Source organism: Noviherbaspirillum aridicola (assembly GCF_019656455.1).
GTDB classification, from domain to species: Bacteria; Pseudomonadota; Gammaproteobacteria; order Burkholderiales; family Burkholderiaceae_D; genus Noviherbaspirillum; species Noviherbaspirillum aridicola.
Window position 1 is genome coordinate 214,172 of the sequence record NZ_BPMK01000005.1, and the last position, 44,571, is coordinate 258,742.

At 66.4% G+C, this 44,571-nt stretch carries 38 protein-coding genes; 23 read left to right on the top strand and 15 right to left on the bottom strand.

From position 1 onward, the window contains the following. Positions 1-110 precede the first annotated feature (110 nt). Together NCCP691_RS07330 and NCCP691_RS07335 are read right to left on the bottom strand one after the other, a co-directional pair. On the bottom strand, positions 111-1,397 hold the full coding sequence (locus tag NCCP691_RS07330) for an NAD(P)/FAD-dependent oxidoreductase (RefSeq protein WP_220807606.1): 1,287 nt from the start codon (positions 1,395-1,397) through the stop codon (positions 111-113). Between the two features lie 49 nt (positions 1,398-1,446). Continuing rightward, positions 1,447-2,223, bottom strand: coding sequence for an HAD family hydrolase (locus tag NCCP691_RS07335; RefSeq protein WP_220807607.1), 777 nt, complete (start codon positions 2,221-2,223; stop codon positions 1,447-1,449). A 128-nt stretch (positions 2,224-2,351) separates the two neighbouring features. Here NCCP691_RS07335 and NCCP691_RS07340 point away from each other — a divergent pair, with 128 nt between their 5' ends. The 8 genes from NCCP691_RS07340 (at position 2,352) to NCCP691_RS07375 (ending at position 10,894) form a co-directional block, all read left to right on the top strand. Beyond that, positions 2,352-3,314, top strand: coding sequence for a LysR family transcriptional regulator (locus NCCP691_RS07340; protein ID WP_220807608.1), 963 nt, complete (start codon positions 2,352-2,354; stop codon positions 3,312-3,314). Between the two features lie 301 nt (positions 3,315-3,615). Further along, a complete protein-coding gene (locus NCCP691_RS07345; RefSeq protein WP_220807609.1) occupies positions 3,616-4,479 on the top strand; it encodes a branched-chain amino acid ABC transporter permease in 864 nt (287 codons plus the stop codon). 2 nt (positions 4,480-4,481) lie between these two features. Continuing rightward, complete coding sequence (locus NCCP691_RS07350) at positions 4,482-5,507, top strand: branched-chain amino acid ABC transporter permease (RefSeq protein ID WP_220807610.1); 1,026 nt, start codon at positions 4,482-4,484, stop codon at positions 5,505-5,507. Then, positions 5,500-6,264 carry an ABC transporter ATP-binding protein gene (locus NCCP691_RS07355; RefSeq protein WP_220807611.1) on the top strand — a complete coding sequence of 255 codons (765 nt, stop codon included), beginning with the start codon at positions 5,500-5,502 and terminating at the stop codon, positions 6,262-6,264. The genes NCCP691_RS07350 and NCCP691_RS07355 overlap by 8 nt, the downstream gene beginning before the upstream one ends. Beyond that, entirely contained in the window at positions 6,251-6,958 is a 708-nt protein-coding gene (locus NCCP691_RS07360) for an ABC transporter ATP-binding protein (protein ID WP_220807612.1), read from the top strand. The genes NCCP691_RS07355 and NCCP691_RS07360 overlap by 14 nt, the downstream gene beginning before the upstream one ends. Positions 6,959-7,049: 91 nt before the next feature. Next, positions 7,050-8,222 carry an ABC transporter substrate-binding protein gene (locus NCCP691_RS07365; protein WP_220807613.1) on the top strand — a complete coding sequence of 391 codons (1,173 nt, stop codon included), beginning with the start codon at positions 7,050-7,052 and terminating at the stop codon, positions 8,220-8,222. A gap of 91 nt (positions 8,223-8,313) precedes the next feature. Beyond that, on the top strand, positions 8,314-9,423 hold the full coding sequence (locus NCCP691_RS07370) for a zinc-binding dehydrogenase (RefSeq protein WP_220807614.1): 1,110 nt from the start codon (positions 8,314-8,316) through the stop codon (positions 9,421-9,423). Between the two features lie 13 nt (positions 9,424-9,436). Continuing rightward, positions 9,437-10,894 (top strand): aldehyde dehydrogenase family protein, encoded by a 1,458-nt coding sequence (locus NCCP691_RS07375; RefSeq protein WP_220807615.1) that lies wholly within the window; start codon positions 9,437-9,439, stop codon positions 10,892-10,894. Between the two features lie 191 nt (positions 10,895-11,085). Here the strand turns inward: NCCP691_RS07375 and NCCP691_RS07380 are convergent, their stop codons facing one another. The 12 genes from NCCP691_RS07380 to xseA form a co-directional block, all read right to left on the bottom strand. Then, the gene (locus NCCP691_RS07380) at positions 11,086-13,740 is read right to left on the bottom strand and encodes a LuxR C-terminal-related transcriptional regulator (protein ID WP_220807616.1); all 2,655 of its coding nucleotides are present in this window, start codon (positions 13,738-13,740) and stop codon (positions 11,086-11,088) included. A gap of 177 nt (positions 13,741-13,917) precedes the next feature. Continuing rightward, complete coding sequence (locus NCCP691_RS07385) at positions 13,918-15,528, bottom strand: carboxylesterase/lipase family protein (RefSeq protein ID WP_220807617.1); 1,611 nt, start codon at positions 15,526-15,528, stop codon at positions 13,918-13,920. A gap of 171 nt (positions 15,529-15,699) precedes the next feature. Next, positions 15,700-16,485, bottom strand: a complete 786-nt coding sequence (locus NCCP691_RS07390; RefSeq protein WP_220807618.1) for an SDR family NAD(P)-dependent oxidoreductase — start codon at positions 16,483-16,485, stop codon at positions 15,700-15,702. A gap of 24 nt (positions 16,486-16,509) precedes the next feature. Further along, positions 16,510-18,168 (bottom strand): long-chain fatty acid--CoA ligase, encoded by a 1,659-nt coding sequence (locus NCCP691_RS07395; protein ID WP_220807619.1) that lies wholly within the window; start codon positions 18,166-18,168, stop codon positions 16,510-16,512. A 56-nt stretch (positions 18,169-18,224) separates the two neighbouring features. Then, complete coding sequence (locus NCCP691_RS07400; protein ID WP_220807620.1) at positions 18,225-19,451, bottom strand: acyl-CoA dehydrogenase family protein; 1,227 nt, start codon at positions 19,449-19,451, stop codon at positions 18,225-18,227. A 30-nt stretch (positions 19,452-19,481) separates the two neighbouring features. Continuing rightward, complete coding sequence (locus NCCP691_RS07405) at positions 19,482-20,558, bottom strand: phosphotransferase (RefSeq protein ID WP_220807621.1); 1,077 nt, start codon at positions 20,556-20,558, stop codon at positions 19,482-19,484. A gap of 40 nt (positions 20,559-20,598) precedes the next feature. Further along, positions 20,599-21,372, bottom strand: a complete 774-nt coding sequence (locus NCCP691_RS07410; protein ID WP_220807622.1) for an SDR family oxidoreductase — start codon at positions 21,370-21,372, stop codon at positions 20,599-20,601. 24 nt (positions 21,373-21,396) lie between these two features. Next, positions 21,397-22,575: an acetyl-CoA C-acyltransferase gene (locus NCCP691_RS07415; RefSeq protein ID WP_220807623.1), complete on the bottom strand. Its 1,179-nt coding sequence runs from the start codon at positions 22,573-22,575 to the stop codon at positions 21,397-21,399. Positions 22,576-22,587: 12 nt separating this feature from the next. Beyond that, positions 22,588-24,678, bottom strand: coding sequence for a 3-hydroxyacyl-CoA dehydrogenase NAD-binding domain-containing protein (locus tag NCCP691_RS07420; RefSeq protein WP_220807624.1), 2,091 nt, complete (start codon positions 24,676-24,678; stop codon positions 22,588-22,590). 225 nt (positions 24,679-24,903) lie between these two features. After that, positions 24,904-25,683, bottom strand: coding sequence for an IclR family transcriptional regulator (locus tag NCCP691_RS07425; protein ID WP_220807625.1), 780 nt, complete (start codon positions 25,681-25,683; stop codon positions 24,904-24,906). Positions 25,684-25,823: 140 nt separating this feature from the next. Continuing rightward, positions 25,824-26,402: a superoxide dismutase gene (locus NCCP691_RS07430; protein WP_220807626.1), complete on the bottom strand. Its 579-nt coding sequence runs from the start codon at positions 26,400-26,402 to the stop codon at positions 25,824-25,826. Positions 26,403-26,524: 122 nt separating this feature from the next. Next, entirely contained in the window at positions 26,525-27,877 is a 1,353-nt protein-coding gene (gene xseA, locus NCCP691_RS07435; protein ID WP_238482347.1) for an exodeoxyribonuclease VII large subunit, read from the bottom strand. A gap of 316 nt (positions 27,878-28,193) precedes the next feature. On the opposite strand from xseA, the gene NCCP691_RS07440 reads away from it, so the two are divergent. From NCCP691_RS07440 to NCCP691_RS07485, 10 genes are all read left to right on the top strand, one after another. Further along, positions 28,194-28,799, top strand: a complete 606-nt coding sequence (locus NCCP691_RS07440) for a MotA/TolQ/ExbB proton channel family protein (protein ID WP_220807628.1) — start codon at positions 28,194-28,196, stop codon at positions 28,797-28,799. A 10-nt stretch (positions 28,800-28,809) separates the two neighbouring features. Continuing rightward, positions 28,810-29,235: an ExbD/TolR family protein gene (locus NCCP691_RS07445; protein ID WP_220807629.1), complete on the top strand. Its 426-nt coding sequence runs from the start codon at positions 28,810-28,812 to the stop codon at positions 29,233-29,235. Then, the gene (gene lpxK / locus NCCP691_RS07450; protein WP_220807630.1) at positions 29,232-30,263 is read left to right on the top strand and encodes a tetraacyldisaccharide 4'-kinase; all 1,032 of its coding nucleotides are present in this window, start codon (positions 29,232-29,234) and stop codon (positions 30,261-30,263) included. Before NCCP691_RS07445 ends, lpxK begins: the two co-directional genes overlap by 4 nt. Beyond that, positions 30,244-30,438, top strand: a complete 195-nt coding sequence (locus tag NCCP691_RS07455; RefSeq protein ID WP_220807631.1) for a Trm112 family protein — start codon at positions 30,244-30,246, stop codon at positions 30,436-30,438. The genes lpxK and NCCP691_RS07455 overlap by 20 nt, the downstream gene beginning before the upstream one ends. A 53-nt stretch (positions 30,439-30,491) precedes the next feature. After that, the gene (kdsB, locus tag NCCP691_RS07460) at positions 30,492-31,265 is read left to right on the top strand and encodes a 3-deoxy-manno-octulosonate cytidylyltransferase (RefSeq protein WP_220807649.1); all 774 of its coding nucleotides are present in this window, start codon (positions 30,492-30,494) and stop codon (positions 31,263-31,265) included. Positions 31,266-31,385: 120 nt separating this feature from the next. Continuing rightward, on the top strand, positions 31,386-32,042 hold the full coding sequence (adk, locus tag NCCP691_RS07465) for an adenylate kinase (RefSeq protein WP_220807632.1): 657 nt from the start codon (positions 31,386-31,388) through the stop codon (positions 32,040-32,042). Positions 32,043-32,274: 232 nt separating this feature from the next. After that, on the top strand, positions 32,275-34,410 hold the full coding sequence (locus NCCP691_RS07470; RefSeq protein WP_220807633.1) for a sodium-translocating pyrophosphatase: 2,136 nt from the start codon (positions 32,275-32,277) through the stop codon (positions 34,408-34,410). Between the two features lie 112 nt (positions 34,411-34,522). Next, positions 34,523-35,281 carry a 3-hydroxyacyl-CoA dehydrogenase gene (locus NCCP691_RS07475; protein WP_220807634.1) on the top strand — a complete coding sequence of 253 codons (759 nt, stop codon included), beginning with the start codon at positions 34,523-34,525 and terminating at the stop codon, positions 35,279-35,281. 219 nt (positions 35,282-35,500) lie between these two features. Further along, entirely contained in the window at positions 35,501-37,129 is a 1,629-nt protein-coding gene (gene ggt / locus NCCP691_RS07480) for a gamma-glutamyltransferase (protein ID WP_220807650.1), read from the top strand. A 46-nt stretch (positions 37,130-37,175) separates the two neighbouring features. Next, complete coding sequence (locus NCCP691_RS07485; RefSeq protein ID WP_220807635.1) at positions 37,176-38,378, top strand: patatin-like phospholipase family protein; 1,203 nt, start codon at positions 37,176-37,178, stop codon at positions 38,376-38,378. A gap of 89 nt (positions 38,379-38,467) precedes the next feature. Here NCCP691_RS07485 and NCCP691_RS07490 read toward each other — a convergent pair whose 3' ends face one another. Next, a complete protein-coding gene (locus NCCP691_RS07490) occupies positions 38,468-38,818 on the bottom strand; it encodes a hypothetical protein (protein WP_220807636.1) in 351 nt (116 codons plus the stop codon). Positions 38,819-39,288: 470 nt separating this feature from the next. Here NCCP691_RS07490 and NCCP691_RS07495 point away from each other — a divergent pair, with 470 nt between their 5' ends. From NCCP691_RS07495 to NCCP691_RS07515, 5 genes are all read left to right on the top strand, one after another. Further along, positions 39,289-39,747 carry a barstar family protein gene (locus tag NCCP691_RS07495; RefSeq protein WP_309295109.1) on the top strand — a complete coding sequence of 153 codons (459 nt, stop codon included), beginning with the start codon at positions 39,289-39,291 and terminating at the stop codon, positions 39,745-39,747. Positions 39,748-39,827: 80 nt separating this feature from the next. Continuing rightward, positions 39,828-40,457 carry a phosphoribosylglycinamide formyltransferase gene (gene purN / locus NCCP691_RS07500; RefSeq protein ID WP_220807637.1) on the top strand — a complete coding sequence of 210 codons (630 nt, stop codon included), beginning with the start codon at positions 39,828-39,830 and terminating at the stop codon, positions 40,455-40,457. Next, entirely contained in the window at positions 40,457-41,713 is a 1,257-nt protein-coding gene (locus tag NCCP691_RS07505) for an RsmB/NOP family class I SAM-dependent RNA methyltransferase (protein WP_220807638.1), read from the top strand. The genes purN and NCCP691_RS07505 overlap by 1 nt, the downstream gene beginning before the upstream one ends. 45 nt (positions 41,714-41,758) lie before the next feature. Further along, complete coding sequence (locus NCCP691_RS07510; RefSeq protein ID WP_220807639.1) at positions 41,759-43,096, top strand: mechanosensitive ion channel family protein; 1,338 nt, start codon at positions 41,759-41,761, stop codon at positions 43,094-43,096. A gap of 70 nt (positions 43,097-43,166) precedes the next feature. Then, positions 43,167-44,354, top strand: a complete 1,188-nt coding sequence (locus tag NCCP691_RS07515; protein ID WP_220807652.1) for a DesA family fatty acid desaturase — start codon at positions 43,167-43,169, stop codon at positions 44,352-44,354. The last annotated feature ends 217 nt before the right edge of the window (positions 44,355-44,571 follow it).

Consider the following 44,571-nt stretch of genomic DNA (forward strand, 5'->3'; position numbering starts at 1 on the left):
CCGTGCGGGCCGGCGTGCCCGCGCGGCCGCACCCGGGCGCCCCCCGAATCCGTTTTCCCGTCATCGCGATGCAGGCACGCATGCCTGCATCATCCGCCTCGCACCCGCGCTCAGTGCAGCCGTACCGGCGGCGTCACCTTGTCCCCGATCCAGTGCGCCAGCGTCTGCACCGCCATGCGGGCGAAGCCATGCAGCGCCAGCACGTGCTTGCGGTACATCAGCCGATACAGCACACGCGCCATCCACCCGCCCACCAGCACCTCGCGTCCGGTCGCCGCGGCGAGCGAGCCGACCGCGGCAAACGGGCCGAGCGACACCAGCGAGCCGTAGTCGCGGTAGCGGAAATGCGGCAGTTCGCCCGGCCGCTCGCGCGCGAGCAGATCGGCCAGGAACATCGCCTGCTGGTGCGCGACCTGCGCGCGCGGCGGCAGGGCCGCGCCCTTGACCGGGCAGACATGGCTGGAGCAGTCGCCGAGCGCGAATATGCGCGGATCGTCTATCGTCTGCAGGCTCGGCGTCACCACCACCTGTCTGATCCGGTTCAGGCTCAGTCCGAGCCGGACGCAGATCCGCGGCGCTTCCACGCCCGCCGCCCATAGCGTGATGTCGGAGGGATAGCAGTTGCCGTCGCTGTCGTGCACCGCGTCGGCCTCGACCCGCGCCACGCTCGAACCGGTGCAGACTTCCACGCCGAGCGAGCGCAGATGGCGCGCGGCGCGGCGCGACAGGCGCGGATTCAGTTGCGGCAGCAGGCGGTCGCCGCGTTCCACCAGCCGCACCCGCACGTCGCTGTCGGGATCGAGGCTGTGCACCCGGTAGCGCGCGAGTTCGCGCACCGCGTGGCTGAGCTCGGCCGCCAGTTCGACCCCGGTGGCGCCGCCGCCGATGATGACGATGTTGACCGCGGTATAGGCCGGCCGGCTGCTCGCCTGCATGCAGGCGGCGATGAAGCGCTGGCGGAAACGCTCCGCATCCTGCACGTGATCGAGCGTGAGCGCATGGTCGGCCGCGCCGGCGGTGCCGTAGAAATTGGTCACCGCGCCGAAGGCGAGCACCAGCCGGTCGTAGGGGATGGCGCGCGCCGGCTGCATCTCGCTGCCGTCGGCGGCGCGACGCGGCCCGACCTGAAGCACAGCCCGCGCGCGGTCCACGCCTTCCACCTCGCCGCAGACGAAATGAAAGCCGTGCTCGGCCGCCTGCGCCGAGTAGTCGATCTGGTGCGCCTGCGGGTCGAGCTTGCCCGATGCGACCGTGTGCAGCAGCGGCTTCCAGAAATGCGCCGGCGAGCGGTCGACCAGGATGATGCGCGCGCGGCCGCTCTTGCCGAGCGTGTCGCCGAGCCGCGTGGCCAGTTCCAGTCCGCCCGCGCCGCCCCCTGCAATCACGATAGTCTGCATGATGGGTCTCCTTCGGTTGGCGCGCATGCACCGCATGCGCCGGACGGTGTCAGGCGCTCGCCTGCCAGCGCAGCGGTCTGCGCAGCACCGGCCGCTGGGCGAGCTGCCCGTGCTTGAGCGAGCGCAGCGTCGAAAAGCTGACGAAGCGGCCGGATTCCTTGCCCGCGCGCTTGCCGATCAGGTCCCGCAATTCCTGCAGGCGGGGGCACCAGAGGTCGGCGCCGGAAATGCGCGCCACGTCGCGCTCATACGGTGTCGCGGCCATGGTCCAGATCCCGGCCCGCTGCGCCGCGCTCAGTCCCGGGACCGCGGCGTCGATCGCGGCGCAGTGTTCCGCTTCCGCGCCGAGCGTGCGCATGGCGAGATGATGCGGCCCGTTGTCGCCGGCGTCGGCGAAGCGCGCGCCGCTGATCACCACGGCGAAGGTATTGTTCACATCGTTGCCGAAGGCGTGCTGCAGCATTGCGCTGGCGGCATGGGCCGGCATGTCGGTGACGATCGCCAGTTTGCAGCCGTGCGCGAGCGCCTCATCCATCAGCGCGGCGCAGCCCGGGTGGCGTGCGGCCGGCCGTGCCTGCAGCTGCAGCCGGACATGCCGTTCCGCGGCTTCCTGCAGTGCCCGTGCGCGCGCCGCGGGCAGGGCCGGGAACAGCGCGGACAGCGCGCGGCTGGCGCCGTGCATGCGGGCCGCATCCCGGTACTGGGCGAGGGTCCAGCGCTGGGTAAGTCCGCATTCGCCCAGGGCCGCGTTGCAGGCCGCGAGGTGGATCTCCTCGGTTTCGAATATCACGCCGTCCAGCGCGAGGATGAGTGCTTCGATTGCCATGATGTGCCGTCTCCGATCTTGAATTTCTGCCGCGGCCGGCTCGCCCGGGCCGCTAGTTGACGTTAATATAAGCGCCGTGAATTCAAAAGAAAAATTAATTTTTATAGTCAATTGATAAGGAGTTGCTTATGCATCCGGCGAGCTTCAGGCAGCTCGAAGCCTTGCTGCTGGTGGCCCGGCACGAAAGCGTGTCGCGCGCGGCGGAGGCCATGCACGTGACGCAGCCGGCGGTATCGCTGCAGCTGAAGATGCTGGAGGAGGCCGCCGGCACGCCGCTCACGCGCAAGGTCGGACGCGGCGTGCAGCTGACCGCCGCCGGCGAGGTGATGGCGGAATTCGCCGAACGCATCCTGCGCCTGTGGGACGAGGCCAACGATGAACTCGCCGCGCTCAAGGGGGTGATCTCCGGCACGCTGCGCATCGGCGCCATCACCACCGCCGAGTACCTGCTGCCGCCGATGCTGGTGCGCTTCACCAGCGAGCGGCCGGACGTGCGGATCAAGCTGCAGGTCGGCAACCGCAACGACATCATCAACATGCTCACCAAGCACGAGATCGATCTGGCCATCATGGGCACGCCGCCGCGCGAGCTGCGCACCAACGCGGCGGTGTTCGCCAGGCATCCGATGGCCTTCGTCGCCAGCCCCGGCCATCCGCTGATGGCGCGCCGCCAGGTCACGCTCGACGACGTGCTCGACGCCAATCTGCTGGTGCGGGAGCGCGGGTCGGGCACGCGCACCGCGGTCGAAAAGATCTGCAAGGAGGCGGGGAAAAGCCTGCGCATCGGCTCCGAGCTGTCGAGCAACGAAGCCATCAAGCGCATGGCGGTCGCCGGCCTCGGCGTCGCCTTCCTGTCGGGCTACGCCTGCACGCTCGAGATCGAGGCGGGCCTGGTCGGCCTGCTGCCGATGCCGGGCAATCCGGTCGAGGCCGACTGGTACGTGATGCACCTCACGGACAAACCCATCCCCACGGTCGCCGCCGCTTTCCAGGATTTCGTGATCGAGAACGGGCAGGAGGCGGCGCTGCAGCTGCTCGAACCCTTCTATCGTTCCGGCGGCAGGAGCAGGCGGACGCGCAAGACCGGCTAGAAGGTTTCCTGGGCTCAGTTCTGCACTGCAGTCCTGCCGACGTGGCGTCGGCCGGCGCGCATTTCCCGTGCTGCCTGCAGGGCTTTTTCATTGGGAGAGAAGGCGTTGCACATCGTGCGCGCCGGCCTCGCAAAACGCAAAACTTCGCCTTACTGGTTTTGCTATGCAAAACAAAGTTCCAAATTCGTTGACACCCGCATTCGCTATCGGTTAGCTTTCTCGCAAGCCGTATGCGGATTACGGAACAAGAACAACGCCGGGCGCTTTCAGCACCGCGCGGGTGACAACCTGGAGACAAACCTTGGAGCTCATACTTCAGCAATTCCTCAATGGACTGACGCTGGGGGGCGTGTACAGCCTCGTCGCGCTCGGTCTGACGCTGGTCTACGGCATTCTGCACGTACCCAATTTCGCCCACGGCGCCTTCTACATGGCGGGCGCCTTCGTCGCTTTCTCCCTGATGGGCAAGCTCGGCCTGAACTACTGGCTGGCGATGGCCGGTGCGGCCGCCGCGGTGGCTTTGCTCGCGGTGCTGGCCGACCGGCTGGTATTCCATCCGCTGCGCAATTCACCCGGCCTGCATCACATGATCGCCGCCATCGGCGTCCTGCTGTTCCTGGAGTCGGGCGCGCAGGCGATCTGGGGCGCCGACTTCCACCGCATGCAGACGCCGTACTCGGGCATCCTTGAATTCGGCGGACTGATCATGCCGCAGCAGCGGCTGCTGATCGTGATCGCGGCCTTCGCGCTGATGATCCTGCTGCACCTGTTCCTGAAGAAGACGACGACCGGCGCCACCATCATCGCGATGGCGCAGAACCGCGACGGCGCCGCGCTCGTCGGCATCGACCCGAACCGGGTGGCGATGATGACCTTCGCGATCTCGGGCGTGCTGGCCGCGGTCGCCGCCACCCTGTATGCGCCGATCAACCTGGTGTACCCGGCGATGGGCCACCTGGTCATCACCAAGGCCTTCGTGATCATCGTGCTCGGCGGCATGGGCAGCGTGCCCGGCGCCATCGTCGGCGGCCTCATCATCGGCTTCGCCGAGGCCTTCGGCGGCTTCTACCTGTCGACCGACTACAAGGACATCATCGCCTTCGCGCTGCTGGTGGTCATCCTCTCCATCCGTCCGCAAGGTCTGTTCAGCAAAGGAGTGCGGTAAGCATGAAGACCATTGAAGGCAAACTCGGCTGGGCCATCCTGTTCGCGCTGGCGCTGGCATTCCCGTTCCTCGCCTCGAACGATTACCTGCTGACGGTGATGTCGCTGGCCTACATCTATGCGATCGCCACCATCGGCCTGAACCTGATCACCGGCTATACCGGTCAGTTCAACCTCGCGCATTCCGGCTTCATGGCGGTCGGCGCCTATACCGTCGGCATCCTGACCGTCGATCACCAGTGGCCGTTCTGGCTGGCGTTCGCGCTGTCCGGTTTCGTCGCCGCCGCCATCGGCATCGCGGTGGGCATCGTGTCGCTGCGCCTGAAGGGCCATTTCTTCTCGATCTTCACGCTGTGCGTGGGCTACATCATGTTCCTGCTGATCGAGAAATGGGAAAGCCTGACGCACGGCACGGTCGGCATCATCGGCATCCCGGCGCCGGAAAACTTCCTCGGCATCGATTTCGACACGCCGCGCGGCCAGTACTACATGGTGCTGTTCTTCCTGGTGATCAGCGTCTGGATCATGCACCGCATCGTCACCTCGCTGCTCGGCCGAACCTTCATGGCGGTGCGCAACAGCGAAGAGCTGGCCGAGGCGCTGGGCATCAATCTGATGCGCAACAAGGTGCTGGCCTTCACGCTGTCGGTGTTCTATGCCGGCGTCGCTGGCGGCCTGTATGCGGGCGCGGTGCGCTTCATCGGCCCGGGCCTGGCGGGCGTCGAGCATACCTTCGACATGACGATGTTCATGCTGGTGGGCGGCATCGGCACGCTGTTCGGACCGCTGCTCGGCTCGATCTCGATGCCGTGGCTGACGCAGTATCTGCAGTTCCTGCAGGACTACCGCTTCATCGTGTTCGGTCCGATCCTGGTGGCGCTGGTGATCTTCCTGCCCAACGGCATCGTCGGCACCTATCTCGCATGGAAGGCCCGCGCGGCCTACCGCAAGTCGGCTCCGGCCGCAGCACGTGCACAGGGCGCGCAGGGCGTCGCGCCGGCAAAACAGGAGAAGCCGTCCCATGCTTAAGATCGAAACACTCAACAAGCGCTTCGGCGGCCTCGCCGCGGTGCGCGATGTCAGCACCACGATCGAAGAAGGCAAGATCAACGCCATCATCGGCCCCAACGGCGCCGGCAAGACCACCTTCTTCAACCTGATCGCCGGCGCCATGGCGCCGACCTCGGGCAAGATCATCTTCAAGGGCCAGGACGTCACCGGCCTGCCGGCCGACCAGATGGCGCGCCTCGGCGTGGCGCGCACCTTCCAGTCGACCAGCCTGTTCGACCGCGCCACGGTGCTCGACAACCTGATCGTCGGCCACCGTCTGCGCACCCGTTCCGGGCTGGCCGACGTGCTGCTCGGCAGCCGCCGCCTGAAGGACGAGGAAAGGAAGTGCCGCGAAAAGGCACAGGAAGCCCTGGATTTCGTCGGCCTGTCGCACGTGGCCAACCGCATCGCGGCCGACATCTCCCAGGAGGAACGCAAGCGCGTCGCGTTCGCGCTGGCGCTCTCGACCGATCCCCAGCTGCTGCTGCTGGATGAACCGGCGGGCGGCGTCAATCCCGAGGAGACGGTCGGCCTGGCCGAACTGATCCGCAAGATCGTCAGGAGCGGCCTGACGGTCTGCCTGATCGAACACAAGATGAACATGATCATGAACCTGGCGGACAAGATCATGGTGCTCAGCTACGGCGAAAAGATCGCCGAAGGCACGCCGGCGGAAATCCGTTCCAACCCGGTGGTCATCGAAGCTTATCTGGGGAGTGAACATGCTGCAGCTTGACAAGGTCTCGGTGAATTACGGCAGCTTCCGGGCTCTTGATAACGTCAGTATCCATGCGAAGCAGGGCGAGCTGGTGGTGCTGCTGGGCGCCAACGGCGCCGGCAAGAGCTCGATCTTCCTGACCATCAGCGGCCTGAACAAGGCGGCCTCCGGCAGCATCAAGTTCGGCGGCAAGGAACTGGTCGGCATGAAGCCCTCGCAGATCGTGCACGACGGCGTGGTCCACTGCCCGGAGGGCCGCAAGCTCTTCCCCGGCATGTCGGTGATGAAGAACCTGATGCTCGGCGCCTATGTGCACCGCAAGGACAAGGAAGGCGTGCAGCGCACGCTGGAAGAAGTCTTCGAACTGTTTCCGATCCTGCGCGAAAAGCGCGACGTCAACGCCGGCGCCCTGTCCGGCGGCCAGCAGCAGATGGTGGCGATCGGCCGCGCGCTGATGGGCCGTCCCAAGGCGCTGCTGCTCGACGAACCTTCCCTCGGCCTGGCGCCGCTGGTGGTCAAGCAGATGTTCGAGGTGATCGAGAAGATCAACCGCGCGGGCACCACCGTGCTGCTGGCCGAGCAGAACGCCTTCGCGGCGCTGAAGATCGCCAGCCGCGCGTACGTGATCGAAAACGGTCACATCGTGATGGAAGGCACCCGCGACGAACTGCTCAACAACGAGCAGGTGCGCAAGGCATATATCGGAGCGTGACCCGGAATACGGTGTAAAGTTTTGGAGCCGCCGGTTCGCCCGGGGCATACGAAGTCGGCAGCAACAGATCCACCTCAAGGAGACAAAGCAAATGAAGAAGCAACTCGGTGCACTGACCCGCATCTCGGCGGCGATGACCATCGGCCTGACCCTCTGCGGCGGCGCGCTGGCGCAGGAAGTCGTCAAGATCGGCTACTCCGGCCCGCTGTCCGGCGGCGCCGCCCTGTACGGCAAGAACGTGCTGTCCGGCATGGAGATGGCCGTCAACGAGATCAATGCCAAGGGCCTCGAGGTCGGCGGCAAGAAATACAAGCTGGAACTGGTGTCGCTGGACGACCAGTACAACCCGAGCCAGACCGGCGTCAACGTGCAGCGCCTGATCCAGCAGCACAAGACTCCGGCGGTGCTGGTGCCGCACTCCGGCGGCATCTTCGCGGTGCAGGCCTTCAATGAGAAGTCCAACGTGCTGCTGCTGGCCTATACCTCGCTGCCGCAAGTCACCGCGCGCAACAACAAGCTGACCGTCCGCATTCCGCCGGAATTCACCGGCTATGTCGATCCGTTCATCAAGTCGACCATGCCGAAGTTCGGCAAGAAGGCCGCGATCGCCAATGCCGACCACGACTATGCGAAGGCATGGACCGCGGTGTTCAAGCCGGCATGGGAAAAGGCGGGCGGCACCATCGTCGCCGAGAACCCGATGTCCTACAACAAGGCCACCGATTTCTACTCCGGCGTCTCGCGCGTGCTGCAGGAGAAGCCGGACGTCCTGTTCGTCGGCGGCGCCTCCGAGCCCACCGCGCTGGTGGTCAAGCAGGCACGTGAACTCGGCTTCAAGGGCGGCTTCATCATCATCGACCAGGCCAAGATGGATGAGATGGCCAAGGTGATCGGCGGCTACGCGCCGCTGGAAGGTTCGATCGGCGTGCTGCCGCTGGTCGAGGACGAGCGCAAGGATGCCAAGTCCTTCGTCGAGCGCTTCCGCAAGATCAACTCCCGCGATCCGAGCTCGGAAGTGTCGCTCAACTACACCGCGGTGCATGCGACCGCGCTGGCGATGAAGCTGGCCGGCACCGTGACCGACCCGGCTGCGATCCGCGCCAAGATGAACGACGCGTTCAACCAGCTCCCGGCCGAGAACAACCCGAACGACATCGACGGCATCGACGAGAAGGGCGGCACGCTCGCCAACACCTATGTCGGCATGGTCGAAGGCGGCAAGGTGAAGAACCTCAGCCTGCGCGCGCTCTCGGCTGGCAAGTAAGCCGATCAGGCAGTAGCATGACAAGCCGGCAGCGATGCCGGCTTGTCTCATTCTGAACCCGCGATCCCAATTCATTCAGAGATATTTCCATATGGAACAACGCGCGAAGGCAGTCGTCTGCCGTGAAATCAACCAGCCGGTGGTAGTCGAGGAAATCGTCGTCGAGGCGCCGCGCCGCGGCGAGGTCATGGTCAGGATGGCGGCCTGCGGCGTGTGCCACAGCGACCTGTCCGCGACCAACGGCACCATTCCTTTCCCGCCGCCTGTGGTGCTCGGGCATGAAGGCGCCGGCCGCATCGTGGCGGTGGGCGAGGGCGTCACCGACTACAAGGTCGGCGACCATGTCGTCAGCTCCTTCGTCAGCATGTGCGGCAAGTGCCGCTACTGCCAGACCGGCCGTCCCCAGCTTTGCGACCAGGCCGGCCGCGCGATGACCACGCTGCCCGACGGCACCGTGCGCACCCGCGACCTCTCGGGCAAGCCGCTCAACATTTTCTCCGGCTGCGGCGTGATGGCCGAATACGCGACCCTGCACATCGATAACGTGGTCAAGGTCGACCAGAACGTCCCGCTGTCGCGCGCCGCCCTGATCGGCTGCGGCGTGATGACCGGCGTCGGTGCGGCGATCAACACCGCCAGGGTCGATGCCGGCTCGATCACCGTGGTGTTCGGCTGCGGCGGCGTCGGCCTGAACGCGATCCAGGGCTGCGCGATCTCGGGCGCGCGCATGATCGTCGCGGTGGACACCTCGGACGCCAAGCTGGAGATGGCGCGCCAGTTCGGCGCGACCCACACCGTCAACAGCAAGAACGAGGAAAACGTCGTCAAGGCGATTCTGAAGCTGACCGAAGGCGGCGCCGACTACGCATTCGAATGCGTCGGCCTCGGCGACATCGCGGCGCAGGCCTACGGCGTGCTGCGCAAGGGAGGCACCGCGGTGGTGGTCGGCGTGGCCAGCCAGAAGGACGTCACCTCCATCAAGACCGCCTCGCTCACCTTCGGCGAGAAGACGCTGACCGGCAGCTATTTCGGCTCCGCCCGTCCGCGCGAAGACTTCCCGAAGCTCATCGGACTGTACCGGGCCCAGCGGCTCAAGCTCGACGAGCTGATTACCCGCACCTACCGCATCGATGAAGCGCCGCAGGCGTTCGCCGACATGCAGGCCGGCCGCAATGCGCGCGGCGTGATCGTATTTGAATAACAGGAGACCGACCATGAAAAACCGCGACGCTTTCTACATCAACGGCAAGTGGGTCAAGCCGAACGGCAGCAAGACCATCGACGTGATCAATTCCTCGACCGAGGAAGTGATGGCCACCATCCCCGAAGGCACCGAGGCCGACGCCAATGCGGCGGTGGCCGCGGCGCGCGCCGCCTTCGACGGCTGGAGCACGACCACGCCGGCGCAGCGCGCAGACTACCTGCGCAAGATCCATGAAGGCCTGAAGGCGCGCAGCGAGGAGCTTGCGCAGATCATCGCCGGCGAAGTCGGCATGCCGCTCAAGCTCGCGGCCGCCATCCAGGTCGGCTCGCCGGTTGCGAACTTCGGCTACTACGCCAGGATGGTCACCGGCTACGAATGGGAAGAAACCACCGGCAATTCGCGGGTCGTGCGCGAGCCGGTCGGCGTAGTCGCCGCGATCACGCCGTGGAACTATCCGCTGCACCAGATCGCTGCCAAGGTCGCGCCCGCACTGGCGGCCGGCTGCACCGTGGTGCTCAAGCCGTCGGAGGTCGCGCCGCTCAATGCCTTCGTGCTGGCCGAAGTGATCGACGCCGCCGGCCTGCCGCCGGGCGTATTCAATCTCGTCACCGGCTTCGGTCCCGACATCGGTGAAGCGCTGGTACGTCATCCGGAGGTGGACATGGTGTCCTTCACCGGCTCCACACGGGCCGGCAAGCGCATCTCGGAAGTCGCATCGGCGACCATCAAGCGCGTCTCGCTGGAGCTGGGCGGCAAGTCGGCTTCGGTCATCCTCGACGATGCGGATCTGGCGAGCGCGGTCAAGGGTACGGTCAACGCCTGCTTCCTCAACAGCGGCCAGACCTGCTCCGCGCACACCCGCATGCTGGTGCCGGAATCGCGCTACGAGGAGGCGGCGAAGATCGCGGCCGACGTGGCGAAGGGCTTCACCGTCGGCGATCCGTTCGGCGGCAGCGCCAAGCTCGGTCCGCTGGTCTCCGCCGCCCAGCGCGAGCGGGTGCAGAACTACATCCGCACGGGCATCGAAGAGGGCGCCGAGCTGCTGTGCGGCGGCCCCGACGCGCCGGCGGGTCTGGAAAAGGGCTATTACGTCCAGCCCACCGTGTTCGGCCGCGTGAAGCCGGACAGCACGATCGCACAGGAAGAGATCTTCGGACCGGTGCTGTCCATCATCACCTACAAGGACGAGGATGAGGCGGTGCGCATCGCCAACGGCACGCTCTACGGTCTCGCCGGGGGCGTCTGGGCCGGCTCCGACGAGCGCGCGCAGCAGGTCGCGCGCCGGCTGCGCACCGGCCAGGTCGACATCAACGGCGGCACCTTCAATCTGTTCGCCCCCTTCGGCGGCTACAAGCAGTCCGGCCGCGGCCGCGAGATGGGCCCGTATGGACTGGAAGAGTTCCTCGAGTACAAGTCGCTGCAGTTCAAGCCGAATGCGCCTGCGCTGACGGCGCAGGCGCCGTACTGACAGGCGTGAGCCGGGCTGGCCCGGGTGCCGGGGTCGCGGCGGTGGCACGACCGGCGCCGGGTTCTGCGACCCGCGTATCGACCGCTCTCCGGACACACGTCGTTTGGGCCGGCAGGGACGCCGGCCCTACTGGCTCGGGGTGAGTGGGGCCGGCCTCCGTGCCGGCCTGGCGGAGCTCGCAAGACCGACGCCTAAAGCAGCTGCATCATCTGCGCCCGCTTGACCGCGGCATTGCGCTTGCTGACTTCGAGCTTCGCGAAGATGCTCTTGAGGTGGGTTTTCACCGTCTCCGGCGTGATATTGAGCAGGCCGGAGATTTCCTTGTTCGATTTGTCCTGTGCCAGCAGCCGCAGCACGCTTTCTTCCCGCGGGCTGAGGCTGACCGCGGAGGTGGCGCGCATGGCCTTGCCTGTCGCGACCAGCTTTTCCATGTAGCCCAGATATTCGCCGCGCCGCAAACCGGCGGGAGCATGCCGCTGGTAGAGCGCAAGCATCTGCGCGAGGTCGGCCTGCTGGCAGAGCAGGGTGGCGTTGAATCCGGCGGCGCGTGCGACGTCGATCGCGCACTCGGTCTGCTCGACGGCGGCGCGATGGTCCTGGGCGGCGAACCGGGCGCAGGCGAGCCCCATGCCTGCGCGGACCGCGATATGAAGATCGCCGGCGCGCTGCGCGTCGCACAGCACGCGCGTCAGCATGCGGACGGCGTCGGCGGCACGGCCCTCGACGAGCGCGTAATGGCTTTCGGCCAGCCCGACCCAGGCATCCACCTCGGGCAGTTCGCCGTCCGTCTCCGGGTCGACCGCGGCATGCAGCGCGCGCAGCCGGGCAAGGCAGGCGGCGGCGCGCTGGCCCGCGCCGGAGCGCAGCAGCACGCACAGCTTCTCGTAGGCGCAGTGCACCTGCGCGCGCAGGCAGCGGGCCGACGCGGCAAGTGTCTCCCAGCGCTCCAGCACCTGCATCTCCCGCACGTCGTCGCCGCGAAGTTTCGCCGCGCGCGCGGCGGCCGAATAACCGCGGGCGATGACGTCGGGGTGCCCGCTTTGCGCCACCAGGTCGAGCGACAGGGCGAGGTTCTTTTCCGCCTCGTCGAACTCCAGCGCTTCCTGCTGCAGGAAGGCGAGCAGGGTCGCGCACAGCGCGCCCGGGACGGATACCGGGCCGAGGCGGCCGGTCGCCAGCGAGAGGCCTTCTTCCAGGCAGCGGCGGGCCGGCTCGGCCTGCAGGCGGATCAGATTCTCCAGGCCGAGCAGCACCTGCCGGTAGACGGTCGACAGGAAGGTGTACTGGTCCACCGGCGCGCGCGCGACCTCGGTCAGCACTTCATGAAACTCCTTCCAGCGCCGCGCCTGCAGATAGCAGTAGCCCGCGACGCACCGCACCGTCTCGGTGAGCGAGGCGTAAACCCCGGGCTGGCGCAGGCAATCGAGCGACAGGCGCAAGGCTTCGTCGAGCCGGTCGCCGCGGCAGGCGAGCACGGATCGCATCGCCTGCAGGTGCCAGTACACCACCCGGGTCCCGTTGCTGGGCGGCAGACTGCGCATGCGGGCGTCGATCGCGTCGAGCAGCCGGTACAGCGTCTGCGCATCGTCGGGCGCGGCGAGGATGCGGGTGAGCGCGATCGTCAGCAGCACCTTGATGGACACCGCCGGATCGTCGCCGAGGCCGAGTTGCCGGTCCCATTCGCGCACCGTCAGCAGGTCGCCGCGATAGAACACCAGATGCGCGGATTGCTCGATGCAGGCGAGGGCGGCGGAACGGTCGCCGATGCGCAGCGCGAGATCGACCGCCTCCCGCCAGTTGGCCTGGCGCGCATGCCACTGGCCCGCGCGCCGCAGCACATCCTCCACCCGTGCAGGCGGAATGCGGGCCAGCACGCCCTGGCGCACCAGGTCGTGGCAGGCGAACCAGTGGCCGTCGTCCGACACGCGCGACAGCAGGCAATGCACCTGTTCCAGCGACTGGATAGCGTCGCGCACCTGCTGCATGCCGGCGAGGTCGGCGAACAGTGCCGCCGACATGCGGCCGACGATGCAGGTGGCTTCCAGCAGCCCGGTTTCCGTGGCCGTGAGCCGCGACAGGGCGGCCTCCAGCAGCACGCCGAGGTGGGTCTCGGCGAGGAAGCTGCCGCGGCCGGCGAACACGCGGTCGTCGCCGACGCTGTCGGTCGCGGCGAGAATGCCGAGCGCCGCCGGCCAGCCGGCGGTGAGGCGATGCGCCGCCGCCGCGCGGTCGCAGGAGGCGAACAGCGCGCCCGTCTCCGCTTCATTGAAGCGCAGGTCGGCGGCGTCGACATATTGCACATCGCCCTGGCAGGCGGCGAGCAGGCGTTCGGGCGCGAACGGCCGCGTCAGCAGCACGAGGTGCAGGTTGGCGGGCGCATGGCGGAGCAGGGTCAGCACGCCGGCGAGCGCCTCGCCGCCGAGCAGGTGCACATCATCGATGAACAGGAAGAAATCGTCGCGCTCGCGGGCGAGCCGGTTGATGACGACGGCGATCAGCTGTTCGCCTTCCACGCCGTGCGGCGCCGGTTGCGGTTCGCCTGCCTGCGCCGGCATCAGCGCCTGCTCGCAGGCGAAGGCCAGGTATTCGGCGAAGCGGTTGCAGCTGTCGTCGCCGTCCTGCAGGGACAGCCATGCGAGGCGGCGGCCCTGCTGCTGCAGCGCGGCCGCCCACAGCGCGCCGAGAGTGGTCTTGCCGAAGCCCGAGGGTGCCATGACCAGCGTCAGCCTGGTCTGCGACAGGCGCTCGGCGCGCCGCAGCAGGCGCATGCGCTCCAGCGTCCTGGCACCGGGCCGCGGCGGGCGGACCTTGGGAAGCAATAGCGTGGCGTGCGTTAGCTCTTGCATCGGCGCCGTTCCTCGTGTGATTGAAAGAAGCACCGACATTCTAATCATGGAAGGGCTGGCGGAAACCATGCGCTGCAACAAGCTTGCGCGAGAAACACGCCCGCCGGCGAGGCGCGCGCAACGAAAAAAGGGGATGCCGAAGCATCCCCAAAGTACAACGTGGCACAGGTGACGGAATCAGGAACCGGTCCAGAACGCGCAGTGATGGCGCGCGGCGAAATCGCCGGTAGTGGTCGAGGTCCCCGGTTCAAGCGAAAGACGCGTATCGGCGGTGCTGCTGTACGGCGTCCAGGCGGGGCCGGTGCCGTTCGGATCGCCGGTCCTGGCGAAGCGGGTCCAGTAGCTCACCATCTGCCGCTTCAACGCTTCCTGATCCGCGCTGTAGGTCACGCCCGGCCGCGTGGTCGGGAACAGGTACTGGATTTCCGCCGCATGGTAGGCGCCCCAGCGTGGCCGGGTGGCGGGCGGCAGGTAGATCATCGGCGCGTTCTGGTCGTTGAACTCGTATGCGTAGACCTGCGTGCCGCTGGCGGTACGCAGCCTTGCCGCGACGCGGCTCGGGCAGGCGAACAGCATGTCGGTGGCGATGGCGTCATAGGCTTCGGCAGGGCTTGCGTAGTCGGCCAGCGGATACTCGGCATCGACCTCGGCGAAGCTCTTGCCGCTCAGGGCGATCAGTTGCGAGACCCGCGGCTGATAGTTGGCCGCGGTGAACGGCCCGGCCGAGGGCACCAGGTCCATGCGCGCGGCCGACAGCAGGCTGTATTCATCGGTGTTGCTGCCTTCGATCGTCGGCACCTTGTTGAAGTCGCCGGTGGCGAAGGCGTTGCGCACGGTGGTCGTCAGCACCCTGTTGTCGACGATGGGAGAGACGCTCGCCAGGCTGGTACCCAGGATTTTCTCCACCGTCAGTCCGCGCAGGCAGGACAGGCTCTGGTCGGTGCAGCCCGCCGCGGTCGCGTAGTTGCTGCCGGCCGTGTGGGCCGTGGCCAGCGGCGGCTGGTTGAGCGAATAGGCGCCGCTCTGGATGATGGCCTTGTTGAACAGTCCGGCCGCCAGCGGCGAGGCCAGGTGCGACATCACGCTGAAGCCGCCGGCGGACTCGCCGAAGATGGTGATGTTGTTCGGATCGCCGCGGAAGGAAGCGATGTTGTTCTTCACCCACTTCAGCGCGGCCTGCTGGTCCATCAGGCCGTAGTTGCCGGAAGCGCCCTGCTCGGCGGTGAGGGCGGGATGCGCCAGGAAGCCGAGCGCGCCGAGACGGTAGTTGAGCGTGACCACGGCCACGCCCTGTTCGACCAGCTTGCTGGTGTCGTAGGCATTGCTTTCGCCCGACGTGAACGCCCCGCCGTGGATCCAGACCATGACCGGGAAGGGACCGTCGCCCTTCGGAGTGTAGACATTGAGGTAGAGACAGTCTTCGTTCACGCTGGCGCCACCGAACGCGCCGCCGGCCTGCGGACAGGTGCCGCCGAACTTGCTTGCATCGCGGGTGCCGGTCCAGGCCGTGGCCGGCTCCGGCGCTTTCCAGCGGCGCTCGCCGGTGGGCGGCGCCGCATAGGGGATGCCGAGGAAGCGCAGACTTGCGTCGGACTCGACGCCCTTGACGCTGCCCTTGTCGGTCTTCACCACGGTCACGTCGGGCGCGACCACCTCGGGCAGCGCGGTCTTGCCGTCGTCGCCGCCGCCGCTGCCGCAGGCCGACAGCGCGAGGGCGGCCATGACCGCGGCAGCGGTTGTCGCGCGGGCCCGCGGGCGGCGGGCGCGATTCGTTCTTTCATGTTGCATGCTTGTCTCCTTTAGTCGTCGCAGGTATTCCTGTTCTTGTTCCTGTCGACTATAGGGACACTCCGCCGCGCGCAACATCCCCCGTATGGGTGAGGCGGCGGCCGCCGCGGGCGGCGGCGCAAACAAAAAGGGCCGCTCCATGGAGCGGCCCGCCGGCTTGCCTGCGCCCGGTCAGACTTTCATGCCCGGCAGATTCAGCGACGCGGTATTGCCGCCGTCCACCGGCAGCGCCTGCCCGGTCACATAGCTCGCATCGTCGCTGGCGAGGAAAGCGATGACCGCCGCCACTTCCTGCGGCCGCCCGTAGCGCCGCAGCTCGCAACGCGATCCCAGCTTGTCTTCCTTGCCCGCCGCCCGCGCCCGTTCGAACACCGGTGCCGTCATGCCGGTCTCGATCAGGCCCGGACAGACCGCGTTGACCCGCACATTCCATTCGCCCAGGTCGCAGGCGCAGGTCTGGGTCAGGTTGATCACCGCCGCCTTGGACGCGCTGTAGGCATTTCCCCCCGCGCCGGACCGCACGCCGGCGACCGAGGCGGTGTTGACGATGGCGCCGCCGCGCTGGTCGCGCATCACGCGCGCCGCGTACTTGGTGAAATGCACCGCGCCCATGATGTTGACCGACAGGATCTGTTGCCACACCTCGGTGCGGGTGTCGGTGATCGGGGAATAGTCGCCGCCGGAGATGCCGGCGTTATTGCACAGTACGTCGAGCCGGCCGAAATGTGCGACCACGTCGTCCACGCATTTTTCCACCGCCGCCTCATTGGCGATGTCGAGCGCGCGAAACCAGGCGCCGGATTGCGCCGGCAGGGACGCCGCCACTTCCGCCAGCGCCGCTTCGTTGCGGTCCACCAGCGCCACGCGCGCGCCTTCGGCCGCCAGTCTTTCGGCGGTCGCGCGGCCGATGCCGCTGGCGGCCCCGGTCACGATCGCCACCTTGTTTTCGAATCGCATCGTCTCCTCCTTGTGTCCGCTCTCTCAGGCTTTCATTTCCTTTTCCTGCAGCTCGCGCCATTGCAGCTTGCCGGTCGATGATTTCGGCAGGGCGTCGACGAACTGCACGATGCGCGGGCTCTTGTAGGCCGCCATGTTGGCATGCGCCCAGTCGACGATCTCCTGTTCGGTGATCTTGCCGCGGTAAGCCTCGCGCAGCACGATGACCGCCTTGACCGTCTCGCCGCGCTTGGGATCGCGCGCGCCGATCACGCAGGCTTCCTGTATCGCGGGATGCTGGTACATCAGCGCTTCCACCTCCGCCGGCCAGACCTTGAAGCCCGAGGCATTGATCATGCGCTTGAGGCGGTCGACCATGAAGAAATAGCCGTCCTCGTCGGTGCGCGCGAGGTCGCCGGTGCGCAGGAAGCGCTTGCCGTCGATCTCGACGAAGGCTTCCTTCGTCGCGTCCGGGCTGTTCCAGTACCCCTGCATCACGTTCGGCGCGCACACCACCACCTCGCCGGTTTCGCCCGGCGGCAGTTCCCTGAAGGTGGACGGATCGACCACGCGGGAATCGACGTTGAAGATCGGGATGCCGAGACACTGCTTCTTCGGCCGCTGCGGCGGATTGATGTGGGTGGCGGCCATGGTCTCGGACATGCCGTAGCCCTCGACATAGGGAATGCCGACCAGGTCCTGCAGCTTCTGCGCCACCGCTTCCGGCATCGCCGCGCCGCCGCCGCGTATGCCGCGCAGGCTGGACAGGTCATAGTCCGCGACCCGGGGATGCGCGAGCATGTCCACCACCATCGTGGAGATGACCTGCAGCGAACGGACCTTGTAGCGCTGTATGCATTCCAGCGCCACCTCGCGGTCCCAGCGCGGCAGCACGACCATGGTGCTGCCGAGGTAGAGCGGGCCGTTCATGCTGCCCTGCATGCCGGTCACATGGAAGAAGGGCAGCACCGACAGCAGCACGGTATCGGTCACGGTGTTGAACCACTGCATCGTGGCGACCACCGAGAACACGACGCCGCGGTGGGTGTGCATGCAGCCCTTCGGATTGCCAGTGGTGCCGGAGGTGTAGGGCATCACGCACAGGTCGTCCGGCCCGGCGGTATGCGGGCCGGGACGCAGACCGCGCCCGAGAACGTCGCTCCACAGGGTGACGCCCTTGCCGTCGATCGCCTTGCGCGGCGCGCTGACGAAATCGGGCACGCGCAGGTCGGTGGGGCGCTTCAGGTAATCGGAATAGGCGGCGACGATGATGTGCTGCATGCCCTCGTCGAGCAGCGGCGAAATCTGGTCGAACAGGTCCTGCGGGGCGAAGGCGGTGGTGGCGCCGGTGTCTTTCACATAGTGCCGCAGCTCCTGCGTCAGGTTCATCGGATTGACCGGCACCACGACCGCGTCGGCGCGCAGGATCGCGTAATAGGCGAGCACGAACTGCGGGCTGTTCTGCATGTAGAGCAGCACCCGGTCGCCCTTCTTGACGCCGCATTCCTGCTGCAGGAAGCCGGCGATGCGCTCCGTCTCGTCTTTGAACTCGGCGTAGGTGATCGGGGTGTCGTAGAACAGGATGTAGGGCTTGTTCGGATAGCGCGCGGCGGAAACCTCCAGGTTGTAGTACAGGCTGGTTTCCGGTGCGGTCAGGTGTTGCGGCAGGGTGCCGGGCCAGAAGGCCAGATGGCGGTCGGACATGTCTCTCTTCTGTATCGGTTCGTCGGCGCGGTCGCGTTTCCTCGGCGAGGCTCGGCTCAGTTACGCTCCATGTAGCGGGACAGCTCCAGCTTGGCGATGGCGTTCCGGTGCACCTCGTCCGGGCCGTCCGCAATCCGCAGTGTACGGGAACTGGCATAAGCCTGCGCGAGGCCGAAATCCTCGGACACGCCGCCGCCGCCATGCGCCTGTATCGCCCAGTCGATGACCTGGCAGGCCATGTTGGGCGCGGCCACCTTGATCATCGCGATTTCCTTCGCGGCCGCCTTGTTGCCGACGGTGTCCATCATGTGCGCCGCATTGAGCACGAGGAAGCGCGCCTGGTCGATCAGGATGCGCGAATTGGCGATGCGCTCGCGCGTCACGCCCTGGTCGGCCACCTTGCGGCCGAAGGCGGTGCGCTCCAGCGTGCGGCGGCACATCTTTTCCAGCGCGCGCTCGGCGCGGCCGATCAGCCGCATGCAGTGATGGATGCGGCCCGGGCCGAGGCGGCCCTGCGCGATCTCGAAGCCCCGGCCCTCGCCGAGCAGGATGTTCGATGCCGGCACCCGCACGTTCTCGAAGCGCACCTCGGCATGGCCGTGCGGCGCATCGTCGAAGCCGAACACCGGCAGGTGGCGCAGCACGGTGACGCCGGGCGCATCCATGGGCACCAGGATCATCGATTGCTGGCGGTGGCGGTTCGGATGGTCGGGCGCGGTCTTGCCCATGAAGATCAGGATCTTGCAGCGCGGATCGTTGGCGCCGGAGGTCCACCATTTCTGGCCGTTGATCACGTATTCGTCGCCGTCGCGCTCGATGCGCGCCTCGATGTTGGTGGCGTCGGAGGATGCCACCGCCGGCTCGGTCATCGCGAACGCGGAGCGGATCTTGCCCTCGAGCAGAGGCACCAGCCACTGCTGCTGCTGTTCCTCGGTGCCGTAGCGCACCAGGGTTTCCATGTTGCCGGTGTCGGGCGCCGAGCAGTTGAAGACTTCGGAGCCGATGTGGGAGCGGCCCATGATCTCGGCCAGCGGCGCGTATTCCAGGTTGGTCAGGCCGGCGCCGTATTTCGACTCCGGCAGGAACAGATTCCACAGGCCCGCCTCGCGCGCCTTCAGCTTGAGTTCTTCGACGATCTTCGTCGGCACCCAGGGATTGCCGGCGCGGCGGGCGGCGTTCATCTCTTCTTCGAATACCTTTTCCGCCGGATAGACGTATTCGTCCATGAATGCGGTCACGCGCTTTTGCAGGTCCTTGACCTTGTCGGAATACATGAAAGTCATTGCGGTTCTCCTGTGCCTGTTCGGATCGGCTTACTGTTTCTGCATCTGTTCCACCAGCCGCCAGGCCTGTTCGGCGAGGGGGCGGGTGCGCCTGGCGGTGTTCGCGGCTTCCGCGCTGGCGGCATTGCCGAGCTGCACGCGCTTGGCGATGCCCTGCAGGATGCCGACCAGCCTGAACATGTTGAACACCATGTAGTACTCCCAGTTGGTCTGGGATATCTCGCCGCGTCCGGTCCGGCGGCAGTACTCGGCCACGTATTCCGCTTCGGTCGGGAGACCGAGTTCTGCCAGCGGCATGCCGGCCAGGCCGCGCGACTGCTCCGGCGGCATGCGCCAGGTCATGCAGTGGTAGGCGAAGTCGGACAGCGGGTGGCCGAGCGTCGACAGTTCCCAGTCCAGCACCGCCAGCACGCGCGGCTCGGTCGGGTGGAAGATCACGTTGTCGATGCGGAAGTCGCCGTGCACGACGCGGGTCTCGTCATCGGCCGGGATGTTCTTCGGCAGCCATTCGATCAGGTTCTCGACCGCCTCGATGTGCTCGGTCTCGGACGCGCGGTACTGCTTGGTCCAGCGCGCCACCTGGCGCTCGATGTAGCTGCCCGCCTTGCCGTAGCTCTCGAGTCCGACCGCCGCGTAATCCACGCTGTGCAGGGCCGCGATCACGCGGTTCATCTCGTCGAAGATCTCGCGGCGCTGCTGCGGCGTCATGCCGGGCAGGGCGGGGTCCCACAGGATGCGGCCCTGCACGTAGTCCATGATGTAGAACATGGTGCCGATCACCGACTCGTCCTCGCACAGCGCATAGGTGCGGGCCACCGGCACATCGGTGTTCGCGAGCGCGGTGATGACCCGGTACTCGCGGTCCACCGCATGCGCCGACGGCAGCAGCGTGCCGGGCGGCTTGCGGCGCATCACGTATTGCTTGCCCCCGGCGGACAGCAGGAAGGTGGGATTGGACTGGCCGCCCTTGAACTGTTCGACGCTCAGGTCGCCGCTGTAGCCTTCGACATGCCCGCGCATCCAGGCCGCGAGACGGTCGACATCGAATGCGTGCGCCGGGGCGACGGGACGGGTGCCGACGAATCGGTCTTGATAGGATTGGCTCATGAATGCAGAGGAAAAATCGTGAGGAAAAGGCGCGCGCCGGTCAGACCGCGCTGACGCCGCCGTCGACCGCGATCGCCTGGCCGGTGATGTGGCGCGAGGCTTCGGAGGCGAGGAAGACGACGGTGCCCTTGAGATCTTCATCGCTGCCGATGCGGTGCAGCGGCGCGCGCGCGATGATCTGCTCGCCCACCTTCTCTAGCAGGCCGGCCGACATCTTCGACGGGAAGAAGCCGGGGCAGATCGCATTCACGTTGATGTTGTACTTGCCCCATTCGGAGGCCAGCGCACGCGTGAAGTTGACCGCCGCGCCCTTGGAGGTGTGATAGGCGATGGTGGTCACATTGGTCGCGCTGCCGCGCAGCCCCGCCACCGAGGCGATGTTGATGATCTTGCCCTGCTGGCGCGGGATCATCGTGCGGTTCGCGACTTCGCGCGAGAGGAAGAACACCGCATCGACGTTCAGGCCCAGCACCTTGCGCCAGGCTTCGTCAGGATACTGCTCCGCCGGCGCATTCCAGGTGGCGCCGGCATTGTTGACGAGGATGTCGATCACGCCGAATCGCTGCAGCACCTGGTCGACCATGGCCGGGATGTCCGCCGTCTTCGACAGATCGTTCACCACGGTCAGCACTTCATAGCCCATCTGTTCGAGATGGGCTTTGGCCTCGGCCAGTTCATCCGCCTTGCGCGCCGTGATCGCCAGCCGGCAGCCCATCTCGCCCAGCGCCTCGGCCATCTGCAGGCCCAGCCCGCGCGAGCCGCCGGTGATCAGCGCGACCTTGCCGTCGAGCTGGAACAATTGTTTGACGCCCATTGCCTTGTCTCCTCTTGTATTTTGTCAGCAGACCTCGAACAGGCCCGCGGCGCCCTGGCCGCCGCCGATACACATGGTCACCACCACATACTTCGCGCCGCGACGCTTGCCTTCGATCAGCGCATGGCCGGTCAGGCGGGCGCCCGACACGCCGTAAGGATGGCCGACCGCGATCGCGCCGCCGTTGACGTTCAGCAGCTCGTCGGGAATGCCCAGCTTGTCGCGGCAGTACAGCACCTGGCAGGCGAAGGCTTCATTCAATTCCCACAGGCCGATGTCGTCCATCTTCAGGCCGTTGCGCTCCAGCAGGCGGGGAATCGCATACACCGGGCCGATGCCCATCTCGTCCGGCTCGCAGCCGGCCACCGCGAAACCGCGGAAGATGCCGAGCGGCTGGATGCCGCGCTTTTCGGCGAGCCGCCCGCTCATCACCACGCAGGCCGAGGAGCCGTCGGAAAACTGGCTCGCGTTGCCGGCGGTGATGACGCCGCCGGGCATCGCGGAGCGGATCTTCGACACGCCTTCCAGCGTGGTGTCGGGGCGTATGCCTTCGTCGGCGGAGATCGTCACTTCGCGCCGCGTGATGCGCCCGGTTTCCTTGTCGACCACGCCCATCACGGTCGTCATCGGCACGATCTCGTCGTCGAATCTGCCGGCCGCCTGTGCCGCCGCCGCCCTCAACTGGCTGCGCACGCCATACTCGTCCTGCGCCTCCTTCGAGATGTTGTAGCGCTTGGCGACGTTCTCCGCCGTCTGCAGCATGCTCCAGTAGATCTCGGGCTTGTGTTCGACCAGCCAGGGGTCCTGGCGCATGTGGCGGTTGGTCTCGTTCTGCACGCAGGAGATCGACTCCACGCCGCCGGCCACCATCACCGGCACATGGTCGACCATCACCCGCTGCGCCGCCATCGCGATCGCCTGCAGGCCGGAGGAGCAGAAGCGGTTGACCGTCACGCCGGCGGCGCTCACCGGCAGGCCGGCGCGCAGTGCGATCGCGCGGGCGATATTGCCGCCGGTGGTGCCCTCGGACAGGCTGCCGCCCATGATGACGTCTTCGACCTCGGCCGGATCGATGCCGGCGCGCCCGACCGCGGCGCGCACCGCGTGGGCGCCGAGCGTGGCCCCGTAAGTCATGTTGAATGCGCCCTTCCAGGACTTGGCCAGGCCGGTGCGCGCGGTGGATACGATGACAGCGTCATTCACGATCTGTGTCTCCTAGTTGAACGATTCGCCGGACCTGGCGAGGCAGACGAGCGACGGCGCCGGGGTCCAGAACGCGGCGTCGCCGCCAGGCTGGGCGGCGAAACGGCGCATTTTGTCCACCACCGCCGGCAGGCCGACGGTTTCCGCATACAGCATCGGCCCGCCGCGATGCGCGGGGAAGCCGTAGCCGTGCAGGTAGACCATGTCGATGTCCGACGCCCGCTGGGCGATGCCTTCCTCGAGGATGCGCGCGCCCTCGTTGACGAGCGCGAAGATGCAGCGCTCGACGATTTCCTCGTCGCTCACCTTGCGCGGCGTGATGCCGGCCTCGGCGCGGGCGGCGGCGATGATTTCCTCGACCTGCGGATCGGGCAGCGCATCGCGCTTGCCCGGCTCATAGCGGTACCAGCCCTTGCCCGTCTTCTGGCCGAAGCGTCCCATCTCGCACAGCCTGTCGGCGATGACCGACTTCTTCATGCCCGGGTTTTCCGCGTACAGCCGCTTGCGGATCGACCAGCCGATGTCGAGACCGGCGAGATCGCCCATGCGGAAGGGGCCCATCGCCATGCCCCATTTCTCCAGCGCGCGGTCGATCTGCTGCGGCGAGGCGCCTTCTTCCAGCAGTTCGTTGGCCTGATTGCGGTAGTACTTGAGCATGCGGTTGCCGATGAAGCCGTCGCACACGCCGGACACCACCGCCACCTTTCTGATCGTCTTCGCCAGCTGCATCACGGTGGCCAGCACATCCTTCGCGGTCTGCTCGGCGCGCACCACTTCCAGCAGCTTCATCACGTTGGCCGGGCTGAAGAAATGCAGGCCGACGACGTCCTGCGGACGGCGGGTGAACGAGGCGATGCGGTTCATGTCCAGGGTCGAGGTATTGCTGGCCAGGATCGCGCCCGGCTTCATCACTTCGTCGAGCTGCCTGAACACCTGCTCCTTCACGCCCATGTCTTCGAACACCGCCTCGATCACCAGGTCGGTGCCGCCGATGTCGGCGTAGCTGAGCGTCGGCTGCAGCAGGGCCATGCGCTGGTCCAGCTGCTGCTGGCTCAGCTTGCCCTTCTTCATCGAGTTCTCGTAGTTCTTGCGGATGCCGGCCAGGCCGCGCTCCAGCGCTTCCTGCTTCATCTCGAGCAGCACCACCGGGATGCCGGCGTTGAGGAAGTTCATCGCGATGCCGGCGCCCATGGTGCCGGCGCCGATCACCGACACGCGCTCGATCCTGCGCAGCGGCGTGTCCGCCGGCACGTCGGGAATCTTGGCCGCGGCCCGCTCGCCGAGGAAGGCATGGCGCAGCGCGCGCGACTCCGGCGTCGCCAGCAGCCAGAGGAAGGCTTCGCGCTCGATCTTCATGCCCTCGTCAAAGGGCTTGAAGTAGGCTGCCGCCACCGCCTCCACGCACTTGAGCGGCGCCGGGAAATGCCGTGCCGTCGCGGCCACCGTATTGCGCGCGAACTGCAGATAGGGCTCGCCGTAGGGATCGCTGATGCGGATGTCCCGCACGCGCTTGAGCGGCCGCTGCTCCTGCGCCACCTTGCGTGCGAAATCCACTGCCGACTTGCGCAGGTCGTCGTCGACGATGGCGTCGAACAGCGCCGTGTCCTTCAGCTTCGCGGCGGGCACCGCATTGCCCGAAACGATCATGTTGAGCGCGGTATCGAGGCCCACCAGTCGCGGCAGGCGCTGGGTGCCGCCCGCGCCCGGCAGGATGCCGAGCTTCACTTCCGGCAGCGCGATCTGCGCATCCGCGCGCGCGACGCGGAAATGGCAGCCGAGCGCCAGCTCGAGTCCGCCGCCCATGCAGGCGCCCGCGATCGCGGCGACCACCGGCTTGGCAGCGTTTTCCACGGCACGGATGACGGTCAGCAGATTCGGCTCCTGCGAGGATTTCGGGGTGCCGAATTCCTTCACGTCGGCGCCGCCGGAAAACGCCCGGTCCGATCCGATCAGGACCACTGCCCTGACCGAATCGTCTTCATGCGCCCGCTCCAGCAGGGCCACGAGCGCCCGACGCAGATCCAGTCCCAGGCCATTGACGGACGGATTATTGAGTGTGATGACGGCCACGCCGGCGTCGATGTCGTACAGAGCGCTTTCCATTGGGTTTCCTGCCGAGGGGAAGAGAGTGGTTTGCTGTCTAGTTCTGCACAGTGAAACTACGTTTCACACTGTTGCGTTGATAGTAGCAGGGCGGGACGCCTGTGTAAATGGCAATAAGCGCCGTGCCAGAGAGAGAGCAAGCGGGGCGGCAGACGGCGCGGGCAGGGGCCGCGCCGGCCGGATAGTTCTGAAAGGAATTGGAAGAGTTTTGCTATGCGAAACTATTCAGCCCGCAGGCGCGTTTTCCAGGCGCCGCGCCAGCGCGAGCAGACGCGGCCGGACATCGTTGAGCAAGAACTCGGGTGACAGGCTGGACGAAGGCCCGCCGCAGTTCATCACATGGACGATGGAGCCCGGCGCCCGGAAGGTGACGGCAATGCCGTTGACGTCCTTCTGCCACTCGCCGAACGAGGTGGCGCAGCCGTATTCCTGGAAATCCGCGATGCCGCGCTTGATGCCTTCGCGCACCGCGTCGGCGGCCGACTCGTCGAGGTCGTTGGCCAGGCGCAGGATCGCGTTGCGCTCCTGTTCCGAAGCCCCCGCCAGGTAGGCACGCCCGATCGCCGAACTCGCGATGGGAATGCGCGAGCCGACCTGCAGGCTCAGCGTGAGCGTGGCCATGCTCCGGACCACTTCGGTATAGATGATCGACAGCCGGTCGCGCACGCCCAGCGCCAGGGTCGCGCCGGCGAAGTCCGCCACCTCCTGCATCAGCGGCCGCGCGAAGTGACGGATGTCCATCCGCGCCAGCATCGAGCTGCCGAGCGACAGCGTGGCGCTGCCGAGCGCATACCGGCCGCCCTCTATCTGGGTCAGGTAACCGCGCTTGGACAGGGTGTAGACGATGCGGGTGACGGTCGACTTGGGCAGGCCGCAGCGCTCCGAGATCTGCTGGTTGCTCAGTGAGGTGTCGCCGGAGCGGAAGCACGCGAGCACATCCAGTCCGCGCGAGAGCGCGGTGATGAAATAGCGGTCTTCGCCGTTCTTGCTGTCGGCTGCGGACATGCCGGATTCTGGTTTGGAAGCGGTCATTGCGTGCGTCGGTAGGGCTGCGATGTGGCGCATTCTAGCCCAGCCGGGCACAAAAAAGCCCGCTGGCAGGGCAGCGGGCTTTCCGGGCCTGGCCGCGGCGGCCACCGCCGGGATCAGGCGAAGTTCTTCGCGACGAAGTCCCAGTTGACCACATTCCAGAATGCCTCGACAAACTTCGGGCGGGCATTGCGGTAGTCGATGTAGTAGGCGTGCTCCCACACGTCGCAGGTCAGCAGCGGCTTGTCGCTGCCGGTCAGCGGGGTGTTGGCGTTGGAGGTGTTGACGATGTCGACCGAGCCGTCGGTCTTCTTCACCAGCCAGGTCCAGCCGGAGCCGAAGTTGCTCACGCAGGACTTGGTGAACTCTTCCTTGAACTTGTCGAACGAACCCCACTTGGCGTTGATCGCGTCAGCCAGCGCGCCGGCCGGAGCGCCGCCGCCGTTCGGCTTCATGCAGTTCCAGAAGAAAGTGTGGTTCCACACCTGGGCGGAGTTGTTGAACACGCCGCCGGAAGACTTGCGGATGATGTCTTCGAGCGAGGCGTTTTCGAATTCCGTGCCTTTGATCAGGTTATTCAGGTTGGTGACGTAGGCCTGGTGGTGCTTCCCGTAGTGGAACTCCAGCGTCTCCTTGGAGATGTGCGGCTGCAGAGCGTCCATCGGGTAGGGCAGGGGCGGCAGGGTATGTTCCATGTTTTGCTTCCTTTCGGTGGCGAGGTTGATGTTGTTATGGAAAGGCGATCATTGTAAGGCGGATGCGTTTCGCATGCATGACCGGCGTCAGAGACGCGCGGGCCGTCCTGCAGGCATCCCGCCTACGCGAGCGGTTTCTGCACGCTGGCAACGCCGACCTCGGCGCTGCCGCCCGCCAGCCGCACCGTGATCGTCTGACGCGGGCGCAATTCGTCGGGCGAATGCAGCACATGGCCCCGCGCATCGCTGACGATCGCATATCCGCGCTCCAGCGTGCGCTGCGGATTGAGCAGTTCCAGCTGGGCCGCCAGCGCCGCCAGCGCCTGGCGCCGGCTGGCCGTCAGGCTGGCCATGCGCAGGCCGAGCCGCTGGGCGTCGCGTCCGAGGCGCAGCCGTGCCGCCCCGGTATCCGGCAATTGCGCGCCGAGCCGGATCTGCCACTGCGCCAGCGCATGGCGGGCCGCCGCGAGCGGAATCCGGGTGGCGTGACCGAGTCCGGCCTGCATCGACCGCAGCCGCAGCCGCTGGTGGGCAATGGCCGCCGACGGACTGACCAGCCGGCGCGACAGCCAGTCCAGCGTCTGCGCGCGTTCGGCCAGGCGCCGCTGCAGCCCGCGCTGCAACAGCTGGGCCTGGCCGGCAAGCAGCGCCAGCCAGTCGGCGCGCGGCGTGGCGGCCATCTCCGCGGCGGCGGTCGGCGTCGGCGCGCGCAGATCCGCGGCGAAGTCGGCGATGGTGACATCGGTCTCGTGACCGACGCCGGAAATGACGGGAACCGAACAGGCGGCGATGGCGCGCGCCACGACTTCCTCGTTGAACGACCACAGGTCTTCGATACTGCCGCCGCCGCGGCAGACCAGCAGGACATCCGCCTCGGCGCGGGCGGAAGCGGTGGCGATCGCCTGCGCGATCTTCTGCGCCGCGCCTTCTCCCTGCACCGGCGCCGGATACAGGATCACCCGCACATGCGGCGCCCGCCGCCGCAGCGTCGACAGCACGTCTCGCAGCGCCGCGGCCTGCGGACTCGTGACGATGCCGACCGTGCGCGCGAACAGCGCCAGCGGCCGCTTGCGCGCCGGGTCGAACAGGCCCTCCGCGTTGAGCTTTTCCTTGAGCCGCAGAAAGGCTTCGTAGAGATTGCCGACGCCGGCGCGGCGGATCGCTTCCACATTCAGCTGATAGTCGCCGCGCGGCGCGTACAGCGTCACCAGCGCGCGCACCTCGACCTTGTCGCCTTCGCGCGGGGTGAAGCCGGCGTACTGGGCGCGGCCGCGAAACATCACCGCGCGCACCTGCGCCGCATCGTCCTTGAGGGTGAAATACCAGTGGCCGGAGGCGGCCCGGGTGAAGTTGGAGATTTCGCCGGACACCCAGGCGAGCGGAAAGCTGCGCTCGAGCATGCGCGACACCGCCTGGTTCAGGGCCGAGACCGAAATCACCTGGGAGGCCGGTCCGGATTCGCTTGCTGCGCTCATGCTTGTGCTCTCACTCTCAAACTGTCCACAGCCGCATGGGGCCGTCATCTGGACGTCACAATTTATTACAGGCCAGGGAGGGGCGGGACAAGTCCTTGATTTTCCTCGGTATTGCCCTTGAGGCTTTTTCTCTGGGGAAAATAAAAACTCTTAAGAATCAAGTACTTCTCGACATCCTCACAGGCTTGCCCACAAAGTTGTCCACAGCCCGCGGAGCCATCGACGCTCTGTGGTAGCGAAGGGAAGGCGCTTGCCCGTACCGCCCCGACACGATACATTCTGCATCCCGACTGCAACCAATCCCCAGGAGTCTGTTTTGTTCGCCATCATCCAAGCCGCCGGCTGGCCGATCTGGCCGCTGCTGATTGCATCCGTCATCGGCCTGGCCTTGATCATCGAGCGGCTATTGTACCTGCGCCGTTCCCGCATCCTGCCGCCCAACCTGCTCGACGAAGTGATCCGCGTCTACCACAACGGCAAGATCGGTCCGGAGGTGGTGAAGAACCTCGAGCAGAATTCGCCGCTCGGCCGCGTGCTCGCCGCCGGCCTGCGCAGCGTCAATGCGCCGCGCGACGTCATGAAGGAGTCGATCGAGGAAGCCGGCCGCGGCACCGCCCACGAACTCGAGCGCTTCCTGACCACCCTCGGCACCATCGCCACCCTGGCGCCGCTGATGGGCCTGTTCGGCACCGTGGTCGGCATGATCGAGATCTTCGGCTCGCAGAACGCCTCCGGCACCAATCCGGCCCAGCTGGCGCACGGCATCTCGATCGCGCTGTACAACACCGGCTTCGGCCTCGCCATCGCCATGCCGGCGCTCGTCTTCTACCGCCACTTCCGCGCGCTGGTCGACACCTTCATCGTCGACATGGAGCAGCAGGCGGTGCGCTTCGTCGATACCGTGCACGGCAACCGCAAGTAAGGAATACCCGATGGACTTTCGCAAAGGCAGCCGGCGCGAAGACCCGGACATCAACCTGATTCCGTTCATCGATGTCTTGCTGGTGATCCTGATCTTCCTGATGGTGACCACCACCTACAGCAAGTTCACGGCGCTGCAGATCACGCTCCCCACCGCCGACGCGGAAAAGGCAATGGAGCAGCCGGCCGAAATCAACGTCGCCGTCGACGCCCAGGGCCGTTATGCGCTCGACAACCGCCAGGTGGCCGCACGCGATGCCGCGGCGCTGGCGGATGAACTCAGGTCCGCGGTAGGCAGCCGCGGCAAGGACCCGGTCGTCATCATCAACGCCGATGCCATGGCGGCCCACCAGTCCGTGATCAACGTGCTGGAAGCGGCACGCCTGGCCGGACTCGATAAAGTCACCTTCGCCGCCCAGACCAGCGGCAAGAAATGACGGGACCCGCCGAGCAGGGCGGCGCGGAGCGGCGGCTGGTGCGCGCCTGGCAGCGCCGCGGTCCGCTTGCCTGCGTGCTGTGGCCGCTGTCGCTGCTGTTCGGGCTGCTTGCCGGCCTGCGCCGCGCCGGCTATCGCGCCGGACTGTTTGCTTCCGAAACCCTGCCGGTGCCGGTCGTGGTGGTCGGCAACATCTTCGTCGGCGGTACCGGCAAGACGCCGTTCACCATCTGGCTGGTCGAGCAGTTGCGGCAGGCCGGCTTTCATCCCGGCGTCATCTCGCGCGGCTACGGCGCGCAACGCGAACTTCCCCTCTCGGTCGGCGCGGCAAGCTCGACCGCGCAGACCGGCGACGAGCCTGCCCTGATTGCGCGACGCACCGGCTGCCCCGTCGTCGTGTGCCGCGACCGCGTGGCCGCCGCGCGCGCGCTGCTGGCCGAACATCCCGGCGTCGACCTCATCATTTCCGACGACGGCCTGCAGCACTACCGGCTCGGGCGGGACGTGGAGGTGGTGCTGTGCGACGCGCGCGGCAACGGCAACGGCTGGTTGCTGCCCGCCGGCCCGCTGCGGGAGCCCGCCTCGCGCCGGCGCGACTTCACCGTCGTCAACGGAACCGCGATCCCCCCGGGAATTCCCGGCGGCGCCTGGCTGATGCGACTCGTCGCCGGCGAAGCTTACGCGCTGTCCGCGCCGGCCAGCCGGCTGCCGCTGCCGTCATTCGCCGGCAGGAAAATCGCCGCCGCCGCCGGCATCGGCAATCCGTCGCGCTTCTTCGCGATGCTGCGCGGCGCCGGACTCGATCCTGCCGAGCTGCCGCTGCCCGACCACCACGACTTCCGCGACAATCCTTTTTCCGCCATCGGCGCCGAGATCATCCTGATCACCGAGAAGGATGCAGTAAAATGCAGCCAAATTGATACGATCCGGAACGACCCCCGCATCTGGGTGGTGCCGGTGACCGCCAGCGTCGACCCGGCGCTCGCGCAACGAATAACGGAGAAATGTCGTGGACGCCCGACTGCTTGATATCCTGGTTTGCCCGCTCTGCAAGGGGCCGCTCGACTACGACAAGGCCGCGCAGGAACTGATCTGCAACGGCGACCGGCTGGCCTACCCGATACGCGACGGCATCCCGATCATGTGGGCCGACGAAGCCCGCGACCTCAATGCCGCCGCCGAAGGCACGCCCGCAACCCCGTAAGCAACAGAGCAACAAGCAACGAAGGGGTGGCGCCGACCACCCTGTCCGAAACCATGTCCTTCACCGTCATCATCCCGGCGCGCCTGGCGTCGACCCGGCTGCCGAACAAGCCGCTGGCCGATATCGCCGGCAAGCCGATGGTCGTCCGTGTCGCGGAACGCGCCGCGCTTTCCGGCGCCGCCTCGGTCGCTGTCGCCACCGATCATCCCGACATCGTCGCCGCCTGCCGGTCCCACGGCATTGCGGTGCACATGACCCGTGCCGACCATCCTTCCGGCACCGATCGCATCGCCGAAGTGGCCGCCGCCATGTCCTTGCCGGCAGACGCGGTCATCGTCAACGTGCAGGGTGACGAGCCCCTGATCGATCCCGCGCTGATCGCCGCGGTCGCGGCCCGCATCGACGCCGGCGTGCCGATGGCGACCGCCGCCCATCCGATCGACACCGCCGCCGACGCATTCAATCCCAATGTCGTGAAGGTCGTGCTGGACAAGGCCGGCCGCGCGCTGTACTTCTCGCGCGCGACCATCCCCTGGCACCGCGACGGCTTTGCCGCCAGCCGCGAGCAGCTGCCGCCGGCCTACCAGCCGCTGCGGCACATCGGGCTCTACGGCTTCCGCAATGACTTCCTGCAAGCCTATCCCCGGATGCCAGTCTCACCGCTGGAACAGGTCGAGGCGCTGGAGCAGCTGCGCGTGCTGTGGCACGGCCACCCGATCGCCGTCCATGTCACGGAAAGCGCGCCCGCGGCCGGGGTGGATACGCCGGAAGACCTCGAGCGGGTACGCGGTATCTTCGGTCAAGAAATCGGCGGGAAATCGGCCTGAATCGACGAAGCGCGCGGATTCTGTGGTAAGTTTCATGCAATGTTAGCGTGATACAAAGCAGGTCTTCAGGGCAAACGCCCGGCTACAAAAGAATTTAAAACCAAAGTCTAGGAAACTCCCATGCGCCTCATCCTCCTCGGAGCGCCAGGTGCCGGCAAAGGCACGCAGGCGACCTTCATCAAGGACAAGTACAACATCCCGCAGATTTCGACCGGAGACATGCTGCGCGCGGCCGTCAAGGCAGGCACGCCGCTCGGCCTGGAAGCCAAGAAGGTCATGGATGCCGGCGGGCTGGTCTCGGACGACATCATCATCGGCCTGGTGAAGGACCGCCTGAAGCAGGCGGACTGCGCCAACGGCTACCTTTTCGACGGTTTTCCCCGCACCATCCCGCAGGCGGACGCGATGAAGGAAGCCGGCGTGGCGATCGACTACGTGATCGAGATCGACGTCCCCGACGAAGCCATCATCGAGCGCATGAGCGGACGCCGGGTCCACCCGGGTTCCGGCCGCACCTATCACGTCAGCTTCAACCCGCCCAGGGTGGCGGGCAAGGACGACGAGACCGGCGAGGAGCTGATCCAGCGCGATGACGACAAGGAAGAGACGGTCAAGAAGCGTCTTTCCGTCTATCACGAGCAGACCGAGGTGCTGGTCGACTATTACAACAAGTGGGCGCTGTCCGGTCAGCCGGGCGCGCCGAAATACCGCAAGATCGCGGGCGTGGGACCGGTGGAGACGATCAGGGACAAAGTCTTCGCCGCGCTGGCGGAGTAAAACGGAAAGCGGACCGAGGGTCCGCTTTTTTGTTTGTTGCGGGCCGGGCAGCGACAGACTGCCGCACGATGGCTTCAGGTCGTGACGAAAAAGTGTTGCAGTGCGTAGCAGAGGGGAGCGTGCTCCCCGGAGGACGGCGACGGCATAGACTTGACCGGAGCAAGGCATGCCACCGGCGCCCTCCATAACGCGTTGGTTTCAACTTTGTCGTGAACAACATGGAGGAGTCGATATGGCATCAGCCCTGTGGTTTGCCGTCGCTTGCGGCGCCATCGCCGTCATCTACGGATTGATATCCCGTTCCTGGATCCTCAAGCAGGACCCCGGCAATGCCCGCATGCAGGAGATCGCGGCGGCGGTGCAGCAGGGCGCGAGCGCCTACCTCGCCCGCCAGTACAAGACCATCGCGCTGGTCGGCGTGATCCTGGCCATCCTCATCGGCATCTTCCTCGACTTCGACACGGCGCTCGGGTTTGTCATCGGCGCGGTGCTCTCCGGCGCCTGCGGCTTCATCGGCATGAACGTCTCGGTGCGCGCGAACGTGCGTACTGCCCAGGCCGCCACCCACGGCATCGGGCCGGCGCTCAATATCGCCTTCCGCGGCGGCGCGATCACGGGCATGCTGGTGGTGGGACTTGGCCTGCTCGGCGTATCGCTGTTCTACTGGTATGTCAGTCGCGGCGGCCAGGGTGACGCCGCCAGCCTCAAGCCGCTGCTCGGCCTGGCGTTCGGCTCGTCCCTGATTTCCATCTTTGCCCGCCTCGGCGGCGGCATCTTCACCAAGGGCGCCGACGTCGGCGCCGACCTCGTCGGCAAGGTCGAGGCCGGCATCCCGGAAGACGATCCCCGCAACCCGGCCGTCATCGCGGACAACGTCGGCGACAACGTCGGCGACTGCGCCGGCATGGCCGCCGACCTGTTCGAAACCTATGCGGTCACGCTCATCGCCACGATGACGCTCGGCGCGCTGATGGTGACCGCCGCGCCGGTCAGCGCGGTGCTTTATCCGATGGTGCTGGGCGGCGTCTCGATCATCGCGTCCATCATCGGCTGCGCATTCGTCAAGGCCTCGCCCGGCATGCGCAACGTGATGCCGGCCCTGTACAAGGGGCTGATCGTCTCCGGCATCATCTCGCTGATCGCCTTTTATTTCGTCACCGCCTGGCTGTTCCCCGAGCCGGTCGCGGTCGGCGCCGGCAAGACGGTGGGCGCGCTCGGCCTGTTCGGCGCCTGCGTGGTCGGACTCGTGCTCACGGCGCTGCTGGTGTGGGTCACCGAGTACTACACCGGCACCGACTACAAGCCGGTGCAGCACGTGGCCCAAGCTTCCACCACCGGCCACGGCACCAACATCATCGCCGGCCTCGGCGTGTCGATGAAGTCCACCGCCTGGCCGGTGCTGTTCGTCTGCGTGGCGATCGGCGCGGCCTATGCGCTCGGCGGACTCTACGGCATCGCGGTCGCGGCCACCGCCATGCTCAGCATGGCCGGCATCGTCGTCGCCCTCGATGCCTACGGTCCGATCACCGACAACGCCGGCGGCATTGCCGAGATGGCGGACCTGCCCGCCAGCGTGCGCGACATCACCGACCCGCTCGACGCCGTCGGCAATACCACCAAGGCGGTGACCAAGGGCTACGCGATCGGTTCCGCCGGCCTCGCCGCGCTGGTGCTGTTCGCCGACTATACCCATGCGCTCGAAGCGCGCGGCATGCACCTGCGCTTCGATCTGTCCGACCACATGGTCATCATCGGCCTGTTCATCGGCGGCCTGATTCCCTACCTGTTCGGCGCCATGGCGATGGAAGCGGTCGGCCGCGCCGCAGGCAGCGTGGTGGAGGAGGTCCGGCGCCAGTTCCGCGAGATCAAGGGCATCATGGAAGGGACCGCCAAGCCGCAGTACGGACGCGCGGTCGACATGCTCACCTCCGCCGCGATCAAGGAAATGATCATCCCCTCCCTGCTGCCGGTGGTCGTGCCTATCCTGGTCGGACTGCTGCTCGGCCCGGCGGCGCTGGGCGGCATTCTGATGGGCACCATCGTCACCGGCCTGTTCGTCGCGATCTCGATGTGCACCGGCGGCGGCGCCTGGGACAACGCCAAGAAGTACATCGAGGACGGGCATCACGGCGGCAAGGGTTCGGACGCGCACAAGGCGGCGGTGACCGGCGATACGGTCGGCGATCCGTACAAGGACACCGCCGGTCCCGCGGTCAACCCGCTGATCAAGATCATCAATATCGTCGCACTGCTGATCGTACCCCTGCTTCCCGCCGTCGCCGGCAGCGAAGCCGGGGCAGGGCAGCAGGGCGCACCCGCCGCGAGCGCGCCCGCGACGCAGAACGGCGTGCCGGCCACCCGGCCCTGAGCGCAACCCGGCCGGAAGGGGGCAGCCGAGGCTGCCCCTTTGCTTTGGGGGTGCCAGTGGCTACAATGGGCTGGATTTACGTTTACGTTAACGTCACATAAGAGAGGAGCCCATGCAGATTCAGAACAATGTCTTCGTGATCACCGGCGGCGCGTCCGGCCTTGGCGCGGCAACCGCGCGCATGATCGTCGACAACGGCGGCAAGGTGGTGCTGGCCGACGTGCAGGTGGAGGCCGGCGAGAAGCTCGCGGCCGAGCTGGGCGGCAAGTTCGTCAAGTGCGACGTCACCTCCGAGGCCGACGGCCGCGCGGTCGCCGAGGCCGCCGCTGCCATGGGCACGGTGCGCGGCCTGATCAACTGCGCCGGCGTGGCGCCCGCGGTCAAGACGGTCGGCAAGGACGGTCCGCATCCGCTCGACGTGTTCCAGCGCGTGGTCAACATCAACCTGGTCGGCACCTTCAACATGGCGCGCCTGCTCGCCGATGCGATGTCCAAGACCGAGCCGAACGAATCCGGCGAGCGCGGCGTGATCATCAACACCGCGTCGGTTGCCGCCTTCGACGGCCAGATCGGCCAGGCCGCCTATGGCGCATCCAAGGCGGCCGTGGTCGGCCTCACCTTGCCGATGGCGCGCGACCTCTCGCGCAACGGCATCAGGGTGATGACCATTGCCCCCGGCATCTTCGAAACGCCCATGCTGCTCGGCATGCCGCAGGAAGTCCAGGATTCGCTCGGCCGCATGGTGCCGTTCCCGCCGCGCCTCGGCAAGCCGGCGGAGTACGCGCAGCTCGCCAGGAGCATCATCGAAAACGTCATGCTCAACGGCGAGACCATCCGTCTCGACGGCGCCATCCGCATGCAGCCGAAGTAAGCAGACCGGACGAGCCCGCCGGCGCAGCGCAGGCTCCCGGCGGGACGTTGTCTTCCACTCCGCCCCTGGGGCATCCATGACCAGAATCGTCTTCCTGTCGCCCTGCTGTCCCTGGCGCTTGCAGCCTGCGCCGCGCCACCGCCGCCGTCCGCCGGCAACCAGGCGCCGGAGCGCGCCACCGGCTATACCGAGAAGCAAGGCGTGACGGCGAAGCGGTTCATGGTGGCGGCGGCCAACCCGTACGCCACCGAAGCCGGATACCGCATCCTGCAAGCCGGCGGCAGCGCGATCGACGCCGCCATCGCGGTGCAGATGGTGCTGACGCTGGTCGAGCCTCAATCGTCGGGCATCGGCGGCGGTGCCTTCCTCCTGCATCATGACGGCCGGCAGGTCCAGGCTTACGACGGCCGCGAGACGGCGCCGTCCGCCGCCGATGAAAACCTGTTCCAGGCCGCCGGCAAGCCCATGAACTTTCATGAGGCGGTGGTCGGGGGCCGGTCGGTCGGCGCGCCCGGCGTGCTGCGCATGCTCGACATGGCGCACCGCGCACACGGCAGGCTGCCCTGGGCCACGCTGTTCGCGCCGGCCATCCGCCTGGCCGAAGAGGGTTTCGAGGTCAGCCCCCGGCTGTCAGCCATGCTCGCCAGCGAGCAGTACCTCAGGCGCGATCCTGCCGCCGCCGCCTATTTCTACGATGGCCAGGGCAAGCCCTGGCCGGTCGGTCATCGGCTCAGGAATCCCGAACTCGCCGCCGTGCTGCGCGACATCGCGGCGGGCGGCGCCGATGCCTTCTACCTCGGTCAGATCGCCCGCGACATCGAAGCCAAGGTGCGCAGCCATCCCGCGAATCCCGGCCTCCTCACTGCCGCCGACATCGCGTCCTACCGTCCGCGGCTGCGCGAGGCGGTATGCACCGATTACCGGCGCTGGCAGGTTTGCGGCATGCCGCCGCCCTCGTCGGGCGGAATCGCTGTCGCGCAGATGCTCGGCATTCTCGAAACACGGGACATGCCTGCGCTCGCGCCGGCCGGCGGCATGCCGGATGCGGAAGCGGTGCACCTTTTCTCCGAGGCCGGCCGGCTCGCCTATGCGGACCGCGGCCGGTATGTGGCGGACACCGACTTCGTTCCGCTGCCCGGCAATAGCGTGCTGCCGCTGGTCGACAAGAGTTATCTTTCCGGACGCGCAGCGCTGATCGGCGAGCGATCGATGGGGCCCGCCAAGCCGGGCATTCCGCGCGCGCGGGTGCTCGCGGGCGGCATCGATCAATCGCCCGAACTGCCCTCCACCTCACACATTTCCGTCGTCGACGCCCAAGGCAACGCGCTCTCGATGACAAGCTCGATCGAAGACGCCTTCGGCTCGCGCCAGATGGTGCGAGGCTTCCTGCTCAATAACCAGCTGACCGATTTCTCATTCGTTGCCAGCGACGCCGGCGGTCCGGTGGCGAACAGGGTGCAGGCAGGCAAGCGTCCGCGCAGTTCGATGGCGCCGACCCTCGTGTTCGACAGGGCGAGCCGCAAGCTGGTGCTGTCCACCGGTTCGCCTGGCGGATCGGCCATCATCAATTACGTCGCCAAGGTCCTGATCGGCACGCTCGACTGGGGTCTCGATGTGCAGCAGGCAATCAGCCTGCCCAACTTCGGCAGCCGCAACGGCCCCACCGAGCTGGAGCAGGGGCGCGTGGGCGATGAACTCGCCGCCCGGCTCAGGGCCAGGGGACATGAAGTGCGGATGATGGAACAGACCTCGGGCCTGCAGGGCATCATGCGCATCGATGTGCGCGGCCAGGAGATGTGGTTCGGCGGCGCGGATCCGCGGCGCGAGGGCAACGTCCGCGGCGATTGATCCGGCCGCTCTCCTCAAATCGCCCTGCGCCTGCTAATCTGCCGGCATGGGAGACGGGGGCAAAACAGGATTGATCCTTACCGGAGGCGGCGCGCGGGCGGCTTACCAGGTCGGTGTGCTCGACGCCGTGTCGGCCATCCTGCGCGAGGCCCGGATCGGGTCGCGCTACGACATCATCTGCGGCACATCCGCCGGCGCGATCAACGCCACCGCGCTCGCCTGCCACGCCGATGATTTCGATGCCGGGCTGTGCAAGGTGCTCGGCGTCTGGGAAGAGATCCGGGCGGAGCAGGTCTATCGTGCGGACTCGCTCGGCGTGCTGCGATCCGGCGCGCGCTGGCTGTCGCTGCTGTCGTTCGGCTGGCTGCTGCGCCAGTGGAAAGCCAATCCGCCCAATTCCCTGCTCGACAATACGCCGCTGGTCACCTTGCTGCACCGGATGCTCGACCTGCCCCGCCTGGACGCGGCGCTGCGCACCGGCGCGCTGCATGCGCTTGCCGTGACCGCTTCCTCCTACACCAACGGCAGGCATATCACCTTCTTTCAGTCAGAGGCCGAGATCGAGCCCTGGTCGCGCTCGCAGCGCCTGTCGCTGCGCGCCCAGATCGGGATCGAACATCTGCTGGCCTCCTCGGCGATTCCGCTGATCTTTCCTGCCACGCCCCTCTACTGCGAAGGACGCAGGGAGTATTTCGGCGACGGCTCGATGCGTCAGCTGGCGCCGATCTCGCCCGCCATCCACCTCGGCGCCGACCGCGTGCTGGTGATAGGCGCCGGCAGGCTGAGCGAGCCCGCCGCCGAAGTGACCGGCCAGGCGGGCTACCCGAGTCTTGCGCAGATCGGCGGCCATGCCATGTCCAGTATTTTCCTGGACAGCCTTGCGGTCGACATCGAGCGCATGCAGCGGGTGAACCAGACGGTCAAGCTGCTGACGCCCGAGCAGCGCAGGCAGACGCCGCTGCGGCCAATAGAAATGCTGGTGATCGCACCCTCCGAAAGGCTGGACGCGATCGCGACCCGGCATGTCGACGCGCTGCCGCGGCCTGTCAGGCTGCTGCTCGGCGCCATCGGCGCCACCGAGGCGCGCGGTTCCGCGCTGGCCTCGTACCTGTTGTTCGAGGGCGCCTACACCGGCGAGCTGATCGCACTGGGGCGCAGGGATGCGCAAGCGCGCAAGGAAGACATTCTCGCGTTTTTCCAAAGCCATGCGGCCGCGCCGCAGGCGCCTGCGCTGATGGATTCCGGCTGAGGCCATGGTCGGCGTCGTGGGAAAACCCGAAAAAAAACCCGGCATGGTGAATGCCGGGCTGAATGGAGACTGAGCTCTCGGGGATCAGGTCAATAGCCGTAGCGGCCATGATGGCCGTGGCGGCCGTAATGGTGATCGTGACGGTGATGGTGATGTTTCCAGTGGTGACGATGACGCGGCCGCGGCGCCTCGACGTAATAGTAGGGCTGTCCGTAGGTGACGACCGGGGCCGGCTGCACGTAGACGGGACGCGGGCGGACGTAGACGGGTTGCGGTTCGACATAAACGACGGGCGGCGGCGGCGTGTGGACATAGGCGCCCGCGTAGGGTGATCCGACCGTGACCGACCAGCTGACGTCGCCGGCGGCGGCGGCCGAAGCGGACAATGCGAGCGCCGTAGCGGCAGCGAGCCTGAGCATTGACGCGAAAACAGTTTTCATAGGAATTCTCCTTTCAGTCCTTGTCGCCATTAAACGCGATACCGGTTGATTCCGGCTACTGGCCGGCAGCCTTCATAGCGTAAATTTTGCAAGCATTTGTAAGCACGCTCATTCGCGCCGGCGCATGGGCCGTGCCGGGTGTCACATCGGCCTTCGTCAGGGTTGCTTCCCGTTTTGCAACGCGCTACTCTAATGCCTTGCAGGGTTTGTTGTAATTAATACAACTTGGTGGCGGTTATCCATATGGATCGACGCGCCCCAGGCTGCGACGAGCGGGCATCCAGTCCCAATGACGCGACTTCGCCAGCCAGGGCTTTTGCCATCATGCAAGCAGGGGTATTATCACGAATCCGCGTGACTCCCCGCTTTGCCGTGCCCGGTCAGCCCGTCATGCTTCAGACGAGGAACCGGCTCGCTCCGTTGAATACTTACATCGACGATCAACTTCACGCGCATCCAAGAGCACTCAAATGCGATTCGAGCCTCCGCTTACCGAACATGTCGATTTCATCGCACGGGTCGAGGAAGACATGAGCTTGTTCAAGACCGTCCCGCCGAACGTGGTGCAGTCCATCCGGGCATTCCGGGTGCCCGAGCTCCAGGAAGAGGCGGCCCGCCTCGGCCAGCACTTCCTGTACGCCTACTGCGCCGATGCCGCCACCCGTCAGCAGGTCCTGGGGTGCATCGCGGCCTCGTTCCAGTTTCCCAGGCAGTTCGGCAAGTCCCTCGACACGCTGGAGGATTGCCTGACGATCCTGCCGCACAAGGCCGGCCCGCAACCCGGGTTCCTGATCGTCATCGAGCAATTGCCGAACACCCCGAAATTCGACAAGGAAGCCCGGGAAACCCTGCTTGACGTTTTCCGCGACGCGGCGGAATTCTGGGCCGACAGGAAAGTGGCGTTCCGCGTCTTCTATTCCTGTCAGTAGTCGGCATCCATTCCCGCAGGCCGGCGTCGCGCCGGCTTTTTCATTTAGGGCGCGGGGAGGGGTACGGTACAATTCGCGCCATGAAAAATATCGTCATCCTGATTTCGGGGCGCGGCAGTAACATGCAGGCGATCGTTCGTGCCGCCGCCGCGGAGCACTGGGACTGCCGTATCGCGGCCGTGGTGAGCAACCGTCCCGATGCGGAAGGACTGGCGTTCGCGGCCGCACACGGCATCGCGACCGCGGTCGTGCCGAGCAAGCAGTTCGCTTCCCGGGACGATTTCGATGCGGCCCTGCGGGAGGAAATCGACCGTCACGCCCCCGATCTCGTGGTGCTGGCCGGTTTCATGCGTATCCTCACGCCGGCGTTCGTCGCCCATTATCAGGGGCGCATGCTGAACATCCATCCGTCGCTGCTGCCGAGCTTTCCCGGCCTGGCCACGCATCGCCAGGCGCTGGCTGCGGGAGTCAAGATCCATGGTGCGACCGTGCACTTCGTGACCGCCGAACTGGACCACGGTCCGATCGTTGCCCAGGCTGCGGTGCCGGTACTGCCGGGCGACACCGAGCAGAGCCTGGCCGAACGCGTGCTGCGCGAAGAACACCGGATTTATCCCGAAGCCGTGCACTGGTTTATCGAAGGGCGCCTGAAGATCGAGGATGGCGTGGTCCATCTCGACGCCGCCCAGACAGCAGAAGAAGGAATTTAATGAGATTGCACCCCTCCGTTGCCGCGCATGTCGAAGAGGTCCTGCGCGAAGTGCTGCGTTTCACCGGCCCGGCCGATGTCGTGGTTTCCCGTTATTTCCGGGAGCACCCCAAGCTCGGCGCGCGCGAGCGCGGGGCGGTGGCCGAAGGCGTGTTCGCGGTGCTGCGCAACAAGCTCGCCTACGCCAGCTTCGCCGAATCCGGCCAGGGTTCGCAGATGCGGCGCCTCGCGCTGCTCGGCCTGGCCGATGCCGCGGGCGTCGATGCGATCGCCGGTCTGACCGCGGATGAACAGGAATGGCTGCAGCGCTTCACGCAGATCGACCGCGCCAGCCTGCCGCTCCCGCTGCGCGCCAATCTTCCGCCCTGGCTGCTGGAACGGCTGGTGCAACGGGAAGGAGAGGAGGGCGCGCTGGCGCTGGCGGAGGCGCTCAACCAGCCGGCGCCGCTGGATCTGCGGGTGAACATCCTCAAGGCCAAGCGCGAGGAAGTGATGAGCGCGCTGGCAGAGGCCGGCATCACCGCCGAACTCACGCCGTATGCCCCGCTCGGCATTCGGCTGAAGAAGAAGCCCGCCCTGCAGAACATGCCCTTGTTCCGCGACGGTCTGATCGAGGTGCAGGACGAAGGCAGTCAGTTGCTGGCCCAGATCGTCGGCGCCAAACGCGGCGAGATGGTGGTCGATTTCTGCGCCGGGGCCGGCGGAAAGACACTGGCGCTCGGCGCCGCCATGCGCAACACCGGCCGGCTTTATGCCTTCGATGTCGCGGAAAAGCGGCTTGCCAAGCTCAAGCCCCGGCTTTCCCGCAGCGGACTGTCGAATGTTCATCCCGGCGTCATCGCTCACGAGAACGATGCCAAGGTCAAGCGCCTGGCGGGCAAGATAGACCGCGTCCTGGTCGACGCGCCCTGCAGCGGCCTCGGCACCCTGCGCCGCAACCCCGATATGAAATGGCGGCAGACGCCCGAATCGGTCGTTGAGCTGAACGTGAAGCAGGCGGCGATTCTGGCCGGCGCGGCGCGTCTCATCAAGCCGGGCGGCCGGCTGGTCTATGCGACCTGCAGCCTGCTGCCGGAGGAGAATGAAGAAATCGCCGCCGCCTTCCTGTCGGCGCATGCCGATTTCACCCTGGTGCCGATGAAGGAAGTGCTGGCGGAGCAGAAGATCGCGCTGGAGATGGAAGACTATCTCAAGCTGCAGCCTCACCTGCACCAGACCGACGGTTTCTTTGCCGCCGTCTTCGAGCGGCGCAAGTGATGGCCTCCTACTCCGACTAGTCCCGCATCTCGCAAGAATCGAACAATGAGCAACAACCTGCTGGGCGGTCTGCTGGCCGACCTCTGGAGCGACCTGAACGATCCGCGCATCCTGTGGCAGATCGCCGCGCTTCTCGCCGCCTTTACGCTTGGCGCGCTCGTCGCGCGCGCACTGCGGGCGAGGCTGGTCGGGCGCGACTTGCAGCTGCGGGTGATGCGGCTGGGCGTGGAGAGCTTCGGCCGCGTGTTGTCGCCGCTGCTGGCGCTTGCGTTCATTGCACTGGCCAAGCTCGTCATGGAACAGCGGATGCCGGTCAAGCTGTTGCAGCTGGCGCTGCCCCTGGTGGGTTCGTTTGCACTGATCAGGCTGGCGTTCTATGTGCTGCGGCGGGTGTTCGCGAAAGGCGGCGACGGCGGCAGCATGCTGCAGGCGCTTGAAAAATCCTTCGCCGCCCTGGTCTGGGTCGGCGTCGCGCTTCATATCACCGGACTGCTTCCGGACCTGCTCAGCTTCCTCGACAACACCGTCGTGCCCGTCGGGCGCCACAAGGCGTCGCTGCTGGTGATTGCGCAGGCGGGCGCCTCGGTCGTGGTGACGCTGATGATCGCATTGTGGGCGGGCACTGCGCTGGAAGAGCGCCTGATGCGCATGGACGGCATGCATTCATCGCTGCGCGCGGTGATGGCCCGCAGCGTCCGCGCCTTGCTGATCCTGCTGGCGGTCCTGATCAGCCTGTCCCTGGTGGGCATCGATCTGACCGTGCTGTCGGTGTTCGGCGGCGCCTTCGGCGTCGGCCTCGGCCTCGGCCTGCAAAAAATCGCCAGCAGCTATGTGTCCGGCTTTGTCATCCTGTTCGAGCGCAGCCTGGCTATCGGCGACACCGTGGCGGTCGACAAGTTTACCGGCCAGGTGACGCAGATCAATACCCGGTACACCGTCATCCGCGGCGGCGACGGGATAGAAACCGTCGTGCCGAACGAAATGCTGGTGTCTTCCCCGGTGCAGAACTATTCGCTGACCGACCGCACCCTGCGCCTGGCGACACAGGTCGGCATTGCCTACAGTTCCGACGTGGAAAAGGTGCTTGGCCTGCTGCGCCAGGCGGCCATCGGCGTGCCGCGCGTGATTGCTGAACCGGCGCCGCAGGCCTTGCTGCTGCGTTTCGAAGCGGACGGGCTGCTGCTGGAAGTCGCGGTCTGGATCGCCGATCCCGAGAACGGCCGGCTCAATGTACTGTCAGACCTGAACCGGGCGATCTGGAAAACCCTGCAGGAACACCAGATCAGCATTCCCTATCCTCAGCGGGAAGTGCGGATACTGAACCTGGACGAGGCGACTCGAATCGAGCCTCCTCGGGCCATTCAGGCCACCGCGACCCCATAAAGCGCGTACAATCTGCGCGGAGCCGGTTATCCCGCTCTCCATCTCTTTCGTTTAATGAATGAATGACAATATGCTCGACGCAGTTCTGAGTTTCATCTCCAATGGCCTGACCGGTGCAAGCGGCTGGGAAATCCTGGCCTATACCCTGATCATGACGCACATCACGATTGCCAGCGTCACGATCTTCCTCCATCGCTGCCAGGCGCACCGGGCGCTGGATCTGCACGCCATCCCGAGCCACTTCTTCCGTTTCTGGCTGTGGATGACCACCGGCATGGTGACCAAGGAATGGGCCGCGATCCACCGCAAGCATCATGCAAAGTGCGAGACACCCGAAGACCCGCACAGCCCGCAGACCCGTGGCATCAAGAAGGTGCTGCTTGAAGGTGCGGAGCTCTATCGTGCCGAGTCGAAAAACCGCGAGACGATGGAGAAGTACGGCCACGGCACGCCCGATGACTGGGTCGAGCACAATATTTACAGCAAGTATCAGTGGCAGGGCGTGGGCCTGATGCTGATCATCGACGTGCTGCTGTTCGGCGCCATCGGCCTGACCGTGTGGGCAGTGCAGATGCTGTGGATTCCGATCACGGCGGCGGGCATCATCAACGGCCTCGGCCATTACTGGGGCTACCGCAATTACGACTGCGCCGACGCGTCCACCAACATCTTCCCGATCGGCATTCTGATCGGCGGCGAGGAATTGCATAACAACCACCACACCTTCGGCACCTCGGCCAAGCTGTCGTCCAAGTGGTACGAATTCGATATCGGCTGGCTGTATATCCGCATCCTCGAGAAGCTCGGCCTGGCAAAGGTGAAGAAAGTCGCGCCGGCCCCCAAGTTCAATCCGAAGAAGGCCGTCGCCGATTTCGACACGCTGCAATCGGTCATCGCCAACCGCTACGACGTGATGGCGAAGTATGCCAAGTCGGTCAAGTCGGCTTTCCGCGATGAGACCGAGCACCTGAAGATGCGCATGGAAGCGCGCTATCTGAAGTCGGCCAGGAAGCTGCTGCAGCGCGAGCCGGCCAAGCTGGAAGCGCCGCAGCGCCAGCAGCTGTCCGAACTGTTCGCCCATAGCAAGGCGCTCAAGACCATGCATGAAATGCGCGTGGAGCTGGGTGCGATCTGGGAACGTTCGACCAGCAGCCGCGAGCAGTTGCTGCAGCAGCTGCAGGACTGGTGCGTGCGCGCCGAAGCGTCCGGCATCAAGGCCCTGCAGGAATTCTCGCTGCGCCTGCGCAGCTACGCCTGAGCGCAGACCGCCAATGAGAAAGGCGCCGTGTCAGACGGCGCCTTTTTTTCGTCCGGCTTTTCGTGTCCGGCGGGTGGTGCAAATGCCTGCTGACCCGTCCTGCTATAGGTTGACGGTTAAGCAGGGTAAATTATCTGCCTGATCGCTCCTTTGAAACGCCCGATGCACTGCATCGGGCGTTTTGTATTGGAGGGCCAGGTGCGGACGTTCCCGGTTG

Bases quoted from the DNA above. Each gene is read 5' to 3' on its own strand.
- NCCP691_RS07330 (WP_220807606.1), bottom strand. From the start codon at position 1,397: ATGCAGACTATCGTGATTGCAGGGGGCGGCGCGGGCGGACTGGAACTG.
- NCCP691_RS07335 (WP_220807607.1), bottom strand. From the start codon at position 2,223: ATGGCAATCGAAGCACTCATCCTCGCGCTGGACGGCGTGATATTCGAA.
- NCCP691_RS07340 (WP_220807608.1), top strand. From the start codon at position 2,352: ATGCATCCGGCGAGCTTCAGGCAGCTCGAAGCCTTGCTGCTGGTGGCC.
- NCCP691_RS07350 (WP_220807610.1), top strand. From the start codon at position 4,482: ATGAAGACCATTGAAGGCAAACTCGGCTGGGCCATCCTGTTCGCGCTG.
- NCCP691_RS07355 (WP_220807611.1), top strand. From the start codon at position 5,500: ATGCTTAAGATCGAAACACTCAACAAGCGCTTCGGCGGCCTCGCCGCG.
- NCCP691_RS07360 (WP_220807612.1), top strand. From the start codon at position 6,251: ATGCTGCAGCTTGACAAGGTCTCGGTGAATTACGGCAGCTTCCGGGCT.
- NCCP691_RS07365 (WP_220807613.1), top strand. From the start codon at position 7,050: ATGAAGAAGCAACTCGGTGCACTGACCCGCATCTCGGCGGCGATGACC.
- NCCP691_RS07370 (WP_220807614.1), top strand. From the start codon at position 8,314: ATGGAACAACGCGCGAAGGCAGTCGTCTGCCGTGAAATCAACCAGCCG.
- NCCP691_RS07375 (WP_220807615.1), top strand. From the start codon at position 9,437: ATGAAAAACCGCGACGCTTTCTACATCAACGGCAAGTGGGTCAAGCCG.
- NCCP691_RS07380 (WP_220807616.1), bottom strand. From the start codon at position 13,740: ATGCAAGAGCTAACGCACGCCACGCTATTGCTTCCCAAGGTCCGCCCG.
- NCCP691_RS07385 (WP_220807617.1), bottom strand. From the start codon at position 15,528: ATGCAACATGAAAGAACGAATCGCGCCCGCCGCCCGCGGGCCCGCGCG.
- NCCP691_RS07390 (WP_220807618.1), bottom strand. From the start codon at position 16,485: ATGCGATTCGAAAACAAGGTGGCGATCGTGACCGGGGCCGCCAGCGGC.
- NCCP691_RS07395 (WP_220807619.1), bottom strand. From the start codon at position 18,168: ATGTCCGACCGCCATCTGGCCTTCTGGCCCGGCACCCTGCCGCAACAC.
- NCCP691_RS07400 (WP_220807620.1), bottom strand. From the start codon at position 19,451: ATGACTTTCATGTATTCCGACAAGGTCAAGGACCTGCAAAAGCGCGTG.
- NCCP691_RS07405 (WP_220807621.1), bottom strand. From the start codon at position 20,558: ATGAGCCAATCCTATCAAGACCGATTCGTCGGCACCCGTCCCGTCGCC.
- NCCP691_RS07410 (WP_220807622.1), bottom strand. From the start codon at position 21,372: ATGGGCGTCAAACAATTGTTCCAGCTCGACGGCAAGGTCGCGCTGATC.
- NCCP691_RS07420 (WP_220807624.1), bottom strand. From the start codon at position 24,678: ATGGAAAGCGCTCTGTACGACATCGACGCCGGCGTGGCCGTCATCACA.
- NCCP691_RS07425 (WP_220807625.1), bottom strand. From the start codon at position 25,683: ATGTCCGCAGCCGACAGCAAGAACGGCGAAGACCGCTATTTCATCACC.
- NCCP691_RS07430 (WP_220807626.1), bottom strand. From the start codon at position 26,402: ATGGAACATACCCTGCCGCCCCTGCCCTACCCGATGGACGCTCTGCAG.
- xseA (WP_238482347.1), bottom strand. From the start codon at position 27,877: ATGAGCGCAGCAAGCGAATCCGGACCGGCCTCCCAGGTGATTTCGGTC.
- NCCP691_RS07445 (WP_220807629.1), top strand. From the start codon at position 28,810: ATGGACTTTCGCAAAGGCAGCCGGCGCGAAGACCCGGACATCAACCTG.
- lpxK (WP_220807630.1), top strand. From the start codon at position 29,232: ATGACGGGACCCGCCGAGCAGGGCGGCGCGGAGCGGCGGCTGGTGCGC.
- kdsB (WP_220807649.1), top strand. From the start codon at position 30,492: ATGTCCTTCACCGTCATCATCCCGGCGCGCCTGGCGTCGACCCGGCTG.
- adk (WP_220807632.1), top strand. From the start codon at position 31,386: ATGCGCCTCATCCTCCTCGGAGCGCCAGGTGCCGGCAAAGGCACGCAG.
- NCCP691_RS07470 (WP_220807633.1), top strand. From the start codon at position 32,275: ATGGCATCAGCCCTGTGGTTTGCCGTCGCTTGCGGCGCCATCGCCGTC.
- NCCP691_RS07475 (WP_220807634.1), top strand. From the start codon at position 34,523: ATGCAGATTCAGAACAATGTCTTCGTGATCACCGGCGGCGCGTCCGGC.
- ggt (WP_220807650.1), top strand. From the start codon at position 35,501: ATGGTGGCGGCGGCCAACCCGTACGCCACCGAAGCCGGATACCGCATC.
- NCCP691_RS07485 (WP_220807635.1), top strand. From the start codon at position 37,176: ATGGGAGACGGGGGCAAAACAGGATTGATCCTTACCGGAGGCGGCGCG.
- NCCP691_RS07490 (WP_220807636.1), bottom strand. From the start codon at position 38,818: ATGAAAACTGTTTTCGCGTCAATGCTCAGGCTCGCTGCCGCTACGGCG.
- NCCP691_RS07495 (WP_309295109.1), top strand. From the start codon at position 39,289: ATGCGATTCGAGCCTCCGCTTACCGAACATGTCGATTTCATCGCACGG.
- purN (WP_220807637.1), top strand. From the start codon at position 39,828: ATGAAAAATATCGTCATCCTGATTTCGGGGCGCGGCAGTAACATGCAG.
- NCCP691_RS07505 (WP_220807638.1), top strand. From the start codon at position 40,457: ATGAGATTGCACCCCTCCGTTGCCGCGCATGTCGAAGAGGTCCTGCGC.
- NCCP691_RS07510 (WP_220807639.1), top strand. From the start codon at position 41,759: ATGAGCAACAACCTGCTGGGCGGTCTGCTGGCCGACCTCTGGAGCGAC.
- NCCP691_RS07515 (WP_220807652.1), top strand. From the start codon at position 43,167: ATGCTCGACGCAGTTCTGAGTTTCATCTCCAATGGCCTGACCGGTGCA.